This is a genomic window from Halorubrum sp. GN12_10-3_MGM, assembly GCF_005435235.1.
GTDB lineage: Archaea > Halobacteriota > Halobacteria > Halobacteriales > Haloferacaceae > Halorubrum > Halorubrum ezzemoulense.
Genome location: NZ_SGUB01000003.1, coordinates 162,748 through 218,949 on the forward strand (window position 1 = coordinate 162,748; position 56,202 = coordinate 218,949).

Genomic DNA, 56,202 nt, shown 5'->3' on the forward strand with positions numbered 1-56,202 from the left:
CTCTCCGACTCGACGGTCAAACGCAACGTCGGCGCCGCGCTGGCACACTGCCTGATCGGCTACTCGAAGGCCGCGGACGGGCTCGCGACGGTCGTCCCGAACGAGACCGTCATGCGCGAGGAGCTCGACGCGACCCCCGAGGTGATCGGCGAGGCCGTCCAGACGATCCTGCGCCGCGAGGGCGACACCGAGGCCTACGAGCGCGTGAAGGCGCTCTCGCGCGGCCGGTCGGTGACGCTCGACGACTTCCGGGAGCTGTTCGCGGACCTCGACGTCGACGACGAGGTCCGCGCGGAACTGGCGGCGCTGACGCCCGCCGGCTACACCGGGCTCGCCGACGAGCTCGTCGACGGGGTCGGCGACGCGGGCGGGTCGACGAACGAGTAGCGACGCTTCAGCGCTTGCGAACGTCGATCTCTCGCGTCGCGATCCCCTCGTGGTCGACGAGGCGGCGATACTCCGCGGCGAGGGCTGTCGCGTCGATCGCTGTCGGTCCGGCGTCGGGACGGACGGGGGAGCCGATCCGGACGTACGTGACGGACACGTCGTCGAGGGCCGCGTCCAGCGAGAGCGCGAGCCCCCGGGCGGCCGGCGCGACCGCTCCCCACTCGACTTGCGCCGTCACGGGCGGCTCCGCGAACGTCGTCCCGCTGAAGAGAACGGTCCCCTCGGTCTCGCGGAGGTCCGGCAGCGCCGCGCGGACGCACGCCATCGATCCGGCAACGCGCACGTCGAAGAGTTCGCGGAGCCGGTCGGCGCTCGCGTCGTCGACCGGGTTCCCGCCGCCGCCCGACGCGTTCAAGACGAGCACCTCCGCGGGACCGAGCTCGTCGCGAACGCGTTCGAGGGCCGCCTCAACGGCAGCGTCGTCGGTCACGTCGGTCGGGATCGCGACGGCGTCCCCGCCGAGGTCCGCAGCGAGCGTGCGCACGTACTCCTCGGAGCGCGCCAGCAGCGCGACCGCGAACCCGTCGTCGTGGAAGCGCCGCGCGACGGCGGCCCCGATTGTCGGGCCGACGCCGGCGATCACGGCGACTCGCGTCATACCTGATCGGGGCGGCCGGCAATCATATACGTTGGGTTGCGGCGGGTGAGAGCACAAGGCGTTTACCGCTCGCTCGCGGATCCGGGCCCGATGCCCTCCGAAACCAACGACGAGACGTACTCGATATTCGGCGACGACGAACTGATCGAGAACGAGGCCGATGACGAGCGCGAAAACCGGCGAAACGACTCCGGCGGCCGCGGCGACGGGTCCGGGTCCGACGACCGCCGCGACTCGCTCGGCGGGAGCGGCGAGGACGGCTGCCCGAAGTGCGGCGGCACGGAGACGGAGACCGACGAGATCGCCACCAGCGGGACGGGACTCACCAAGATGTTCGACGTCCAGAACCGGAGCTTCGTGGTCGTCTCCTGTGCGAACTGCGGCTACTCCGAGCTGTACAAGGGCCAGTCGTCGGGCAACGCGATCGACTTCTTCCTCGGGTAGGCCGCGGGGTGACGACGGACGGCCCGAACCCCCGCCGAGCGATCGACTTTTCTCGGGAGCGCAACCAGCCGCGGTATGGTCTCCGTCCGACCGCTCGCGTCCCTCCCGGTCGTCGCCGCCCCCGCCCGGTACCCGTACGCCCGGCGGTTCGGCGAGGTGAACGGTGACCCGGTGCTCTGGACGATCGACGCCGCGCCCGAGGCCGCCCTCGCGACCGCGCTCGGGATCGTCGGCCTGCTCGCGGTCTCCACCTGACGAACCTGATCGCGGACGGCGCCCGGCTGGTGGCCGTCGCGCTGCTCGGCGCCGAGGCCGGGACGGACGTCGGCGCCGCGAGCGACGGCGACCGCGTCACGGTCGACCGGGGAACGGAGACGCGCGGCGCCGCCGACCGCGAGCGCGATGTCCCGGTGCGCGACGCCGGGGACGGGGAACAGGCCGACGCGGGCGAGACCGCTGACGCGGGAGCGAACAGCGAGGCGGACGGGCCGGACGCCGACGACTTCGAGTTCGGCGATGACCTCGCCGATCCGCACGCGGGCGATACGGGAGGCGACGCCGACGGCCGTCGGGACGGGCGCGACTGACCCGCCCGGAGCGCTTATTCGCCTCCGAGCGTCAGGACGGACATGGCTCCGACGCTCGTGAGCGCGGCCGTGGGGGCGCTGCTCGCGGCCGCGCTGCTGGGCGACGCGTTCGATCGGCGCGCGGTCGCGGTCGTCGTCGCCGCCGCGGTCCTCCCCGGCCTCGACGCCGCCGCGAGCCTCGCCGTCCCCGGCGCGACGAACGCCCTCCTCCACGCCGTCTGGGCGCCGCTTCTCGCCGGCGGACTGCTCTACTGGGACGGGGAACTGCGCTCGGCGTCGACCCTCCGCGAGCAGGGCGGCCCCCGAGCGGTTCGGGTCGCGTGGGTCGCGCTCGCGTCGTTCGTCGTCGCCGGGGTCGGCGCGGCGCTGTTCGCGGGCGAGGGCGCGGCGCTCCTCTACCCGCTGGAGGACGCGCGCTACCTCGTCCGCGGTCGATTGGTGTTCTCGACTCAGGAGGGGGTCGTCCAGACGTTCCTGACCCCGGGCGCGACGGGGGCGGGGATCCTGCCGATCGAGCGCGTCGGCGGGGCGGTCGCCGACCCGGTCTCCTCGTGGATCAACCCCGACGGGCGACCGGGGTTCGATCCGGGTGCCGACCGCGAGTTCCGGTTCGTCGAGGCGGGGTGGCAGTTAGTCGTCGTCGCCGCCGCGGCCGCGACGCTCGCCGTCCGGTTCCGGTTCCGCGGCGAAGGCGCGGGGGTGAGCCGCTGAATGCCCTCGACAGTCGTCCACGCCGGGTTCGCGCTGCTGCTCGCGGCGGGACTGCTCGGGGCCTACTACGACCGGCGTGCGCTCGCGGTCCTGCTCGTCGTACTTGTCCTGCCGGAGGCGGACAGCTTCCTCGGGCCGATCATGCCCGGCGCGCACCGCACGGTCGGGCACAACTTCGTCTTCCCCGCGGTCGCGGCGCTGGCGCTGTACGTCGACACGCGGGTCCGGGAGCGGTCGTGGCTCCGGGACCGGCTCTCGCCGCGGTGGATCGCGGTCGCGTGGGTCGCGCTGTGCGTCCACGCGTTCGCGCACGTCGCGATCGACTGGACCCACCTCGACGGGGTGAACGCGTTTTGGCCGCTCCGCGACCGGTTCTTCCAGCTGGACGGCAAGGCGGTCTACTCGACGGCCGACGGGTTTGTCCAGACGTTCGTCGACGTGCGGGTCGACCCCGAAAGCGGGTCGCGGACCGTCGACGCGGGCGCGGGCGGCACCAGCGAGTCCGTCCACGTCAACAACCCAGTCCAGCCGCGCGACCCGGACGTCGACGTCGAGGAGCCTGTCGACCGGCGCTTCCCGATCGCGAACAGCGGGTGGCGGCTCTACCTGATCGGGCTCGGGCTGTTCGCGCTCGTCGCCCGGCGGTTCCAAGGCGACGGCGTCGCGGACGACGCCTGACTGCCCCCCGAGATCCGGGGGACTGCGGCGCCCCTAACATGGTATGACCGCAGGGTAAACGGTCCCGGACGCGTAGCGAGACGTAATGACACCCCAACCGGACGCGGACCTATCGGAGGCGACCGAGCCGCTGGCCGGGGAGTCGATCGCCGTCGTCGGCGCCGGCTTCGGCGGGCTCTCGACGGCCTCGTACCTCGCCGACGCCGGGGCGGATGTGACGGTGTTCGAGCGCAACGAGCACCCCGGCGGGTACGCCGGGCGGATCGAGCGCGACGGGTTCCGTATCGACACCGGCCCGTCGTGGTACCTCATGCCGGAGGTGTTCGACCGGTTCTTCGAACACTTCGGGCGATCGACGGACGACTACTACGACCTGGTCGAGCTCGACCCGCTGTACGAGGTGATCTGGAAGGACGGCGACCGCGCGTCGATGCCGGCCGACCGCGAGGGACAGAAGGCGCTGTTCGAGTCGTACGAGTCCGGCGCGGGCGACGTGCTCGACGACTACCTCGCCGACGCCGCGGAGGCGTACGAGCTCGGGATGGACCGGTTCGTCTACCCGAGCCGGTCGCGGCTGCGCGACATGGTCGACGCCGACGTGCTCCGGTCCGGGCGGGCGCTGCCGAAGCTCCGCGAGATGGACGACTACGTCGGCGACTACTTCGACAGCGAGAAGCTCCGCCAGATCGCGGAGTACAAGCTGGTGTTCCTCGGGGGGTCGCCGTACAACACGCCCGCGATCTACACGCTGATGAGCCACGTCGACATGAACCTCGGCGTCTACCATCCGACCGGCGGGATCGCGAGCGTCGTCGACGCGATGGCCGACCTCGCGCGCGACCTCGGGGTCACGATCCGGACGAACGAGCCGGTGACCGCGATCGAGCCGTCGGTGCCGGCGGCGACACCGACGTTCACCGTGGAGACGGAGCGACGCGCGAGGGGCGAGTCCACCGCGGCGGCGCGGTCGGCGCGCTTCGACCGCGTCGTGGCGAACGCACCGCCGCCGCACGTCGAGCGCGACCTCCTCCCGAGCGGGACGGTCGACCGCGAGTCGTACTGGGAGTCGCGGACGTACGCGCCTTCCGCGTACCTCTCGTACATCGGCGTCGAGAGGGACGTTGACCTCGACCACCACACGCTGGTGTTCCCGACCGACTGGCGGCCGCACTTCGACGACATCTTCGACGAGCCGGCGTGGCCCGACGACCCCGCATACTACGTCCACGTCCCGTCGAAGACGGACCCCGAGGCGGCGCCCGACGGGCACGAGGCCGTCTTCCTGCTCGTCCCGCTGGCGGCCGGGTTGGAGGACGACCCCGAGACGCGCGAGCGGTTCCGCGACCTGGTGTTCGACGACCTCGCCGAACACGCCGGCGTCGACTTCCGCGACCGGATCGTCTTCGAGGAGACCGCCTGCGTCTCCGACTTCCGGCAGCGGTTCAACGCGCCCCGTGGCACGGCGCTGGCGCTGTCGCACACCCTCGAACAGACGGGGCCGCTCCGCCCCGCCCACCGCGCCCCCGGCGTCGACGGCCTCTACTACGTCGGCGCGTACACCAACCCCGGCATCGGGATGCCGATGTGCCTGCTCAGCGGCGAACACGCCGCCGAGGCGGTCGTCGAGGACGCGACCGGCGGGGGCGTGCTCCCGTCCGTCGTCCCCACGTCGACGCTGCGGTGAGGGGCGCGTTCGGGGGCGATTTTACTCGACGCCCGCGTCCGGCCCGTCGATCGGCTCCGGCTCTTGGACCGCGACCCAGTGCGTGACGGTCCCCGCGTCCCCGAACAGCGGCCGCAGCGTGACGCGGTTCGCGAAGGGAGTACCGTCCCGGCGACGGTTGCGGAGTTCGACGGTGACCGCGGACCACGTCGACAGCGCCTCGCGGAAGTCCGCGCGGGGGTCGGCGGCGGCGTCCGGATCCTGAAACAGCCGGGGGTTCCGACCGCGGAGCTCGTCGAGCCCGTAGCCGGTCCACTCGCGGAACCAGCGGTTGACGTAGACGATCGGCGTGTCGCGGTACGCCGGGCCGGTGAGCGTGAGGCCGAGAGGGAGGTCGTCGAGCGCGCGGACGCGGTCGACGAACAGCGCCTCGCGCTCCCGCTCGGCGGGGGCGTCCGAGTGCGTCGGGAGCGTCACGCCGTCGAGGTCGTACTCGTCGGTCAGCGCAGAGAGGCGTGTCTGGAAGGCCCCGCGGTCGGCGCCGATCGCCGCGAGCACGTCGCTTCGAAGCGTCACGTGTGCGGTTAGGCGCGGACGGACAAGCGCGTGTCGTTCCGTGAGATGGGGAGCACGGAACCGACCGGACGCCGGTCGCGACCGCCGAGCGGGGCGGGTGAGTGGAACGAACGTTATGTGCGTCCGGGTCGGAGGCTGTGATCACTGATGCGTGAGACCACCGCCGTCCTCGCGGTCGCGCTGCTCGTCGCGCTCGCCGGCTGCGGCGGGCTCGGCGGGGAGCTGGCCGGCCCCCCCGGAGACCCGTCACCGTCGATCGAGTCCGTCTCCGCCCCGGAGTCGCTCGGCCACGACGAGCGGGCGACGGTCGCGGCGACCGCGCGGTGGGAGGGGCTCGCGGGCGACGGCGGATCCGCGGGCGAGGGGGGTTCGGCCGCGGGACTCGACCCGGTTCGGGTGACGGTCCGGGTCGGTGACGCGACGTTGGTCGCCGAGAACCGGTCTGTCCCGGCGAACGGGACGCTGACGGTGACGGCCGGCGTCGACGCCGCGGCGCTCGACCCGGGCGAGTACGACCTGACGGTGACCGTCGGCGGGGCGACGGCGACCCGCTCGATTGTCGTCGGAGAGGCCCGCGCGGCGACGTTCGCGGTCTCCGCGATCGACGCCCCCGACAGCGTCGAGTACGGCGGAGACCTCTCGGTGGCGGCGACGGTGAGGAACGTCGGCGACCGGGCCGGGACCCAGACGGTCCGGATCCGGTACGGCGCGGGAGCGAGCGCGAACCGGACGGTCGCGCTCGACGGCGGCGCGGAGCGCCGAGTGTCTGTCACGTTCGCGGACGTGCGACGCGACGGCGGCGCCCACCCGCTGGTCGTGACCACCGCGAACCGGACGCGGGAGCGCGCGGTCGCGCTGTCGCACCCGAGCCCGTACGGGGAGACGACGCTCGGCCTCTACGTCGACGACGCGGCGGTCGACCGGAACGTCTCCGGCGTCGCGGCGGCCGCGACGGGGTACTGGGAGCGGAACGACGAGCGCTACCTCGGCTATCCCGTCGCCTACGAGCGGGTGAGCGACGAGTCGCGGGCGGACGTCGTTCTCCGGTTCGACCGCGTGGAGCGCTGCGGCGTCGAGGGCAACGACACGCGGTACTTCGGCTGCGCGGACCTGCTCGTCGACGAGCCGCGGACGCCGATGACCGCGACCGTCGATCCCCGGGTCTCCGACGCGGACATGAACGCGACGATCATCCACGAGCTCGGCCACGTTCAGGGGCTCGAACACGGCGAGGAGCCGGCCGGGCTGATGAACGCGACGAGCACGCTCGCGACGCATCGGCGCTTGAAGATCCACTTGCGCGCCGACGACGGCGCGGTCACGGGGCCCGTCGAGGACGAGGTGGCCGCGGCGCTCGACTACTTCGCGGGCCGCGAGGATATCGTCGGGAGCGACCGGTTCGCGTGGGAGTTCGTCGACAGCGCGCGCGACGCCCACGTCCAGATCACCTACGACGAGCGCGGGGAGGTCTGTATCACGGACGGAGGCGGCTCCTGTACGGTCGACGGCGAGTACTACGGGCAACAGGACGTGCGGCTGGAGGAGCTAGACGAGGAGGTCGTCGCGTGGCACGTCGGGTGGTCGTTCGCGCCGGCCCTGCTGGAGGAGGTGCCGCCGGAGCTTTCTCGCGAGACGGACCGGCGGGAGCGGGAGGCGTGGCCGGAGTAGGGTCGGGCGAGCGAGTGTGCTCTCAACGCGGGGATCGAGGAGACCGACCGCCTCATCGACTAGATCCTCTGCGACTGCTACGACCTGACGAACGAGGAGAGCAGGGCCGTGGAGGCGGCGGTCGCGGAGTAGGGACGGGAACCGGGGATAACGTCTTTTCACCCCGTTTCCGTACCGGAGCGCGCGGCACGGCTCACGACGAGATACATCGGGGCGGAGCGATCCTCGGACGCGACCGACGCGGCCGCCGATCCCGACGGTCAGCGGTCCGAGTCCGCGACCTATCCCGGGCTCCTGACCGCGCGGACCGCGAGCGGCACCTGCCACCTCGCGCCGGGGTACCACGGCGAGGCGACGACGCTGCCGGACCGCGCGCTCGGCCCTGTCAACGGCGTGGTCGTCGAGGAGGCGGGAACGCGCTACGAGAGCCTGCTGCTCGACGACCGCCGGCGGCAGGCGCAGTACGGCGCGCTCTTGGACGCGAACCTCGACGGCGACCGCGTGCCCGCCTTCGCCGTCGACGTTCCGCCCGAGGGCGGTCGGAAAGGGTACGGGGAGGGTGTCGACGCGGTCACCGAACTCGTGACGGGGACGGCGGCGTTGGCGGCGCTCGGCGTCGTCGGCGTCGCGCTCGGCGCGGCGGTCGCGGCGCTCCTCTGTCTCCCGCTCGCGATGGCGGTGTGTCTCCACGTCCGTCCGCCGAGCGCGGTGCGGCGGCCCGACCGAATCGGCGCGTGCTGCCGCGGGGTCGTCGCCCGCGGCCAACTGCTGAAGCCTGCTCGCTGGCGGCGGGCCGAAGAGGCCCGCGAGCCGGACATCGACGCGCCCGAACCGGACGCCTCGTGGTTCAAGCGATGAGCGACCTGCCGCGAAACTTCTCCGTCCGGGAGACCGTCGCCGTCCTCACGGCTTCCAATTAATCCGATTGCTTTCTGTAGTCCCCGTTATCCGTGTGCCGAGAGTAATTAGCAAAGGTCCGAACAGACCGAACAGAACCGTGGGAATTGCGATAAGAGCTTCAAGCCAGTGAGCGTCTGTCATAATCCTACCTAATCTCTCAATGAATGTCGGATCTTGGCCGGAAACGTACCAAGCGAGGATCCCGAACACGAGGAGATACGACTTGAAGACAACAGATTGGAAACGAAGGCCGAGGATCCCACCAGTAGTTCCGAGTACGAGCAGCACAATAGGTGTGAGAAGCCAGTGTATACTTCCCGCAGTGGATGATGCTTCACTCAAAATGTAGAAATAACCATAGCCAGCAGCGAGCGGAGCTATCAGGTGCTTAATTACAACGAAAAAGAAAAACGGTAAAATTGTGTATACACGAGACAAGTGGTTATTCACTGTATCCTGTTGGTCGTTCTGAGTTGTATCCCGTGTGATGTCGTGCTTGTGTTGACTATTATGACAGTTAACGCAGAGCGTCTGAAGATTATCTAACGAATCAGAACCACCCTCAGATCGTGGCGTAAGGTGATGCGCGTGGAGTTCAGTATCTCCGGACGACCCACCCCGGGCACCACATTGTTGGCAGGTATAATTGTCACGTGAATAAACTTTTCTGCGCCTCTCGTCCCAATCATCAGGGTAGCTCGAAGCCGCCATATAGCGGTTTTATCTTTCTGATCCGCCGTATGAATATTATTCAAACTTGCTGATATTTAGAATGGCAAATCAGGAGAAGTCACCGCTCGTTACAGGTCTACGTCGCTCGCAGCGTTTCTCGCGGGGCAAAAATACGGACTCGCGGGGGTCCCGCGAGCGAGCACAGCGAGCGAGTGGGACCACACGAGGGAATGACTAAGCGAACGAAGTGAGGAAAAGGATGGACTCGCGGGGATTTGAACCCCGGGCCTTCCCCGTGCCAGGGGGATGATCTACCACTGATCTACGAGCCCTCGAACGCATTCGTTCGTTCCGCGGTGAATATCTTAAGGGCTTCGAATCGTGGACCGACTGGACCGCGCGCCGCCCACGCTCAGATCCGGTCGGAGTCGACGTACACGTCGAGGTCCACGTCGCGTCGCGATCCCTCCAAGTCGCGGACGGCGCGCTCGACGACGCGCTCGGCCTCGCTTCGGATCAGCGGGATCGCCTTCTTCAACACCCAGTCGAACGAGACGAGCCGCGGCAGGTCGAGTGCGTCCGGACTGGCGGAGCCGGGGTCGAACTCGACTTCGAGCGCGACCTCGCAGGGCGCGTCGTCAGTCTCCTCGGCGGCCGCTCCGCCCCCGTCGGTCGACGTCGGCGTCACCCGCCAGCAGCCACCGGCGTCGATATCCTTCGTTATCTCCCAGTCGATCCGCTCGGGCGGCTCGACGCCGGTCACCTCGGAGCGGGCGGTGTAGGAGATCTTCCACCACGCGAACGTGAGCGCGTACCGGGTGCCGGGGCCGCCGTCGCCGGTGACCGTTTCGACCTCTCGGAGGTACTCGGAGTAGTTCGCGTACTGCGGGAAGTCGAGCAGGAACGCGTACACGTCTTCGGGGTCGGCGTACACCTCCGTGCTCACGACGAGTTCGTCCACGTACGTGGGTTCGCGTGACGCTTATTAAACGGTCCGGCGACCGAACCCGACCGACGGCTCTGGGGTGATTCCCGTCACAGTCGCGGCCGATTGCGGAGTGACGGCGAACACCGTCGAAGCCCCGCCCCGCACGGCACCGCTCCACACACCTCCCCGGCCTCGTCGCGCTCCTCGCGCCCCCCTCGGGCGCTCGGAGGTGCGTGCCGCTGTATTCACGCGGGTTTGTTCGCCTCCTCGGGGGCCAGGATTCGCGTCGTCGGAACCCGGAACGGGCCGCCGAAGCCGCCGGATACATGGGGCTTCCGGCGCTCATACGGCTATGGCTGCCGACGAGCGCAACGCCTTCGAAGTGTACCGCGACCGGGTGGACCGACCGCTCGGGCGGTTGTTCCGCGAGTACGGGGCGTCCGAGGCGTACTGGCTCGTGATCGGGATGGTCGCCAACGTCGTCGCCCGGGTCGCGGGGCTGATCCCGCCGGTGGTGCTGGGCGTCGCCATCGACGCCGTCTTCACCGGCTCCGGCCCCTACACGCTCCCGATCGTTCCCGACGCGTGGCTGCCGACCGCGGAGGCCGCCCAGTTCCGCCTCTCAGTGATCCTCATCTTCGGGTCGTTCATCGTGACGGGCGTGTTCACGTACGTCTACGGCATCGCGGCGAACAACTTCGCGCACCGCGTGATGCACGCGGTCCGCACCGACTCCTTCGACCAGATGCAGCGGCTCGACATGACCTTCTTCGACGACAAGCAGACCGGCGAGGTCATGTCCGTCCTCAACAATGACGCCTCGAACCTGGAGGTGTTCTTAGACAACGCCCTCCAGAACTCCGCGCGCCTCGGCGTGATGGTGGTCGGGATCGCGACCGTCCTCGTCTACTACAACTACGAGCTGGCCGTGATCACCCTCGCCGCCATCCCGCTGATGTTCCTCTTCACGCTGTGGTTCATGCGCGCCGTCGAACCCCGGTACGTCGCGCAGCGCTCGGTCGTCGGCGACCTCAACACCGCCCTCGAGAACGCGCTCTCGGGCGTCGAGCTGGTGAAGACCTCCAACACGGAGGCCCACGAGAGCGAGCGTGTCGAGGACGCCTCCTTCTCGTACTTCCGGCGCACGATGTCGATCCTCCGGCTCAACTACGTCTACCGCCCCGGGATGGAGCTGCTCGCCGGGCTGGCGTTCGCCGCCACCTTCGCGGTCGGCGGCTTCTGGCTCGCGAACGGCCCGCCGGGGCCCTTCTCGACGGAGCTGACCGTCGGGACGTTCGTCACGTTCGTCCTCCTCACCCAGCAGTTCGTCGCCCCGCTCGCGGAGGTGTCGAACATCATCGACCAGTACGAGAACGCGAAGGCCTCCTGCGAGCGCGTGTTCGGCCTGCGCGACATCCCGGTCCGCATCGAGGACGACGACGACGCGATCGAACTCGGCGGCCAGACCCGGAGCGACGGCGGAAGTAAGCGCGGCCGCGGCGTCGACGGCACGGTCGACGACGCGACGGAGGACGCAGTTGACGACGCGACCGGCGACGCGGCCGACGCCGCGGCCGACCACGGCGGCGTGGCGGGCGCCGTCGAGTACGACGAGGTCTCCTTCGCGTACCCCGGGAACGCCCTCGTCGACCCCGAGGACGCCGACGAGGAGGTTCTCAGCGGCGTCTCCTTCTCGGCCGATCCGGGCGACACCGTCGCGCTGGTCGGACCGACCGGCGCGGGGAAGTCGACACTGCTCAAGCTCCTCCTCCGGCTGTACGACGTGACCGACGGCGCGATCCGCGTCGACGGTCACGACGTCCGCGACGTGACCGTCGAGAGCCTCCGCTCGTCGGTCGGCTACGTCGCGCAGGACACCACGCTGTTCGACGGCACCATCGCCGAGAACATCCGCTACGGGCGGTTCACGCGGATCGATGAAGCGGACGCCGAGGAGAGCGAGGTGCGCGAGCGAGTCGTCGAGGCCGCGAAGGCCGCGGAGGCCCACGAGTTCATCGCCTCACTCCCGAACGGCTACGAGACGCGGATCGGCGAGCGCGGCGTGAAGCTCTCGGGCGGCCAGCGCCAGCGACTCGCGATCGCCCGAGTCGTGCTTCAGGACCCCGCGATCTTGATTCTCGACGAGGCGACCTCGGCGGTCGACACCGAGACGGAGATGCTGATCCAGCGCTCGCTCGACCGCCTCGCGGCCGACCGCACCACGTTCGTCATCGCGCACCGGCTCTCGACTGTGACCGACGCCGACACCGCCCTGGTGTTGGAGGACGGCGAGGTCGTCGAGCGGGGGAGCCACGACGAACTGCTCGCCGCGGACGGCCTCTACGCGAAGCTCTGGGGCGTTCAGGCCGGCGAGATAGACGAGCTTCCGGAGGAGTTCGTCGAGCGCGCCCGCGAGCGCCACGTCGACCGCGCGGTCGAGCGGGCGACGGAGAGCGAGGTCGACGCGGAGTCGCTCGACGACTGATCGGGAGACCGGTCGGCCTCGGTGGCCGGTGAAATATTCACCGGCGTCCCGTCGAGACGGGCGAGTGGCCTGAACCGGCGCCGTCGATCACTTCGTCTCGTCGCTTCAGATCGGCTCGTGCGTGTCCGGTTCGGATGATCGGATCGTATTAACGGCTATGAGCGCGAGCAGACTCGCCGCAGCGAGGAAGAGAGTAGGTACGGCGGTCTTGACGAGGAGGAGCACGCCGAGGAGTTCACCTGCGAGCGCGATGAGAAGGGCCACCGGTACGAGTCCGGCCGGCCGGTCCCGCGATTTCGAGGTCATACGCTGAACCGGTGGGAGACGGGATCGAGAGACGGTAAGGGCTCGGTGCTGTCGCGACCGTGTTCGTCCACGGACACAGGTCCGACCAGTAACGAAGGCGATAATAATCCTGTGGCGACTGACCTGGGAATCGCTCGGTGCGAGAGACGCGTTCCGTACGCCTCCAGGCTGTCGAAATCCATCGCCGACCGCGGGCTTCGACGGTGCCGTGAGAGGCGGTGCGAATCAGTCGTCGCCGGAGATTTGCCCGGCCGCGTCGGCGTCGGCGTCCGGCACCGCGGCGGCGGGCGCGGGCGGCTCCTCGCGCACGTCGGCGCCCTTGCCCTCCGCGATGACCTCGGCGTACGCGTCGGGGAAGACGCGGACGAAGTCGTCGAGCGCGGCCTCCCAGTCGTCGAGCAGTTCGGCCGCGCGCTCGCTGTCGGTGTACTCGCGGTGGTTCTCGACGAGGCGGCGGAGCATCCGCTCGTCGGACCCCTCCAGCGTCTCGGAGACCGACACCATCCCGCGGTTCACCCGGTCGGCGAACCGGTCGTCGGGGTCGTACACGTACGCGATGCCGCCGGACATCCCGGCCGCGAAGTTGCGGCCGGTGTCGCCGAGGACGGCGACGACGCCGCCGGTCATGTACTCGCAGCCGTGGTCGCCGACGCCCTCGACGACGGCTCTGACGCCGGAGTTGCGGACCCCGAACCGCTCGCCGGCGACGCCGTTGACGTACATCTCGCCCGACGTGGCGCCGTACAGACAGACGTTCCCCGCGACGACGTTCTCGGTCGGATCGTACGACGCCTCCGCGGGCGTGTCGATCACAATCCGGCCGCCGGAGAGCCCCTTGCCGACGTAGTCGTTGGCGGCGCCGGACAGCTCCAGCGTGATCCCCGGCGCGAGGAACGCGCCGAAGCTCTGGCCCGCCTCGCCGTCGAAGCGGCACGAGACCGTGTCGTCCGGGAGCCCCTCGCCGCCGTGTTCGGAGACGATGCGGTTCGAGAGCGTCGCGCCGACCGCGCGGTCGACGTTGCGGATGTCGCGGGTGAGCGCGACCGGCGCACCGTCATCGATGGCGGGCGCGGCCTCGTCGATGAGGTCCCAGTCGAGCAGGTCGTCGATGCCGCCGTGCGCCTGCTCTCGGACCTTCGTGCGGGACTCGCCGGCGGGCTCGGCGATGACCGCCGACAGGTCGAGGTGCTTCGCCTTCTCGTGGTCGGTGTCGCGTTGGGCGAGCAGCCCGGGCCGACCGATGAACTCCGCCAGCTCGGTGTACCCCTGCTCGGCCATGATCTCGCGCAGCTCCTGCGCGATGAACGTCATGTAGTTGATGACGTGATCCGGCTGGCCGGGGAACCGCTGGCGGAGGTCCTCGCGCTGGGTCGCGACGCCGACCGGACAGGTGTTCTCGTGGCACTGCCGGGCCATCACGCAGCCCGACGTGACGAGCGAGGCGGTGCCGAAGATGTACTCCTCCGCGCCGAGGGCGGCCGCGACCGCCACGTCGCGGCCGGTCCGCAGTCCGCCGTCGGCCGAGACGCGAATGCGGTCGCGCAGGCCGGTGGCGCGCAGCATCTGGTTCGCCTCCGCGAGCCCGAGCTCCCACGGGAGCCCGGCGTTCTTGATCGAGGTCTTCGGCGACGCCCCCGTCCCGCCGTCGTGGCCGGAGACGTGGACGACGTCCGCGTTCGCCTTCGCGACGCCGGCCGCGATGGTGCCGATGCCGGCCTCCGAGACCAGCTTGACGTTGACGTCGGCCTCGGGACTGGCGGCCTTCAGGTCGAAGATGAGCTGCTTGAGGTCCTCGATCGAGTAGATGTCGTGTTGGGGCGGCGGCGAGATGAGCCCGACGCCGGGGGTGGAACACCGGACGTGCGCGATCATCTCGTTCACCTTCTCGCCGGGAAGGTGGCCGCCCTCGCCCGGCTTCGACCCCTGCGCCATCTTGATCTGGAGCTCCTCGGCGTTCGCGAGGTACTCCGAGGTGACGCCGAACCGACCGGAGGCGACCTGCTTGACCGTACACTCCTTCTCGGTGTCGAACCGCTCCGGCGGTTCGCCGCCCTCGCCCGTGTTTGACTTCGCGCCTAGGCGGTTCATCGCGATGGCGTTGTTCTCGTGGGCCTCCGGCGAGAGGCTCCCGAGGCTCATCGCGGCCGTCGAGAAGCGCTCGACGATCGACTCGACCGGCTCGACCTGCTCGACCGGCACGGGGTCGCGGTCGGAGTCGAACTCAAGGAGACCGCGCAGCGACTGGAGCTCCTCAGTCTGGTCGTTCACCAGTTCGGCGAACTCCTGATACTGCTCGTAGTCGCCCCCACGGACCGCCTGCTGGAGCGTGCCGACCGTCTGGGGGTTCCAGCCGTGTTTCACGCCCGAGGAGCGGTGTTCGTACTCGCCGACGGTCTCCAGCTCGGGGTCAGCGCCGAAAGCCATCGCGTGGCGCGTGCGGAGGTCGTCTTCGATCTGCTCGATCCCGATCCCCTCGGTGCGGATCTCGGTCCCCTCGAAGTACTCGGCGACGAAGTCGGAGTCGAGCCCGACCGCCTCGAAGATCTGGGCCCCCTGGTACGACTCCATCGTCGAGATGCCCATCTTCGCCATCGTCTTGAGGAGCCCGTCCTCCAGCGCGTGCCGGTACGCCCCGAGCGCCTCGTCCTCGTCCGCGCCGTCTGGGCCGGCGACAACGTCGGCGATCGAGGCGTACGCGAGGTACGGGTCGACCGCGTCGGCGCCGTAGCCGACGAGCGTCGCGAGGTGGTGGACCTCGTGCGGCTCGCCGGACTCGACGACGACGCCCGCGCGGTTGCGAAGCCCCTTGCGCACGAGGTGGTGGTGGACCGCGCCGGTCGCGAGCAGGCTCGGCACCGCGAGCCGGTCCGGCCCGACGGCGCGGTCGGAGAGGACGACCACGTCGGCCCCGTCCTCGATGGCGGCCGCGGCGTCCTCGCGGACGCGGCTCACGGCGTCGACCAGCGAGCCGTCGCGGTCGTAGGTGACGTCGACGGTGACGGAGGCGAACGCGGGGCCGTCGGACGCGCCCTCGTCCCCGGGAGTCCGTTCGCCCGGTCCGGGCAGGTCGCGAAGCGCTCCGGTCTCGGCGTCCGTCAGAACCGGCGTGTCGGCGACGATCTGCTCGGCGTGGGCCGGCGTCTCGGCGAGGAGGTTGCGCTGGTTCCCGATCCGGGTCTCCAGCGAGGTGACGAGCTCCTCGCGGATGTAGTCGATCGGGGGGTTCGACACCTGCGCGAACAGCTGCTTGAAGTAGGTGAACAGGGGGCGGTCGACGTCCGCCAGCACGGACAGCGGCGTGTCGTCGCCCATCGAGCCGACCGGATCCTTCCCCTCGGTCGCCATCGGTTCGACGAGGTGGTTCAGCGAGTCGGTCGTGTAGCCGAACGCGGCCTGGTGGGCGCGGACGGTCGGCCTCGACTCTTCCCCGTCGCCCTCGGTGGTGGAGTCGGCGTCGATCCCCGCCGCGGCGCCGTCCTCGTCGGTAAGCGCGTCGAGGTCGACCTGCCCGTCCGCGACCCACTCGCCGTACTTCTCGTCGGTGAGCTCTTCGAACACCTCGTCGTCGGGGACGATCCGGCCCGCCTCGGGGTCGGCGACGAAGATCTCACCCGGCCGGAGCCGCCCGCGGCGGCGCACGTCGGCGGGCTCGGTCGGGAGCGCGCCCACCTCGCTGCCGACGACGAGGCGGTCGTCAGTCGTCACCTCGTAGCGGCACGGGCGGAGACCGTTGCGGTCTAGGACGCCGGCGACCTGCTCGCCGTCGAAGCCGATGACGAGAGCCGGCCCGTCCCACGGCTCGACGAGCGACGCGTGGTAGTCGTAGAAGTCGGCGCGGTCGTCGTTCATCAGGTCGTCGTCGCGGAACGCCTCGGGGATCAGCATCCGTAGCGCGTGCGGAAGGTCGCGGTCGGTCTGGAGGAGGAGTTCGAGCGCGTTGTCGACGCTCGCAGTGTCGGACTGGTTCGGGTCGTCGATCACCGGCTTGATCGTGTCTAGCTCGGCCCCGAACGCCGGGTGGTCGAGGTCGGTCTCGCGGGCCCGCATCCAGTTGACGTTCCCGCGGATCGTGTTGAACTCGCCGTTGTGGACGATGTTGCGGTACGGGTGCGCGAGGTGCCACGCGCCCAGCGTGTTCGTCGAGAACCGCGCGTGGACTAAGGCGACGTGGCTCGCGAACCGCTCGTCGGTCAGGTCCGGATAGTAGTCGGCGAGCTGCGACCCCTTCAACAGCCCCTTGTAGACGACGCGTTGCCGGTCGAGCGAGCAGACGTAGAAGCGGCCGGCGCCGTCGACCTCGGACACCGCGTTCTCGATCTCGCGCCGGGCGGCGTACAGCGCGCGGTCGAAGCCGAGCAGGTCGGGATCGGCGTCGTCGGCCCGGTCCTCCTCGCTGGTGAACCGCTGGGCGAGCCCCGCGCCCTCGACGGGGGCGACGAACACCTGCGACACCTCGGGCTCCGAGTCGAGGGCCGTCGCGCCGAGGTCGGAGTTGTCAGTCGGAACCGACCGCCACGCGAGCACCTCCAGCCCGTAGACGGCGCACACCTCGGCGATGACGTCGTGGATCTCCGCCTGAACGCTCGGCTCCGGGGGCATGAACACGGAGCCGACCGCGTACTCTTCGGGGAGGTCCGCCTCGACGACGTCGCGGAATAACGCGTCCGGCCGTGCGACCATGATCCCCGCGCCGTCGCCGGTGTTTTCCTCGGCACCCGTCGTCCCGCGGTGTTCGAGGTTTTCGAGCAGAGAGACCGCGTCCGTGACGGTCTCGTGCGTGGGCGCGCCGTCGAGGTCGACGACGCCGCCGATCCCGCAGTTCGACCGGTCGTCCGTCGGATCCGCGAGTCCCCCCTCCTGACCCGAGGGCTCCGAGTCGCGTACGCCCCGGGTGGTACTACGTGACTTGGTCATACGTCTCGCTTCGAATGAACAGGTAAAGGCATGACCCTGATAGGGGTAGGATCCATCGTACACACATTAGGGAATATAAGGTAATTATTCATCACGGGTGGTGAACAATTAACACGGACCAGAATCGATCAAGTATCTCGGTTGCTAGCTCCCGGAATAATATTATATCTATTTATATGATACGTGCGACTTTGCTAGGGCGACAGAAGTGGCAGATCGTCCAGTCGGAAGCTACTCTTCGAGGGGAACGAACGAGCCGTTGATGTCCCACTCGTGGATACAGTAGACGTTTCCGGGCTCCGCCGCGATCCGCCACCCGTCGGCCTCGTCGTCCCACCGCTCTTCGCGCCCGCACAGTTCGCAGGTGCGCTCCTCCGGCGGTGTGATGGTCACGCTCATGCGCGAGAGGACGGCACCGCCGAGCAAAAGCATATCGACGATGGGTGGCGGCCGAGGACCAGCGGTGAACCGCGCGAGTGAAGAGGCCACTCCGAGGTGGCGACCGCCCCGTCGCAGTTCACGAGTTGCGGCCGCGGCGCCGAGCGAGCAGCGACGCGCCCGCGATCGCCGCGGCCGACGCGACGGCACCGAACCCGGGGAGGTCGTACGCGGTCGAGCGTATCGGCGCGTCGTCGTATCCGAGGTCGCTCGGGGCGACCGCGTCGGAAGATGAACCGCTCGCCTCGGACGACGTCGACGACTCGGCCGAATCGGTCGACTGCGCGTCCACGCGCTCGTCGGCGCGGTTCGCGGTCGACTGCTCACCGCCCGAGGGGTCCGCAGGGCCGGGTCCGTCACCCCCGGTGAGGCCGCCGGTACCGAAGGCCTCGGACGGCCCGGCAGACGACGGGATATCGGTGCGACCCGGAGCGACCGAGGTCCCTACGTCGGGGGGACGCGTCGAGCGATTCGCGTCCACGCCGGTCGACCCTCCCGTGGGGTCCGAACGGTTGCTGGCAGCGGCGTCGGCGGAGTCTGGTGGAGTAGTAGTGTCCGGCGAAACGGCGGGATCAGCACCACTTCCGGCGTTAGCGGGGGCACTACCCGGACCGTCGCTCCCGTCCGACTCCCTACCTGTCGAACCACCCCCGGCGACCGGCCCGCCACCGGGGGCCGCCGACCCGCCGCCGCTGGCCGGCCCGCCGCCAGACGCGCTAGTGCCCGCCGTCGCCCCGGACGGGTTCGCCGCCGTCGGGCCGCCCGGCGCGCTCACGGCCGTCGATCCGTTGCCGCCGAACGCTCGGTCCGTCTCGACAGTTGCGTTGGCACTACGCGATTGATCTGTTCCGGCGGTCTCGTTGTCGCTGAGCGATTGGTTCGTTCCGACCGTTTCGTTACCACTGGGCGATCGGTTCGTTCCGACCGTTTCGTTACCACTGGGCGATCGGTTCGTTCCGGCCGTCTCGTTGCCACTAATCGATTGATTTGTTCCGGCCGTCTCGTTGCCACTGAGCGATCGGTTTGTTCCAGCCGTTTCGTTGCCACTAATCGATTGGTTCGTTCCAGCCGTTTCGTTACCGCTAATCGATTGGTTCGTTCCAGCCGTTTCGTTACCACTGAGCGATCGGTTCGTTCCAGCCGTTTCGTTACCACTGAGCGATCGGTTCGTTCCTGCCGTTTCGTTACCACTAATCGATTGATTCGTTCCGGCCGTCTCGTTGCTACTGAGCGATTGATTCGTTCCGGCCGTTCCCTCGGGCGTCGCGTTCTCCGCGAGGGAGTCGGCCGGATCGAGAGCACCGTAGGTCAGGTTGGTCGTCACGCGGTGACGGTCGTTCGCCGCGGTCTCGCGCAACCGATCGTCGTCGACTCGGAACGTGCCCTCGAACGTCTCGCCCGGATCGGGCGGTGTCTCGGTGCCGAACGCGTGCTCTCCGTCGGCGACGAGGAACAGGCCGTCTCGGTCGAGGTGGACCGCGGATTCGTTCGGCATCCGGCCCACTGCCTCGCCCTCGGTCGAACCGTTCGCGTCGTCCGCGTCTGCCGGTGCCACTCCGAACGACAGGCCGTCGAGACGAGCGAGGTCCTCCCCGCGTTCCAGCGACGCGTTCGCGGCCGCAGGAAGGCCGGTGAGTCCGGACGCATTCACCCCGTACACGACCGTGTCGTTCGCGGTCGCAGTCGCGGCGGGTGCGAGCGTTCCGTCGGCGATCGCCTCGCGTATCTCGGTCGCGTTCGCGAAGTCGCCCGCCGAGGCCGCCCGCGTCGTGTACGCGGTCAGGTTGCCAGTCGAGCGGGGTCCGACCGTGACCGTGGCGGTATCTGTGGCGGTCTCGGTGCCGTGTTCCGACCGCAGCGTGAGATTATACGTTCCGGGCGAGAGCGGGTCAGTATGGCCCGTGACCGACTCGATGTCAACTCCGGACCCCGTCGTGACGAACGCTGAAGAGTTCGGCGACGCATACGTGTTGATCGATACGGGAGTGGGTCCCGTATCAGTAGTTGTCATTTCGAGTGTTGTGGTGCTATTTGTTGTGGATGTCAGGTATACTGTAGAATTATCATATGTCGAATTAATATAAAATTTAGATTTGCCACCTACAGACGCGTTATTAGTGTTACTTTTATATACAGTTGGGTTCCTGTTTTCCACGACGCGCACATCTTGAGTGATGATTTGATTCGTGTCTAAGTCACGTATTTTCGCTGTGTACGTACCGGGCTGAGAAACAAAAATAGATCTGCGTGTATTGTCGTCGGGATCCAAGAGAATGTGATCCCGATATATTTCTTCAAATCCTGACTTTGAAATGCTGAGAATAGCAGTTCGCTTAGTTCCGGTTGCTCCAATATCAATCGCAATCTGAGATCTAGTCACCGTGTCAGCAGCTTCAATGGTTGTTGTCGAATTTACCAGTTGTACTGTGGGATTTTCAAGATTGGGTTCTGTACCTATATTATAATACCCAGTATCAAGCCCGACCGTACTAAGATTGTGAATTGTCCGTGAATCAGGGGAGTCGGTCTTTCTGACTGTGTTTCCATTAGGTTTAGAAAACTTGTACCCTGTTTTGTTTCCTAGTCTAATTCCAATATTTGAACCCAGACTGACAGTATATTCACCACTATCTGAGATCATCTTTTCCACACGGACAAGAGAGATGTAATTTTCTTCGTGGGAATTCCTGCTTGTGGTAGAATGAATATTATTGACTTCTATTTCATCAATTTCTGGTTGAGTCCTATGTGAAGAATTGTGCCGGTCATTGAGTGGGTAAACGTACAAATATCTTCCATTTATATCGTACTTATCAGTATTTTCAGCAAGATAGACGCTTTCTACGTCTTTGTTAGAAAAATCAGTAATAATATGTCCCTGAGAATCCGATATGTTGGTGTTAAATTCGAGCAGTAGAGTCGGGGTAGACCTGCTATAATATAATGGCTTTCTTACAATCTGAGCAGGTACCGAGACGTTGACAGTTGTCGTATGCAAAGAGTATATCGCATCTAGCCCATGTTTATGTATAGGGGAATGAACACCGATAGTCAGCCTTGTCTCGCCCTCAATGTCTGTATCTCTAAGTGATATATGTCTATTACTTACATTTAATGTCTTAACTTTCTCACCGATAGTTCCATTATTATTTTTTCTCCAGATCGTCACAGAATTATTTATATTTAGACTTGAACTTTTCGAATAATTATAAAGAACTGTCCGCGCAGATTCAGTATAAGTATCTGGTTTCAATCTAGCAGAAATGGAAGAAGATACGCTAAAATTAACGATTGCGTCTGTTTTACCTTGTTCAGCGGTGTAGGTGATATTCCGGTTTATTTTCTCACCCCTTTGGTTATATTTGCTGACGTTTGTTGTGTCTATATTATTAATATGGAGATCAAATCGCCCATATCTAGGAATCGCTGAAGTGGAAATGATAACGGTTGCGTTAGGAGAGTTTGGATTTTCTAGATATACTCCAGAGTTCCTAATTTTTCCATTTACACTTATCCAATAGGATGTCTGATTGTGATCTAATTTCGCCCCTGAATCGACAAGTTCTCCAATATGAATTCTAACGGGGTCACTAGAATCAAGGACTTCTATATTAGTGATTACCTGCTCCTGTTCCACGCCAATCTCAATGTCACTCGCACGATCTACGTCCCACAGATCGCCAGAAGCTGCGAATGTACCTGAGATCAGCAATAATACCACACCACCGATCACAATTCCGACCGACACCCATCGAAGCGATCGGGTTCGGATCATGGCGAACGGGCCGCGGATGCCAAGCGATAGCTCTCGGAACGGCCGAGGTCAACAGTCGACCCGGCGACCGCGAGGCGCGTCTTGTACCCGCGGGATCTCTCACTCCGGCCGATCGTTTATAAATGACTTACGGAGGTGAAAGCTTCCGCTCGAGAAAATAATCGCATGACTGCGGCGCCACGAGTGCGGAGATGAGTTTCGAAAACGGGTGGAACGTGGGTGGGAAGGCGAAGCGGTCGTTAGAAGCGGTCAGTGCTCGACCGCTTCCATCATCGAGAGGAGTTGGTCAGACTGGTCGATCTCGACGGGATGGACGCCCACCAGCGCGATCACGTCGTCGTCGTGCTGGACGGTGCCGATGTAGACGAGGACAGGAATGTCTTCGACAGAGCCGCTCTGACCGCCGTCGCCACTGACCTCCGCACTGACGGTGGTTTCGAGGATCGAGACGGAGGTTTCCTCGTCGAGGATCGTCCGAGTCTCCTCACCGCGCTTCTCGATGTCGTCGGCTTGGATGTCGGTGCCGTTGCCGCCGATCCCTTGCTGGTCGACCTGACTGAGGAGCCGCCGGATGAGCTCCGCGTCGTCGGCCCGGACGAGCGGATTGACCGACTGCCCGCCGATCGAAGCGTTGGGGGTACTCGCCACGAACAGCGCTGATCCCACGGTCTGGTTGGTGTAGCGGGCGATCCACGTCGTCGCGGACACGTCCGCGTTCACGCCCGCGGCGTTGAACTCCTGATCGATGGTGAACGACTCCGGATCCTCACCGGAGAACCCCTCGGCGTACGCGCTCTCCGGGATGCGCGCCGGTTCGGCGTCGAACTCGTAGCTCCCGTCCTCGCCGGCGCACCCGGCGATTGCGACCGAAGTCGACGCTGCGAGCGCCGCGAGCAGCCCACGTCGTTTCATGCGTTCGGGTAGGTCTACGCAGTTCTTTAAGCCTATCGGCGCGGGTATCGGTCGCGAGAACCCCGCAGCCGAAGGCACAAAGTTCACGTCGGGCCGCGCGCGACGTGAGGCAAATGGAACGCCGAGGACAAACCGGGCTGGTGGAAGCGCTCTTCTTGGACGTGGTCCGCCTCCACGAGACGTGGATGGAAGTCGTCTTCCCGCGACAGCTCGACCCGAGCGCGGTCCTGGGGAAGTGGAAGCCCGAGACGGCCGTGCAGTCGGTCGGCTACTACCTCTGGGCCGTGCTAGGTGCGCCGCTCGTCGCGGTCGCGTACCCACTGCTGCTCGTCGGGTTCGCCACGCGCTACTACGCGGCGAAGCTCGACTCGGCGGTCACCCGGATCGGCGTCGCCGGCGCGGTCATCGTCGCCGCCGTCGTCTGGGGGACGCTCACGGTAATCACGCACCTTCAATTACCCTTTGACGCCGTGATCGCGGTCGGTGCCGCCAGCGCGGTCGCCGTCGTCTCGGCCGCCTTCGCCGCCGGCTTCTCGAAGCTCGGTGGGCGGTTCGTCAGCGTGTTGCTCGCGTACCCGTTCGCGATGACGGCGCTGTTCTTACCGCCGGTCGTCGCGGCGCTCGTCACGCCGACGTTAGAGGAGCTGATCCTCCCGCCGAGCTACGAGCTCGCGCGGTGGATCCTCGACACGTTCCTCTCGGTGGGCGGGATCAACGAGACGCTCCGCGGCGCGTTCGACTTGGAGACCTTCGGCGAGCAGTGGGGGCTACCGGGACTGGGATACGTCCTGATGTGGATCGGCATCTCAGTTCCGCTCGGGTGGTTCCTCGGACTGCTCGTCGCGCTGGCGAACCTGATCCGACCGGCCGAAGACGCCTGACTGGAGTCTCGGACGGGCGGTCGAGGTGGGAGCCCCGTTTCTACGGCCGTGCGGCTTCCTCACTCGTCGAAATCGTACGTCTCGCTGGCCGTTTCGAACGCCGACGCCGAGTGCTCTCGTTCTCGCCGCCGCTCGCGTTCGGCGATCGCTTCTGGATCCGGGCTCGCGTCGTCGTCGATGCGGGCGATCGACTCGTGGACTTTCGCGTGACACCAGCGGCACAGGCCGACCGTGATCTCGTGGGAGTCGTCGCCGCCGTACGAGAGGTGGTGTTCCTCGACGAGCGGGCGGGAGTCGTCGTGAGCCAGGCGCACGTTTTCGAGCCCGCACCGGACACACGTCTTCGCGTCGGTCGTCGACCGATAGTGGGGGCACGCGCGCCACTCGCCGTCGGCACCGACGTGGCAGTCGTAGCTGTCGGCGCGTCGGGCGGCCGCGAACTCGGGATCGTCGCCCGCCCGGGTCAGCGCGAAGCGGCACCGGCCGTCGTCGGTGAGGTGGTCGCAGACGCCGGCGACCGCGTAGCGGTCGTCGACGCCGACGGGCGTCCCGTCGGGGGTGCGTTCCATACCCGTCGGTGGGGGTGGAGTCACTTCAATTCGGTCGGCCACGGCGTGCGGCCGTCGCGGAAGGCGTCGGGGCCGTTCAGACGAGACTGCGGAAGGCGTCGGAGCCGTTCAGACGAGGCTGGCACCGTCGAAGTCCGTGCGGCCGTAGTCGATGTCGAGCAGTCGGAGGAGGGTGGGGGCGACGTCGAGGAGGTCGGCGTCGTCGACCGTCGCGTCAGGGTGGTCGACGAACAGCGCGGCGTCGTCGAAGGCGTGCATTCCCGTCCGCGGTCCGTCGGGGTCGAAGACGCCGTCGTGGGGACGGAACCCGGACTTGAGGTCGAACCCGTCGTTCGGGAGGACGACGAGGTCGGGAGCGATGGCGGCATGGTCGCCGCGGAACACCGTCTCGCGGTCGACGACGCGGTCTGCGACGGGATTCCCGTCGGGGCCGGTCCACGACTCCAGCGCCTCGCGTAGCTCCGCGCGCGTCGCCTCGTACTCGCCTTCGGGGACGACGCCGTTCGGCTCGCGGCCCTCCACGTTGAGGTAGAAGCGGCCGGGGACGAGCGAGTACGCGCGGGCGTCGTCGTCGACGTCGGCCAGCGAGTCGGGGTCGTCGTCCGCGTAGGAGATCCACCCCTCGCGTTCGAGCCACTCGTTACAGTACACGTCGTACCGCAGGCGCCTGAACCCGTGCGTCGAGCCGACAACGAGCGTGACGTCGCTGGGGAGCGCCTCGCGGATCGAGCCGACGTGTTCGTCCATGGCGGCGTGGAACGAGAGCAGGTCCTCGCGGTACTGGCCGCCGTCCTCGTAGTCGCCCCACAGGAAGTGGTTGACCCGGTCGGGGGCGGTGAAGACGCCGACGAAGAGGTCCCAGTCGTCGCGCTCGACGTACCGCTCGAAGGCCTCGGCGCGGGCGTCGAGTGTCTCGCGGGCGTGGTCCAGGAACGCGGTCTTGTCCGCCTTGTGTCCGAGTTTCGCGTTGACGGACAGGCGGTAGTCGCTGTCGGCAAGGTACTCGCGGAACTCGTCGGGATGCGCGGCCGCGTCGAGGTCGGGGGAGAGGTAGCCTGAGACCATCCGCTGGACGGTCCGCTGCGGCGGGAACGTGACAGGGACGTTCATCACGGTCGCGTCGAGTCCCGCGTCGGTCGCGCGGTCCCAGACCCGGGGGCGCTGCACGTCGCGTCCCATCGGCACGTACGTGTCGTAGGAGCCGACTTCTCGGTCCTGAAAGCCGTACACGCCGGTCTCGCCGGGGTTCGTCCCCGTCGTGAGGCTCGGCCAGCAGGCGCTCGACTCCGCCGGGACGATGCTGTCGATCTGTCCCCCCTCACCGTCGTCCGCGATCGCCGACAGCGTCGGGAACGTCTCCGGGTTGTCGGCGACGAGCCGGTACGAGAGGCCGTCGATCCCGATGAACGCCACGCGCGGCGTGTCGCTCCCTCGCAGCCGGTCGAAGAGGCCCATACACACTCATCTGCGGTCGAGGGCAAAAGGATTGACATCGGACGCTCCGGGGAGTGCGGTCCGACGGGCCTCGGAGTCGAAGCGCTTGTTGGGTCGAGTTCGTCATGTCGGTAACGACCGGGGCGTCCGCGACGGCCCCGGACCCGCGACGACCCTGGACCCGCGACGACCGCGCACTGGCGTCGCCGCTCCGCTCGGGAAGGGCCCCGTCCGCCTCGGAGCGCCTCGGGAGGCTTTTTGTTCGCGACCTCGGAGGGGTTCGACATGGAGACCCGACGCGCGCTGCTCGTCGACGCGTTCGCCGCGGAGCCGCTGGCCGGGAACGCCGCCGGCGTCGTCCCCGACGCAGAGGGGCTGAGCGACGAACAGCTGGCCGCCGTCGCCGCCGAGCTCGGCGCCTCGGAGACGGCCTTCCTGACCGGGGCCGACGGCGCGGCCGACGACCGGCTCCGGTACTTCTCGCCGGCCACGGAGGTCGACCTCTGCGGGCACGCCACGATCGCGATCTACGGCGCCCTGTTCGCCGAGGGAGCGATCGACGGCGGCGAGCGCACGCTCCGCACGAACGTCGGCGACCTCAGCGTCGCGGTCGACGACGACGGCACCGTCTGGATGCGACAGCAGGCGCCGAGCGTCGAGGTCGTCGACGTCGATCTCGACCGGGTCGCGGCCGCGCTCGGCGTCGACCCCGCCGCGCTCCGCGACGTCGGCGCGGACCTCCCCGCCGCGGTCGCGTCCACGGGCCTCCCGTTCCTTGTCGTCCCAGTGAACTTCTTGGAGCGGCTCGGCGAGGCCGACCCGGACGACGCGGCCGTCGAGCGCCTCTCCGAGGAGTTCGACGTCGCCGGCGTGTACGCGTTCTCCTTCGACGCGCTCGACGCCGACTCGACGGCCCACGGTCGGGCGTTCGTGCCCTCACTGGGGATCTCCGAAGACCCGGTCACGGGCACCGCGAGCGGAGCGGTCGGCGGATACCTCCGTCACGTCGACGCCTTCGACGGGGACGAGCCGGACGAGCTCCGCTTCGAGCAGGGCCACTTCCTCGACCGACCGGGCCGCGTGCGCGTGCGAGTAGAGGCGGACGGCGTCCGCGTCGGCGGTCGGGCGACGGTCGCGCTCGACGGTGAGATCCGGATCCCCGGCGGCGAGGACGACGAGATCATCGAGGCGTGATCCCGTCGCGGAGACCGAACGTTTAGCATCGCTCGCGACGTACCGAAACCATGGAATTCGACCTTCCACGCGCGGCAGCGATCCTCGTACTGATCGTCGCGGTCGGCGCCGGCGGCCTCATCGGCGCGGAGATGATGCCCCTCCAGACGACCCTGATGATGGTCGTCCCGTCGATGCTCGTCTTCGGCGGGCTCGCGTTCGCGATCGGCGTGAAACACGGCGAGTTCCGGGCGGGACACGCCTGAACCGATCGAAGGGGCGGCCGAGACCCGCCTCATAGCGAAACGGTAACGGCCGCCACCTCGGGCGGTCGCGGATCACGACCCTTTTGAAACGCCGTTGCGAACCGGGAGCCGTGCTGCCCGGGTCGCCACTCCTCGAACTGCTGTTGATCGCCGTCGGCGTCGCCCTCCTGTACGCCGGCGCCGAACTGCTCGTCGCGGGGGCGAGGGACCTCGCGCTCGCCGTGGGGCTGAAGGCGTCGACGGTCGGCGTCACCGTCGTGGCGTTCGCGACGACGGCCCCGGAGCTTTTCGTCTCCCTGCTCGGCGCCGTCACGGTGTCGACGGACATCGGACTCGGCGCGATCGTGGGCTCGAACATCGCGAACATCGGGCTCGTGTTGGGGGTATCGGCGCTGATCCGCCCGCTCAACGTCTCCGACACGGTGTTTCGCCGTGACGTCCCGTTCATGGTGCTGGCCGCGCTGCTGTTGGTCGGCCTCGGTTGGGACGGGCGGATCGGGTTCCTCGACGGCGTCGTGCTGCTCGGGACGCTCGTGGCGTTCACCGCCGCGGTGCTGCGACGCGTCCGGGAGAACCAGTCGGCGATCACCGACAGCGAGCGGGACGAGATGCCGGACGCGAGGGCCCGCGACATCGCGATGGTCGTCGCCGGGATCGCGGCGCTCGTCCTCGGCTCGCGGTGGCTGATCGACGGCAGCGAGTCGCTGCTGGCGGCCGCCGGCTTCTCGGACATCTTCATCGGACTCACCGTGCTGGCGCTCGGCACGTCGCTGCCGGAGCTGGCGGCCAGCGTCGTGGCCGCGGTGCGCGGCGAGGCGGAGTTCAGCGTCGGCAACGTCGTCGGCTCGAACATCTACAACATCCTCGCCGTCATCGGCATCGTGGCCGTCGTGACGCCCATCGGCGTCGCCCCGGGCGTTCGCGGCTTCGAGTTCCCCGCGCTGCTCGCGTTCACGGCCGTCATCGTCGGCATCATGGCGTACAGCGAGCGGATCACCCGCGTCGACGGCGCGGTCCTCACCGTCGGATACGGGGCCTTCGTCTATCTGTTGCTCCCGTAGCGCGGACGGCCGGACCCCGGTCGACGCGCCCCCGCGGAGTCGGAGCAGAACCGACGGCTATTCCGTCGCGGGCGACCGAGTCGGCGTCGTGATAGCGATCGTCGTCAGCCGGGCCGACAGCGCCTCGGCGCACATCGGCGAGCGGCTGCTCGAGGTCGGCGACTGGGAGGCGCGCGAGGACGAGTCGCGCCCCGACGCCGACGGGGGCGCAACGTACTACCGGGCGGCGGGGTTCGAGCTCCGCGAGTTCGACGACCTCCACATCCGCCTGTCGGACCCGGCCGCCGCGTTCGACTGCGACCCCGAGTTCCTCGCGTTCGTCTCCAGACACTCGGGGGAGACGGGCGAACTCCTGACCGCGCACCTCACCGGGAACTTCGGCGAGGCGAAGTACGGGGGCGACCCCGAGTCGCTGGCGCGGGCCGCGCCGGGCGCGGAGAAGCGCGCCGTCGAGGCGCTCGCGCGACATGCCCCGGAGGGGTACGAGGTCGGCATCGAGTGTACCCACCACGGGCCGACGGGCGTCTCCGTACCGTCGCTGTTCGTCGAACTCGGCTCCGACGAGCCGCAGTGGGAGGACCCCGAGGCGGCCGCGGCGGTCGCGCGGGCAGTCCTCGACCTGCGCGGGACCGGCGCGGACGTAGTCGGCGAGGGCGTCGCCGACGCCGCGACCGCGCCGCGCCCCCGTCACGTCGTCGGCTTCGGCGGCGGCCACTACGCGCCGCGGTTCACCCGTATCGTCCGCGAGACCGAGTGGGCGGTTGGGCACGTCGGCGCCGACTGGGCGCTCGCCGACCTCGGCGCGCCCGAGGCGAACTGCGACGTTATCGAGGCCGCCTTCGAGCGGAGCCGCGCCGACCGGGCCGTGATCGACGGTGACCGCCCCGACCTCGCCGCGGTGGTCGAGGACCTCGGTCACCGGGTCGTGAGCGAGACGTGGGTCCGCGAGGTCGGCGATGCTCCGATCCCGCTCGTCGAGCGGCTGGAGGCGGCGATCGGACCGGTCGACGAGGGGTTGCGGTTCGGCGCGGTCGCCGACGAAGTTCCCGAAACGGCGGGGACCGAGGCGGAAGACGCCGGTGGCGACCGGGCGGACGGCACCGGCGGCGACGGGGCAGCGGTCCGGGTCCGCGACCTTCCGGCGGACCTATGCTCGCGGGCGCAGGGGCTCGACGCCGCCGCGACGCGGGAGGCGGTCGAGCGCGTCGCCGTCGCGTTCGACACGGAACAAGGCGGCACCCGCGCGGCGGGGCGGGTCGCGTTCGCGACGACTCCGGAGACGCCGGGGTACGCGGACCTCGTGGACGGGTTGGCGGCGGTGTTGGAGACCGGGTACGACGCGGTCGAGGTGGCGGCCGACCGGAACGCGGTGGTCGCCCGCGAGACCGCGTTCGACCCGTCGCTGGCGGCCGAACGAGGCGTACCGGAGGGGCCGGCGTTCGGCCGGCTCGCCGACGGGGAGGCGGTCGAGGTCGACGGCGCGACCGTCGAACCAGACGACGTGTCGCGAGCGCGGACGGAGCGGTTCCCGATCGACGGCGACGCCCTCAAATAATTTATAAAAGCCCGTGCGGCCGGCGGATCGACCGCGTCAGCCGTACTCGCTCGGGTCGGCCGCGAACGCCGGAGATTTCGGCGTCCGACCTGCGTCAGACGATCGGGCAAAAATAAATACGTCCGGGTCGCAACGACACCACATAATGGACTCCATCGTTGAGGACGCCATCGACGAAGCCGAAGAGGCCCCCGCAGAGGACGCCGGGGGAGCCGGCGAGAGCGCCGCCGGAGGGAGCGCCGGCGCGCCGCCACAGACCGGGACGATGACCGACGACGAGCTGCAGGACGTCCTCCAAGACCTCCAGACGAACATCACGGTCGTCGGCTGCGGGGGCGCCGGCGGCAACACGGTCAACCGCATGACTGAGGAGGGGATCCACGGCGCGAAGCTGGTCGCCGCCAACACAGACGTCCAGCACCTCGTCAACATCGAGGCCGACACGAAGATCCTCATGGGCCAACAGAAGACGCAGGGGCGCGGCGCGGGCTCCCTCCCGCAGGTGGGCGAGGAGGCCGCCATCGAGTCCCAAGAGGAGATCCAAGACGCCATCGACGGCTCCGACATGGTGTTCGTCACCGCCGGGCTCGGCGGCGGCACCGGGACCGGCTCGGCGCCGGTGGTCGCGAAGGCGGCCCGCGAGTCTGGCGCGCTCACCATCGCCATCGTCACGACCCCGTTCACGGCCGAGGGCGAGGTCCGACGCACGAACGCCGAGGCCGGCCTCGAACGCCTCCGCGACGTGAGCGACACGGTCATCGTCGTCCCCAACGACCGCCTGCTCGACGCGGTCGGGAAGCTCCCCGTCCGGCAGGCGTTCAAGGTGTCCGACGAGGTGCTGATGCGCTCGGTGAAGGGGATCACGGAGCTCATCACGATGCCCGGGCTCGTCAACCTCGACTTCGCCGACGTTCGCACGGTCATGGAGAAGGGCGGCGTCGCGATGATCGGCCTCGGCGAGTCGGACTCCGACTCGAAGGCGCAAGACTCGGTGAAGTCCGCGCTGCGCTCGCCGCTGCTCGACGTCGACATCTCGGGCGCGAACTCCGCGCTGGTGAACGTCACCGGCGGCACCGACATGTCCATCGAGGAGGCGGAGGGCGTCGTCGAGGAGATATACGACCGGATCGACCCCGACGCCCGGATCATCTGGGGGACCTCCGTCGACGACGAGCTCGAAGGCGAGATGCGAACCATGATCGTCGTCACCGGCGTCGAGTCGCCGCAGATCTACGGGAGCAACGGCGAACCGCCGGAGGGCGGCGCCGCTTCCGCCGACGTCGAGGACATCGACTACGTGGAGTAGTCGCCCCGTCCCGAGCCGCATCAAAAGGTAAAAACCGTCTCGTCTCGAATTTGCTGGTAACATGGACGTTCCGTACGACCTCAACAGCTACATTCGGGTGCTGAAGCTGGCGAGCACGCCGAGCACCGACGAGTTCCTCCAGGTGTCGAAGATCGCCGGCGCCGGGATCCTGCTCATCGGGTTCATCGGCTTCCTGATGTTCGCGATCATGAGCCTCCTCCCGGGGGTCGGCGCGTAATGCCGATCTACTCGGTCAAGACGACGGCGAGCCAGGAACGCACCGTCGCCGACATGCTCGCCGAGAAGGAGACGCCCGAGATCCAGGCCGTCATCGCCCCCGACCAGCTCACGAGCTACGTGATGGTCGAGGCGACCGACGGGGCCGCGTTCGGCCGGATTCTCGACGAGATCCCGCACGCCCGCGGCGTCATTCAGGGCGGCGACGGCCCGGCCGAGAGCCCCTTCTCCGAGGTCGAGCACTTCCTCTCGCCGACCCCGGACGTGGAGGGGATCGCCGAGGGCGACATCGTCGAGCTGATCGCCGGTCCGTTCAAGGGCGAGAAGGCGCGCGTCCAGCGGATCGACGAGGGGAAAGACCAGGTGACCGTCGAGCTGTACGAGGCGACCGTCCCGATTCCGGTGACGGTCCGCGGCGACCAGATCCGCGTCCTCGACAGCGAGGAACGGTAAGGCCTCCGGCCGGCCGATCGGCGCGGCGGCGGACGAGGAAGCGCGAGCCGACCCGACCGTCTGACGCCGAGATCGCACGCAACGACAAGGGCTTTATTCGACGACGACGGACCGTAGCGATATGTTCGGCCACGGCGCGCCGGCGGTGTTGAGCGTGATTCCCGACACGTTCACGTTCGCGTGGATCGTCGCGATCCTCTTCGCGACGGCGTGGCTGCTCGACGAGCGCGGGCTGGCCGCCGGTCGCGCGCTCGCGGCCGGGACGTGGGCGCTGTTCGGGCTCTTCTGGCTGTCGACGGTGCCGTACTTCGCGTTCGAACACCAGAGCTACGTCGAGTCGATCCTTGCGCTCGTCGGCTTCCCCGCCAGCGTGTACGCGGGGTATCTCCTCTACGACGGGCGCGCGTCGCTTTTCACGCTCACGCGGGCCATCGCGATCATGCTCTTCATCTACCTCCCGTTCGAGACGATCCCGGCGTTCACCGTCGGCGGGGTCGCGGTCCCGGAGCCCCGCCGGATCCTCATCGAGGTCGTGGCGACGCAGACCGGTGCGCTCATCGACCTGCTCGGGTACGCGCCGGAGGCGGTGACGAGCAGGGAGGGGTACGAGGCGGCGTACTCGTGGACGCTGGACGACGGCCACACCGTCATCATCCACATCGTACTGGCGTGTACGGGGCTGGGGAGTATGGCCATCTTCGGCGGCCTCGTCGCCGCCGTCGAGGCGCCGCTCGCGCGGAAGCTCCGCGCGCTCGCGGTGTCGATCCCGCTCATTTACGTCCTGAACATCTTCCGGACGACGTTCATTTCGGTGGTGTCTGGCAACCAGTACATGCACTGGTACCCGGACCTGGTGATGACGATGTTCGGCGCGACCGACCCGTACCGGGTGTCGTTCCTCATCTCCGACCGGATCATGAGCCAGCTGCTGGCGGTCGTGGCGCTCATCGCGATCACCTTCCTCGCGGTGCGCGAGCTACCCGAGCTCGCGGTCATCTTGGAGGACGTGCTCTACCTCATCACCGGCGAGGAGCACGACCTGACCGAGGCGCTCGACCTGCCGCGCGAACCGACGAACCGATAGGGCGGCGGGTCCGCGACGGCCCCGCTTTGGAGATACTATAGATTACTATATAGCAAGCTATAGACGTAGCGGGCCGGAACGGTCGGTCATGACTACGAGGGCGCGAGACGGACCGTCGGGCGCCGGTCCGAGAGCGCGGTCGCGCGGAGGTGGGCGGCGGTGATAGGCGGGGTCGACCCGTTCGTCTACCTCGAGACGAACGTCGCGAAGCTGGCGTTAGCGACCGCGCTCGGCATGTTCCTCGGGCTGGAGCGCGAGTGGTCGCAGAAGTCGGCGGGGATCCGGACGTTCGCGCTCGTCAGCCTCGCGGCGGCGGTGTTCTCGCTCGTCGACGAGCCCGGGCTGCTCGTCGTCGGCGGCGTGCTGGTGGTCGCCAGCGCGGTGTTACTGGCGGTCCGGAGCTTCGTTGAGGCCGAGGTCGACGGGCTCTCGCTGACCACGTCGGCGTCGCTGCTCGTCACGTACGGGGTCGGGGTGCTCGTCGCCGAGGAGTTGTTCATCGAGTCGGTGACGGTGGCGGTGCTCTCGTCGCTGCTCTTGGTGTTGAAACGGGAGCTCCACCAGTTCGCGTGGGGGCTCTCGCGCGAGGAGGTGCGCAGCGCGGTGGAGTTCACCATCCTCGCGTTCGTCGTCTTCCCCCTCCTCCCCGCCGAGACGATCGACCCGTGGAACGCGGTCCAGCCGCGGCTCGTCTGGTCGCTCGTGGTCGCGGTCAGCGCCATCGGCTTCGTCAACTACGTGCTGGTGAAGCGGTATCAGGGGCGCGGCTACGCGGTGACCGGGTTCTTCGGCGGGCTCGTCAACTCGACGGCGGTCGTCGCCGAGATGGCGAAGCGCGCGAAGGGGCGCGCCGACCTCGGCGAGATCGCGGTGGGGTCGATCCTGCTCGCCAACGCCGCCATGGCGTTCCGGAACGCCGCGGTCGTGGCCGTCTTCGTCCCCGAGGCGGCGCTTGTCGTCGGCGCGCCGCTCGGCGCGATCACGGTCGCGGGGATCGGCGTCGCCGTGTGGCGGAGCGACTGGCGGACGACGATGGAGGCGGAGCTCACCTCGCCGTTCAGCCTCGGGAACGCGCTCACGTTCGGCGCGCTCTTCCTGCTCGTGCTGCTCGCCTCCGCGGTCGCCGAGCGGACGTTCGGCGCTGGCGGGTTCGTCGCCACCTCCTTCCTCGCGGGGCTGGTGTCGTCGGGGACCTCGACGACCACGGCGGTCTCGCTGCTCGGGACCGGACAGATCGGCGTCGACACCGCGGTCGCGGGCGTGGTCGCCGGGACGGCCGCCAGCATCCTGGTGAAGACGGCGTTCGCGGCGAGTATCGCGCGCGAGCTGGTCAGGCCGGTGTTCCTGTGGAACCTCCTGTTGATCGCCGTGGGCGTGGTCGCGGGGGCGCCGCTGTTGCTGTTGTGAGGGCCCGCTGAGTCCGGTGGGCGAAGTGGGTCAGGCGGCCCGTCGGACCGGCCTCAAGAGATGTGTGCGGCGATGTCCGTCGACGACATCATCCCGACGTAGTCGTCGTCGACGACCGGGAGGTGTTTCACGCCGTACATGGTCATCATCGCGGCGACCTCCTCCAGCATGAGGTCCGGCGTCACCGTCTCGACGTCTTCGGTCATCACGTCGCGGACCGTCGTCGCCTCCGGGTCGCTCCCGTCGGCGACCGCTCCGACGACGTCGCTCTGCGTGAGGATACATCCTCCGCCCGTCGTCACGACGAGCGCACTGATGTTCTCGTCGCGCATCCGCCGGGCGGCCTCCCGGAGCGGCGCGTCCGCCCCGATCGTCTCCAAGGGCGTCGACATCACGTCCGCGACGCGGGTCCTGTCGTCGAGATCCATACCGCGCTGTGTGTTACCATGTTTCATTACTCTTCCGGAACGCACAACGCGACGCGATCTCGACTCGGATGCGGCGCCGTCACGCGGCCTCGGGCCGTCCCGGCGCCCGACCCGTCAGCCTCGCCGCGAGAGGTACGCCGTGAGGTCCGTCGTGGAGACCATGCCGATCGGTCTGTCGTCGCCGTCGGTCACCGGGAGGTGGGTGTAGCCGTGCGCGGTCGGCTCCGCCAGCTCCGCGACGGTGTCTTCGCGGCCGACCGTGACCACGTCGGTCGTCATGAACGCCTCGACCGGCGTCCGGTCTTTCGGGTCGTTGTCCCGGACGAGGGCGACGAAGTCCGTCGCGGTGATCAGCCCGGCGAGGGCCCCGTCGGAGTCGAGGACGAGGAGAGAGCTACCCCCGGACTCGCGCATCTGCTCCGCCGCGTCGGCCGCCGCGGCCCCGCGTTCGATAGTCGTCAGGTCGGTCGACATGAGTCGATCTACCGGCACGTCATTCATGGTGCGTGCCAACGCCCCACATAATAATCAAACGTGCGGTCGGTTCGGGGGCGTTCGCCTCGCGACCGCGGACGCCTCACTCGTCGACGAGCGACTCGGGGGCGCCGGCGAGACCGACGAGGGCGTCCGCCTCGACGTGATGGAGGTCACCCGGGATCACGAGCAGGTGGAGCGGGTCACCGAACTCGCGGTCGGCGAGCGCGCTCAGACGGTCGGCCGCGACGACCGCGTCCGGCGAGCCGGCGCGGGCGACGACGACCGCGAGCTCGTCCGCCCACTCCTCGGCCAGCAGTCCGGCGGCGACGTCCGCGGTCATGTACTCCTCGTGGTCGGGGTCCGGACCGGCGGGGCCCGTTCCCACCTTGATGTCGAGGTAGACGACGGTGTGGAGCCCGCGCTCCCGGTTCGCCTCGATCGTCTCGACCACGCTCCCGGGGACGTCGTCGCCGCCGTGAGCGTACGGGAACGGGAGCGTCGTCGCCTTGCCGAACCGGTAGTTCTGGAGCCCGGTGAGACTCGACGCCGCGGACTGGGCGGTCACGCCGTGGATCACGCGCGTGTCGATCCCGCGCTCCTCGGCGCGGAGGCGGAGGTCGGTGTGGGTGGTCGAGATCATCGTGTCGCCGGCGGTACAGAACGCGGCGTCGCCGGACTCGGCCGCCGCGAGTATCGGCTCCGGGTCCTGCTCGACGCCGGCGCGGTCGCGCACCTCGACGTCGACGCCGTGGTGCGCCTCAAGGTCAGCGACGTCGGCGCCGACCAGTCGGCTGGTGTAGAACTCCGCGAAGACCCTGTCGGCCGCGCGGAGCGCCTCCCGCCCCTCGACGGTGACGGAGCGCTCGTCGCAGAGACCGAGCCCGATGAACGTGAGCATACCCGGAGTCGGCGCGCGGCGAATGAAAAGAACGCGGAAAATCGGCTCGGCAGCGCGAGAACATTTGACACCCTAATAGACCTTCATGATTGTCCCTTGGGATTCCATAGCAAGCCATAAGAGGGAACCAACACAAGTTCAGGCCACGAGGCCCACTCGGGCTCACATACCATTATGACTGACGACGAACTCATCTGGCGGATATCGGGGGGATCCGGTGACGGGATCGCTTCCACCAGCCAGAACTTCGCGAAGGCCTTGATGCGATCGGGGCTCAACGTCTTCACGCATCGGCACTACCCGTCGCGAATCCGCGGCGGCCACACCTACACGGAGGTCCGCGCGTCGGCGGACCCCGTGAACTCCCGGGGCGACGGCTACAACTTCCTCTTAGCGCTCGGCGACTCGTTCGCTCGGAACCCGTCCGAGGGCGCCGTCTACGGCAACGAGGAGATCAAGCCGCTCTCGGAGAACCTGGATGAGCTCCGCGAAGGCGGGGTCATCATCTACGACGAGGGGCTGCTCGACGCCTCCGAGATCCCGAACTTCGAGGAGCGCGCCGAGGAGAACGACTGGCACGTATTCCCCCTCGACCTCCGCGGACTCGCCCGCGACATGGGTCGCGAGGTCATGCGCAACACCGCCGGCGTCGGCGCGACCTGCGCGATCACCGGCATGGAACTCGACCACGTCGAGGACCTGATGCGCGACGCGATGCCGGAGAAGATCCTCGACCCGAACCTCGAGATCCTCGAGACCGCCTACGAACAGGTCCAAGAGGAGTACGACGTCGACGCGCCGGACGTGTCGGTCCCGACCGGCGAACACGACGAGACCCAACTGCTCATGTCCGGGTCGGACGCCATCTCCTACGGCGCCATCGACGAGGGCTGCCGGTTCATCTCCGGCTACCCGATGACACCGTGGACCGAGGTGTTCACCATCATGACGAAGAACCTGCCGAAGCTCGGCGGGATCTCCGAGCAGGTGGAAGACGAGATCGCCGCGGCCGCGCTCGCGGTCGGCGCGTCCCACGCCGGCGTCAAGGCGATGTCCGGCTCTTCCGGTGGCGGGTTCGCGCTGATGTCCGAGCCGCTCGGGCTCGCGGAGATGACGGAGACGCCCGTCGTCCTCGTCGAGGCCATGCGCGCCGGTCCCTCGACCGGGATGCCGACGAAGCCGGAGCAGTCCGACCTCGAACACGTCCTCTACACCTCGCAGGGGGACTCCCAGCGCGTCGTGCTGGCGCCCGGCACCGTCGAGGAGGCGTACGAGCAGTCCCGGCTCGCCTTCCGGCTCGCCTACGGGTACCAGATCCCGACGATCCTGCTGTACGACCAGAAGCTCGGCGGTGAGATGACGAACGTCCCGAAGAGCCACTTCGACCGGGAGGCGAACCCGGACCTCGGGAAGACGCTCTCGGAGGACGCGCTGTCGGAGCAGCCCCACAGCGACGACGGGAAGTTCCACCGCTTCCAGCACGAGGTCGACGACGGCGTCTCCCCGCGGTCGATCCCCGGCCAGAAGGGCGGTCGCTTCCTCGCGACCGGCAACGAGCACGACCCGACCGGCCACATCAGCGAGTCCCCGGACAACCGGGTCGCGCAGATCGACCGGCGGGCCGAGAAGCTGGCGGCGATCCGCGACGACCTCGACACGGTCGACACCGGGTCGTACGCCGGCCCGGAGGACGCCGAGTACGGCATCCTCACGTTCGGCAGCCAGCAGGGAACCGTCGAGGAGGCCGTCGGTCGCCTCAACGACGCCGGCGTCTCGGTGAAGTCGTACGGCGTCTCGGACATGCTGCCGTTCCCGACCGAGCAGGTCCGGGCGTTCATCGAGAGCGTCGACGAGGTGCTGGTCGTGGAGATGACCGCCTCGGGACAGTTCCGCGGGCTCGTCCAGAAGAACCTGGGCCAGTACGGCGAGAAGCTGTCGAGCCTGCTGAAGTACAACGGGAACCCGTTCGAGCCGGCGGAGATCGTCGACGGGTTCGAGACCGCGATCGTCGAGGGCGACGGCGACGCGCCCGGCCATCAGACCACCTTCGTCCCAGCCGCAGGTGACTAAGCAATGAGCACGTTTTCAGCAATCGGAGAGGAGCGAGAGATCGACCGCGACGAGTACACCCCCGGCGTCGAGCCGCAGCCGACCTGGTGTCCGGGCTGCGGTGACTTCAGCGTCCTGAAGGCGCTCAAGCAGGCGCTGCCGGAGGTCGGGCGCACGCCCGAGGAGACCCTGCTGTGTACCGGGATCGGCTGTTCGGGCAAGCTGAACAGCTACCTCGACACGTACGGGTTCCACACGATCCACGGGCGCTCGCTGCCCGTGGCCCGCGCCGCGAAGCTCGCGAACCCCGACCTCGAAGTGATCGCCGCCGGCGGCGACGGCGACGGCTACGGGATCGGCGGGAACCACTTCATCCACACGGCCCGGGAGAACCACGACATGACGTACATCGTGTTCAACAACGAGATCTTCGGGCTCACGAAGGGGCAGACCTCCCCGACGAGCCCGAAGGGCCACAAGTCGAAGACGCAGCCTCACGGGAGCGCCAAGGAGCCGATCAAACCGCTCTCGATGTCGCTGAACGCCGGCGCCTCCTACGTCGCCCGCACGGCGGCAGTGAACCCGAACCAGGCGAAGGAGATCATCGCCGAGGCGATCGAACACGACGGGTTCGCGCACGTCGACTTCCTCACGCAGTGCCCGACGTGGAACAAGGACGCGCGCCAGTACGTCCCGTACATCGACGTCAACGACTCCGACGACTACGAGTTCGACATGACGGACCGCGTCGAGGCCCAGGAGATGATGCGGACGACCGAGGAAGCCCTCTACGAGGGCGAGGTGCTCACCGGCCGCTTCTACGTCGACGAGGACCGCCCCTCCTACGGGGAGGAGAAGCGCTCGATCGGCGAGATGCCCGAGGAGCCGCTCGCCGAGCGCTACTGGGACGACGACTACGAGTGGGAACGCTCCCACGACATGTTCCTCGACAAACACGCCTGAGCCGACCGGCGGCCGTTCACGACGCGGCGAGTTCGTTTTTTGATTCGCAAGGTCTTTTTTCATTGGTGACAAACGTACTCATATGAGTACTGTATCGACAGAGGAACGGATCCTTTCCGTGTTAGAAGAGGACGCACAGGCGTCCTGCGGGGAGATCGCCGAGCGAGCCGACGTCTCGAAACCGACGGTGCGGAAGTACATCGACCGCCTCGAGGAGCGCGGCGTGATCGTCGGCTACTCCGCGGAGGTCGACCCGAAGAAGCTCTCTTCGCAGTCGATCGCCATGGTCGGCATGGATGTCGACTCGGGGCGGTACGTGGAGGCCACGCGGGATCTGAAGTCGCTCGACGAGGTTCAGGCGCTGTACACCTCCTCGGGCGATCACATGCTGATGGCGGAGGTCCGCGCCGGCGACGGCGACGAGCTCGGCGACGTCATCTCGGAAAAGCTGCTCGGCGTCGACGGCGTCACCGCGGCCCACCCCTCGTTCCTCCAAGAGCGGCTGAAGTGAGTCGGCCGAGAAGCGGTTCGTTTTGACTGTCGACGCCTCTCAGGTGAGCGCGTCGGGGTCCGCAACGACGATCGATTCGTCGCCCGCCGGGCTCCGCCGGGTCCCGCGAGGCGCGAACCCGTGCGCGCTGAAGAACTCCTCGGCGCTGGGGCGGTCCGAGGGGACGGTCGCGCGGAGCGTTTTCACCCCGCGGTCGGCGAGCGCGCTCCCCACGCGGGCGAGCAGCTCGGCCGCGACGCCCTCGCCCGCGCGGTTCGGGTGAACCCACAGCGCCAGTAGCTCGGCCTCCGTCCCGTCGGGATCCGGGTGCGCGATGGCGAGCCCGACGGGCCCCTCCTCGTCGTGTTCCATCAGGAACGACCACTCCGCCTCGGCGGCGGCCTCGCGGACGCCGGCGGCGGACACGTCGAGCAGTGGCGCGCCGATGTCGTCGAACACCGTCTCCTCGCGGGCTCGTGAGACCGCCGTTCGCAGGTCCTCCGCGTCGTCGGGGCGAGCCGCCCGGACATCCATGTTCGACCGTGAGTAAAGAACGCACCTATAGGTTTCGGGATGCGAATTGTTCCCACAGTATCGGTCGACGAAAGCTCCGACTCGTCGGGCGAGGATCGCGACGCGTCAAGCGAAAGCCGCGGCCCGTCGGGGCCGTTACGCGACCGGTTCGACCCCGATCGTGACCGCGACGCCTTCGACCTCCCACTCTTCGACGAGTCCGCCGTCGGCGTCGGCGGCGTCGCTCGCGTCGTCGAGCCACGCGTCGGCGCGCACCTCGCCGGCGATCAGATCGGCGTGCTCGTCCACGAAGCCGGCGACCCGGTCGTCGTCGACCGCGACGCCGACGCGAATCCGCGCCTCAACGTCGAGGTCCAGTTCCTTGCGCATCTCCTGGACCCGGCGGATCACGTCGCGGGCGTACCCCTCGGACTCGATGTCGGGCGTCAGCGAGGTGTCGACGTAGACGGTGCCGCCATCGAAGTCGGCCCCGGAGACGTGCTCCGGCGGCTCCGCGACGTATTCGACCATCTCGTCGTCGAGGTCGACGGGCTCGCCGTCGACCGCGACCTCGCCGCCCTCGACCTCGGCGCGGGTCGCGCCCTGAACCGCCTCCATCACCTTCTGGGCGTCCCCGCCGAACGCCGGCCCGATGGCGGCCATCTGGGGCTCGGCGGTCTCGACCAGTTCGTCGAAGGCGTCGGTGACGACCACGTCGCGGGCGTTGACGCGGTCAGCGATCAGCGCTTTGAGGCGGTCGACCGCGGCCGCAACCGTCTCGTCGTCGGTCTCGACGACGACGCGCGGCACGGGCCAGCGGAGCTTGCGGCCAGCCTGCTGGCGCGCGTTCGCGGCCGCCTCCTCGATGTCGCGGAAGGCCGCCACGTCGCGTTCGAGGTCGTCGTCGCGCAGGTCCGCGTCCGGCTCGGGGTACGACAGCGCGTGGACCGTCGTCGCCTCGCCGTCGAGCCGCTGGTACATCCGCTCGGTGAGGTACGGGGCGATCGGCGCGAGCAGCCGGATCACCTCGTCGAGGACCGTCGCGAGCGTGGCGTACGCGCCGCGCTTCGAGGGGGAGTCGGTCTCCTCCCACATGCGGTCGCGGACGGCCTTCACGTAGAACCGCGAGACGTCCTGCGTGACGAACTCGATGACGGCGTTGACGGCGTCGCTGACGCGGTAGTCGTCCCACGCGTCGGCGACCTCCGTCTCCACGGACTGGAGCCGGGAGAGCACCCACTCGTCGACGAGTTCGAGGTCGCCGTCCGAGAGGTCGGCGTCGGCCGGGTCGTAGCCGTCGAGCTCCATGTACTCGAGGGGGAACCGGAACACGTTCCAGAGGATGTTGAGCTTGCCCTGGATCTCGCCGAGCCCGTCCCACTCGAACGCGAGGTCGACGCCCTGCTGGTCGTGGCTGAGCAGGTAGGTGCGGAGCGGGTCGCGGCCGGCGCGCTCGATGGCCTCCTCCGGCGTGACGATGTTGCCGACCGACTTCGACATCTTTCGGCCGTCCTCGTCGTTGGCGAAGCCGTGCATCAGCACCTCCTCGTAGGGGATCTGATCGACCGCGGCCGTCCCCATACCGAGCTGCGACCAGAACCAGCCGCGGGTCTGGTCGTGCGCCTCGATGATGAGGTCGGCGGGCCACAGCTCCTCGTGGGCGGTCTCGTCGCTCGGGTAGCCGAGCGTGCCCCACGAGGCGACCGAGGAGTCGAGCCACACGTCGAACACGTCTTCGACGCGGCGGTAGGTCGTCCCGTCCTCGACGATCGTGAGGCCGTCGACGGCGGGGCGGTGGAGGTCGATCGAGTCGGGATCGATATCCTCCTCGACGCGGTCGGCGAGCTCCTCGCGGGTGCCGACCACGATCATGTCCTCGTCGAGGTTCCCCGGCTCGGCGTCCTCCGGGACCCAGATCGGGATCGGGACGCCCCAGTAGCGCTGGCGCGAGACGTTCCAGTCGGGCGCGTCCTCGATGAAGTCGCGGAACCGGTTGTCCCGGGCCCAGTCGGGGTGCCACTCCGACTCCTCCATGTTGTCGAGGAGGTCGTCTTTCACGTCCGTGATCGAGATGAACCACTGGTCGGTGACCAGCTGGATGATCCCGGTGTCACAGCGCCAGCAGTGGCCGTAGCTGTGGTCGACGGTGCCGTGCGCGAGCATGTGGCCGTCGGCGACGAGGTCCTCGATGATGTCGTCGTTCGCGTCGCGCACGAACTGGCCGGCGTACTCGCCCGCCGCCGCCTCGAACTCGCCGTTCGGACCGACGGGACAGTGGATGTCGAGCCCGAGTTCGGTGCCGCGGTGGAAGTCCTCTTCACCGTGGCCCGGCGCGGAGTGGACCAGGCCGGTGCGGTCGGCCTCCACGTAGTCGGCCGCGTACACCTGTCCGGCGCCCTCGAAGTCGGGGTAGTCGGCGACGTGGTCGGCGAGCGGGTGATCGTACGCCCAGCCGACGAGTTCGTCGCCGGTCAGCTCCGCCTCGACCGCGTACTCCTCGTAGCGGCCCTCCCCGAGCACGTCCTCGACGCACTCGGCGGCGACGTAGAGGAGCTCTTCCTCGCCGTCCTTCTCCGCGCGGACCGCGTTGTAGGTGAGGTCCTCGTCGACGGCGACGAAGGTGTTCGCGGGGATGGTCCACGGCGTCGTCGTCCAGATGACGAGGCTCCCCTCGCGGTCGGCGAGCGGGAACTTCACGTAGATGGAGGGGTCCTCGACGTCCTCGTACTCGACCTCGTTGTTGGCGAGCCCGGTCTCGCAGCGCGGGCACTGCGAGATGGACCGCTTCCCCTGCTCGACGAGCCCGTTGTCGGCGACCTCGGAGAACGCCCACCAGGCGGCCTCCATGTACTCCGGCGAGATGGTCTCGTACGGGTCGTCCCAGTCCATCCACGCGCCGATGGATTTGAAGTCCTCGTCCATCGCCGCCCGGTTCTCCAGGGCGAACTCCTTACACTTCTCGATGAACGGCTCCATGCCGTACTCCTCGATGTCCCGCTTGTTCTCGAAGCCGAGCTCCTCCTCGACTTTCACCTCGATCGGGAGCCCGTGCATGTCGTATCCCGGGCGGTCGGTGACGCGGTGGCCGGTCATCCGCTTGTACCGGATGACGGCGTCTTTCAGCGTCTTGTTCCAGGCGGTCCCGAGGTGCATCTGCCCGGAGGTGTACGGCGGGCCGTCCACGAAGAAGAACGGCGGATCGTCGGCGTGCGCCTCCTTCGCCGCCTCGTAGGCGTCGTGGTCGTCCCAGTACTCGTCGACCGCGGTCTCGACGTCCGCGGGCGCGTACTGGTCGTCGATCTGCTCCATACGCGTTGGTCTGCGCGCGCGTATTTGAATACGGCGGAGTCGTGGGAACGGTTCAGCCCGCGTCGGCGGGGCCGCCGTCGAAGTAGTCCGCGAGCCGCTCAGCCGCCTCGGTCGCTCGGGGCGTCACCAGCGCGAACCGGATCCACTCGTCGCGGGCGGTGCCGAACGCCTCGCCCGGCATCCCGGCGACGCCGGCCTCGTCGATCAGGCGCTTGACGTTCGCCATCGTGCCGGGGAACCCGTCGAAGCGCGCGAGGACGTAGAAGGCGCCCTCCGGGCGGCCGTACTCCGCGCCCGCCGCGTCGAGGGCGGCGGCGAACGCGTCGACGCGGTCAGCGAGCAGGTCGCGCGACGCGGCGTAGTAGTCGGACGGCGTCTCTTCGAGCGCGTGGTACACCGCGTACTGAGAGGGGCGCGCCCCGGTGACGTTGACGAGCATGTGTCGGGTCTTCGCGTCGCCGACGTGCGCCTCGGGGAACACCCCGTACCCGACGCGGAAGCCCGTGATAGCCATCGACTTCGAGAAGCCGCTCGTGACGATGACGCGCTCGGAGTCCAGCGTCAGCGCCGACTCGAACGAGCCGGTGAGATCGAACCGATCGTACACCTCGTCGACGACGACGAGCGCGTCGACGGCCGCCGCGATTTCGACGACCTCGCGGACCGCGTCGAGGTCGTAGACGGCGCCGGTCGGGTTGTTCGGCGTGTTGAGGACGACGAGTGCCGTGTCCTCGCTCGCCGCCTCGCGGATCGCGTCGACGTCGAGCCCGCCGTCGCGCGCCGTGGGCACGAGCGTCGGCTCCCCGCCGAGCAGGTGCGTCTTCCCGGGGTAGTACGGGTACACCGGGTCCATCAGGAGCGCCTCGTCACCAGCGTCGCGGTCCAGCGCCCGGGCCATCGCGAGGTAGTTCGCCTCGCCGGTGCCGTTCGTGACGACCACGCGCTCGGGGTCGACGCCCCGGCGCTCGGCGATCGCCCCGCGGAGCTCTCGGAGCCCGTCGCTCGGCGGGTACTGGAAGTCGGCGGGCGGGAGGTCGGCGTACTCGCGGAGGGCCTCTCGGAGCGCGGCGGGCGGCTCCCAGTCGGGGTTGCCGCTCACCATGTCGATGACGTCGCCGTCGGCGGCCGCGGCGTACTGCATCACGTGGAAGAACTTCGGCTCCTCGTACTCCATACGGTCGGGTCGGACGCGCCCGCCGTGGCTCTTTCGGCCCGGGAGCGTTTCGGCTCGTGAGTGGACCCCGGCCGACGGCGAGGCGGTGCGATCCTCTCCGGGCACGCCGCCCGGATCCGGTGGTTTGACCTGCCGACCCGCACACGCAGAGACATGAACAAACGCGGCCACGTCCTCAACGGCCTGCTGCTTGCCCTGGGGCTCGGCTTCATCGTCGAACCGGGTCTCGACGCGGCGACCGCGACGACCGTCGCCGAGATCACCGTCCCCGTCGTGTTGGGGGCGCTGTTCCCCGACGTGGACACCGCCTTCGGCCGTCACCGGAAGACGCTCCACAGCCTCCCCGTGCTCGCGGTGTTCCTCGCGTATCCGATCGTCTTCGGCAACCTCCAGTACGTGTGGATCGGCGTGTTGACCCACTACGTCCTCGACGTGGTCGGCAGCCGACGCGGCATCGCGCTGTTCCACCCGTTCTCGGACCGTGAGTTCGGAATGCCGAGCGGCGTGACGACGAGCAGCAAGTACGCCGACCTCGTCACGGTGGTCATCACCGGGGTCGAGCTGACGGCGTTCTGGGCGATTCACACCTACGTCGTCAGCCTCGACCTGGACCTGTCCGCGGCGTCGGAGGCCGCGGCGGGCTTCGGGCTCTGACCGGGAAGCCGATCGGGATCCGGGCCGCCCCGAGACGCTCGCACGGCCGCTATTCGTAGACGCTCACGTCGTCGAATCGCCCCTCGTATGCGACGTTCGACGGGAGGGTCGGCTCGTTACCGGAGAGGAACATTCGGTCGAGCTTCGTCCACGTGTTCTCGTAGCCGAGGTGCGCGAACTCCACGAGCCCGCGGAGCCGGTGGCCCAGTCCGCCGCGGTGGATCACCGTTCGGGGGCGTCGCTCGCGGAAGGCGTCGGCGACCGCCTCGGCGTCGTCGAGGTCGCCCTCGAAGGCCGTCCACGCCTCGCCGACCGTGCCGGGGAGGTGGGCGTACGAGGATCCGAACCCGGCGCAGCCGGTCTCCGTCGCGGTCCGGCGGGCGCGCGCGTTCTGGTGGGGGAGCAGCTTGGTGTTGTACGTCTCGACCGCGTCGATCCGGGCGGCGTGCGCGTCGACTTCGGGTCGCGTGAGCGAGATAGTGGCGAACCCGGGGTGCGGGACGAGGACGGCCGCGTCCTGCCGCTCGAACTCGGCCATCGCTCCCTCGAAGGTGATGTAGTCGGGGACGGGATCGGAGAGTCCGAGGACGAGGAGGTGTCGCCGGTTCCCCCAGTCGCCGGTGAACACCTCGCGGGCGGGGACGACGGTCAGCTCGTCGTCGGTGTACCGGGCCGCACGCTCGCTGATCGTCGGGAGGCGCGTGAAGTGCGGCGCGTACACGAGCGCGTCGATGTCGCGCGCCTTCGCCCGGGCGACGACCTCGTCGTCGAGTATCTTGACGTGGGCGTCGACGCGCGTTCTCGATCGGGTCACGGTCGCACGGTCGTCGCGCCCGCGCAAATGGGTATCGTTCGACGACGACGGTGCCGCGACCGCGGGGGTGAACCCGCGGTGCCGACCCCCGTCGACCCCCCGGCGCGCCCGCGCCGAGTTGGGAAACCGTTAATCCCCCTCGGGCGAGAGTCCGGGTATGGCCCCTCGTTGGACGTGCGGCATCGGCGACTGCGACGCCGCCTTCGACGACGTGGAGGCGGCGATCGTCCACCAGACGAACGACCACCAGCGCCACGAGTGTAAGGTGTGCGGCACGATCGTCCCCGACGGCTACTTCGCGATCCGGCACGCGTTCGACGAGCACACCCGCGCCGAGTTCGTCCGCGCGTACGACGCCGACTCGGCCGCGGTGCGCCGCCGCGAGGAGATCAAAGGCGAGGTCGAGTCCGAGGCGGACCTCCAGCAGGTCGTCGAACAGCTCGACCGAGGCGTCTGACCCCGGCCTCTCAGTACAAGACGCGCTTCCCGAACGCGCTCGCCGCCAGCTCAGTCGCGAGCTCAGCCGTCTCGTTGTGCTGGTCCAAGGTCGGGTTCACCTCGACGATCTCCATCGACCGGAGCGCGTCAGTCTCGTCGACGATCTCCATCGCGCTGTGCGCCTCGCGGTAGGTGACGCCGCCGCGGACGGGCGTCCCGACGCCGGGCGCGGCGTTGGGGTCGAGCCAGTCCAGATCGAGGCTGACGTGGATCCCGTCGACGCCCGCGGACGCGACCTCGAGCGCCTCCTCCGTGACCGCCGTGATCCCCCGCTCGTCGATGTCCGACATCGTGTACGCCGCGAAGCCGCGGTCGCGGATCAGCTCCGCCTCCGCCCCGTCGACCGAGCGGAGCCCGACCAAGGCGACGTTCTCCGGCGAGAGCCCCGGCGCGTTCGCCCACTCGGTGTCCGCGAACTCGCCGATCCCGAGCGCCGCCGCCAGGGGCATCCCGTGGACGTTGCCAGAGGGCGTCGTCGCGGGCGTGTTGAGGTCCGCGTGCGCGTCGAACCACACGGCGCCGACGTCCGCGTCGCGCGCGGACCCGGAGAGGCTCCCGATGGCGATGGAGTGGTCGCCGCCGAGCGCCAGCGGCACCTCGCCGTCGGCGAGCGTCGCGGCGACCTCGTCGCCGAGCCGCCGGCAGACCGCTTCCGTCTCGCGGATGAACTTCGCTTCCCCCTCGCTCGGCGCGTCCGCGTCCGGGTCGCGCTCCTCGGCCCGGGGGACGTGGAGGTCGCCCGCGTCGACGGTCTCGACGCCGGCGCCGGCGAGCTGGTCGGCGAGCCCGCCGTACCGGATCGCCGACGGTCCCATGTCGACTCCGCGTCGGTTCGCCCCGTAGTCTGTCGGCGCGCCGATGATCCTGACCGTGGTCATACCGGCTACGCGACGCCGCGGCGCTTGAATGGTGGGGATCGGCGGCCGGGTCGAGCCGACGGGGCGGGATCCGCCCGACCGCGGTCCGAGCGAATCCGACCGACCGGATCGGACAGCGTTTTGCGCCCGGGCCGCCACGGACGCCCATGAGCAGTCCCGATCCCCGCTCGGTCGACCCCGGCGACATCGAGCCGATCGGCGCGACCATCGCGGTCGCGTTCACCGGCGCGGCGATCGGGCTCGTCGGCGCCGCGGTCTCGTTCGTCGCCGTCGACTTCGGCGTCGCGCTGATCGGCGTCGGCGTCGTCGTCGCGCTGTCGAGCCCGCTCGCGTACGTGCGGATGAAGCGGCTACGCGGCGGGTGAGCCGAACCGGCCCGAACCGACGGTCTCCGGCCGCCGAGACGATTCCACACGATCGTTTATAAATGGGTTCCACCGCATTTAAGCGGGGGCGCGGTGTATTCCGCACCATGTCATCGATCGAGCTCACTTCGAGCCAGAAAAGCATCCTCTCGGCCCTCATCAACCTGTACGGGGAACGAGAGGACGCCGTGAAAGGCGAGGCGATCGCCGAGGAAGTCGACCGCAACCCCGGGACGATCCGGAACCAGATGCAGAGCCTCAAGGCCCTCCAGCTGGTCGAGGGGGTACCCGGCCCGAAGGGCGGCTACAAACCCACCTCGAACGCGTACGAGGCGCTCGACATCCAGCGCATGGACGAGCCCGCGAACGTCCCGATCTACCACGAGAGCGAGGAGGTCGAGGGGGTCAACGTCGACGGGATCGACCTCTCCAGCGTCCACCACCCCGAGCTGTGCCGCGCCGAGATCCACGTTCAGGGTTCGGTCCGCGACTTCCACGAGGGCGACAGCGTCGCCGTGGGACCGACGCCGCTCTCCAAGCTCGTCATCGACGGGACGGTCGACGGGAAAGACGACACCGCGAACATTCTCATCTTGCGGATCGACGATATGCGAGCCCCCGACGAGCCGGCCGAACACTGACTGCGAGAGCCGCTGTTTCGTTGCGCCGTGGAGGTCGTTCGACGGAGAACAGCGTTTGAGTCGTCGCCGACCCGAGCCGAGGATCGAAAGCCGAGAGTCGCGTCGCTACCGCGCGTCGGCCGATCTCACATGTCGCCGAACGCGCTGACGCCGCGGCTCGCGGAGGAGACCTTGGCGATCCAGCGCGTGGCGATGCCCTTCTTCAGCAGCTTCGCGGGCGTGCCGCCGAACGTCTTGATCGGCATCCCCATCACGTCGTGAGCGACCGCCTCCTCACCGACCGAGATGACCGTCCCCTTGTCCTCGTGGGTCCACGAGCGGAGCGGCGCGCCGCGGGCGGCGCGGGCGAGGTTCGCGCCCGCGACCTCCGCGGCCTGCCAGGCGGCCTGCGCGGTCGGCGGGGCCACGTCGTCGTCGCCCTGCTCGACGAGGGCGGTGTCGCCGATGGCGAACACGCGGTCGTCGCTGGTGCTGAAGTCGGAGCCGGCGTGGACGCGGTTCGAGCGGTCGTCCTTCTCGACCTCGACGTTGTCCAGTTCGGGCTGGCCCGTGATGCCGCCGGTCCAGATCAGCACGTCGTAGCCGAGCTCTTCCGGCTCCTCGTCCTCGCCGCCACCGAGGTAGACAGCCCCCTCGTCGGCCTCCGAGATGAAGTCGCCGGTGAGGATCTCGATGTCGGCGTCCTCCAGCCGCTGGCGGAGCGCCCCCTGGATCTGCGGGTCGTTGCCGGGGAACACCTCGTCGAGCCCCTCGACCAGTTTGATCTCAAGCGGGGCGCGGTGCTTGTCGCGGTACTCGGCGATCTCACCGGCCGTCTGGATGCCGGAGAGGCCGGCGCCGCCGACGACGACCTGCGCCGGGTCCGAGCGGGTCGCGTCGGCGGCCGCCTCGCGGACGTCCTCGTGGATCGCCTTCGCGTCGTCGAGCCCCTTCAGCTGGTGGGCGTTCTCCTTCAGCCCCTCGATGCCGAAGAAGGCGGTCGTGGAGCCGACCGCGAGGAGGAGGTAGTCGTAGTCGACGGTCGTGCCGTCGTCGGTCTCGACGGCGCGCTCGTCGGTGTCGACGTCGACGACCCGGCCCTGGACGAAGTCGGACTCGGGGGACTTGATCTCGTCGACGGGGATCGTGATCTTGTCTTCGACCGCGGGGTTCCGGATCGCGCGGTGGGCCTCGTGGAGAACGAGGTGGTAGTCGTGTTCCGAGATCCACGTGAGCTCGGCCTCGCCCTCGCCGACCTCGTCTTCGAACGCCTTCACCGCCCCTGCGCCGGCGTACCCGGAGCCGACGACCACGACCTGTGTACTCATGCCTGCCGCTCCGCGGTCCGTGGGTAAAGTCGCTTTGGAACGCCCGCGCTCGGCAGCGAACAGCGTGACGGCCGGAGCGCCCGCTACAGCGAGAGGCCGGCGTGCCAGCGGTCCGCGCCCGCCTCGCGTTTCACCTCGTCCATCCGCGTGAGGAGCTTCACCGCGAGGCTCGCGGTCTCGGCCGCGCGCGACTCGCCCTCGGTCCGGAACTCGCCGGTCACGCGGTTGGCGTACACCGAGCAGACCGCGCCGGCGCGGAGCCCGTACACGTTTGCGACCGTGAGGATGGCCGACGCCTCCATCTCGATGTTCTTCACGTTCGCGTCCTGAAGCTCCGCGACGAGCTCGTCGGAGCCGGCGGCCTCGAACCCCTCAAACCCGGGTCGCCCCTGTCCGGCGTAGAAGGAGTCGGCGCTCATCGTGACGCCCGTGTGGTAGTCGTGACCGAGCCGCTCGGCGGCCGCGACCAGGGCGGAGACCACCTCGCCGTCGGCGCTCGCCGGGTAGTCCTCGCGCACGTACTCGTCGCTCGTCCCCTCCTGCCGGACGCCGCCGGTGGTGATGACGAGGTCGCCGACGTCCATCTCCGGCTGGATCGCGCCGCAGGAGCCGACGCGGATGAACGTGTCGACGCCGACGCGCGCGAGCTCCTCGACGGCGATGGCGGCCGAGGGGGAGCCGATCCCGGTTGAGGTGACCGAGATCGGGGCGCCGTCGTAGCTGCCGGTCGCGGTGCGGTACTCGCGGTGGCGCGCGACCTCCTCGTGGTCGCCCCACAGCGCGGTGATCTTGTCGACGCGCTCGGGGTTACCGGGGAGGAGGACCGCGTCCGCGACGTCGTCGGGCGCGGCCTCGACGTGGTATCCGGCCTCGTCGTTGGGGTCCTCGCTGTCGTCGGTCATGTCTCCGCCCTTCGGCGAGCCGTTTAAAAGTAGTTCCGTCTCGGCCGGACGGGTCTCCCGCCGATCTAGTCCTCTCTCGCGTCGGTCCTCCCTCGCGTCAGTCCTCCCTCGCGTCAGTCCTCTCTCGCGTCGTCGAGCGTGCCCTCGTTGATCGTGTTCGGGAGCAGTTCCCCGAGCGTGTACTCCGTGACCGCGTCGTCGCCCTCGTCGCAGGCGACGACGAGGTCGTCGGCCGCGAACTCCGCGAGCGTCTGCCGGCACATCCCGCAGGGGGTGACCCCGTCGCGGACGCCCGACGAGACCGCGATCCGGTCGAACTCGCGGTGCCCGTTCTTCACCGCCTCCGCGAGCGCAACCTCCTCGGCGTGGAGGCTGTTGGAGTAGTTCGCGTTCTCGATGTTACAGCCGGTGTAGACGGTGCCGTCGGCGGTCCGGAGCGCGGCGCCGACGCGGTACTCGGAGTAGGGGACGTGGGCGGCGTCGAGGGCTTCGCGCGCCGCGGCGATCAGCTCGTCCATACGGCCGCGTGACGCGGCGGACCGATAACTGTACTGTGTCGCGGTCGCGCCGTCCGGCTCCCGCGTCGCCGGGCGACCACGGGGGCGGTCACTCCCCGTCCGTCCACGCCGAGAAGCCGCCGTCGATGAGGGCGTCGGCCTGCTGGCGGATGTACTCGCGCTGGGTGTCGACCACCGCGGTCGCAAAGTCGTCGCCGTCGTCGAGTCGGGCGCGGACGCGGTCCCGCTTCCAGCTCGCCGGAGTCGTGCGGTTCGCGACGCGCCACCGCAGTGGCGCGATCCATTTCGCGGCCTCGTCGTCCGCGCAGCCGGCGGTCCGGAGCCCGGCCTCCGCGTGATCGAGGAGGTCCGCGTACATCGCGTCCGAGTCGGTCGTCCGGTGGCCGTCGCGGTCGATCCACTCCATGTCGGCGTCGAGCCCGTCGGCGACGGCGGCGTAGAAGTTGTCGCGCGCGGTCTCCCACTCGAGGCCGATGACGGGGTGTTCGTGCTGGGCGAGCGCCTGCATCAGCCCAGCGAAGGCCGCCTGAAACGCGATGGAGTCGCGGACCGTGGGCTGGCCGGGGATCGGCCGGAACTCGATCCGGGCGTTCGCGGCCGAGCGGCTCGCCCCCTCGAAGACGGGGCGAACCCAACGCCAGTAGCTGCCGTGTTTCGTCCGGAACGTCGCGAAGTCGTCGTCGAAGCGATCGCTGCCGCCCGGGTCCGGCATCGGGATGAGCGTCTCGTCGGCCGCGATGCGGTCGACCGCTGTCTCGACGTCGCGGAACTCCCGGGGGAACCGGACCTTGTCGGCGTCGGTCCGCGCGTTGAGGACGGACTCGAAGACGTGGACCCGGTTCTCCGTCGCCCCCTCGGCGAGGACACGCTCGCCGTCCCAGCCGTCGTCGTACAGCGCCGGCGGGAAGAACGGCGAGTTGACGCCGAGCGCCAGCAGGGGGCCGGCGATCCGAAGCGCGTACCGGAAGTGCCGCGGCAGCGTCTCGGCGTGCGCCACCTGATAGTGGGGCTGGATCGACGTGATGAGGCTCTCGGGCATCACCGTCTCCGCCGCCAGCGACACGCCCGGCGCGTCGAGGGTGACGACCGGCTCTTCCTCGGCGTCGGTCGCGGCGCCCCCGTTCGCGTCGGTGGCGTTCAGGTCGTCTCGGCGCGAGTTCGCCATCGCGTGGTACCGGACCGCGTCGCTCATGTTGACCGCGACCACCACGCCGTCGACAGCGACGCTGTCGGTGAGGTATCCCTCCGCGGTCTCGCCCGCCGGCGGGATAGTCCAGAGGCCGTCGGAGACGAGGCGCATCCCCTCGACGCCCGCGGTGTTCTCTGCGGCCTCCAGTCGGGCGCGGACCTCGGCGAGCTGGGCGCGGAGCCCGTGGTCGGAGAGGGGCTGCGGGCTCGTGGACATCTCGGCGTTGTGGAGCCCCAGCTCCTTCTCGAAGCCCATCAGCTCCAAGAGGCGGCGCGGCACGCGCATCAGCGCGTACTCGCCGGCCCGGGACTCCTCGCTCCACCGGCCGTCGCCGACCGCGTAGAACTCGTACTCGAAGCCGACGATCGACTGGTGGTTGTCGAAGGAGCCGTCGCGTAGCTCCTGTTTGACGATCTCGGCCTCCTCGGCCGCGCGCTCGGCGAACGCCTCGGCGTCGACCGAAAGCGCCTCCCGGACCCCGTCGGCCAGCGCGGACTCGGTGGTCATGCGACCGGGGAAGGACGCGGCGGAGTAAAAAGGCCACCGGCCGAGAGGTTCGCGCCGTCCGGTTCGGCAATCAGTCCGTCAGATTCGGGTATCCGTCCGCCCGGTCCGACTACTGGTTCGCCGAGCGCGCGTCGAGCGCGACCGGTATCGACCGGCTCGCCACGTCCCCGGCGAACGCCTCGCCGTCGGCTTCCAGCAGGTCGAACGTGTCGTAGTGGATCGGGACGACGAGGTCGGGGTCCATCGCCTCGGCCAGGTCCGCCGCCTCGCGGGGGTCCGAGACGATGCCGCCCCCGCCGATGTTCGCGAGGAAGACGGAGACGTCGAGCTCGGCGAACCCGTCGAGCGCGTCCGAGTCGCCGGGCCAGAAGACGGTGCGCCCGCCGAGCGACAGGAGGAAGCCGCAGCCGAACCCGGGCGGGTGCGCGACCGAGCCGTCGGCGTCCGCGTTCGGCCCCTCCGGATCGTTGTGTGCCGGGACGGGCCAGACCCGTACCTCGCCGGCGGGCGTCTCGACGTCGACGCGGTCTTCCTCGCCGACGCGGACGACCTCGTACTCTTCCGCGAGCGCGTCGATCGGCTCCACGTCGCGGTCGATGCCGGCGGGGTCGACCCCGTCGTAGATCACGAGCGTCGCGTCCTCGCTCGCGACAGACCGGATCCCGTCGCTGTCGTAGTGGTGGTCGTGGGTGACGACGACGAGGTCGCCGTCGCGCGCCCAGTAGTCGTCGAGGACGCCGTACCGGCCGGGGTCGGTGTAGGCCACCGGCCCCCCGTCCGTCTCCAGCCGCGCCGTCGCGTAGCCGAGCCACTCCACCGAGAACTCCTCGTAGCGGACCGTCATGTTACCGTCTGCGGGCGCGCTCGTCTTGAGGGTGGCTATCGGTCGCGATCGCGCTCGGCGTCGAGGGCCGTGTCGCCGATCGCCCCGTCGTCGACCGAGCCGTCGTCGACCGATTCGCCCTCACCGATCACGAGCAGGTCCCACGCCGCCGTGAGCGTCTCGTCGTCGATCGGCCGCCCCAGCGCGTGCTCGGGAACGAGCGGCATCGGAATCGGAACGTATCCGGCCTCGCGCAGCGCCGCGAACCCGCTGACCGTCTCGACGACCGTCCCGTCGCCTCCCCGCCGGACGCGGAACCGCTTGTCGTCCGGATCGCGGCGGTACGCGAACGGGAACGCCTCGTCCGGCGGGGTCTGGAGGCTATCGACGCCGGCGAGGACGGCGACCGCCTCGCCGTCGACCTCGCAGAGGAGCCGGGGGACGACGGGTCGCCCCTCGTCGTCGACCGCGGCGGCGTCGACGTCCGAGCGGGCCGTCACCGGGCCGAGGGGCGTGTCCGTCTCGCGCCAGCCGAACGTCGGATGGCCGAGGCCGTCGGCGCGGACGCAGGCGTAGCCGCCGCCCGAGACCGGGACCCGGTCCGGGCCGAGGTGGAAGGTTCGTCGACCGTCGGTCCGCTCGGCGAGCAGCGGCGGGTCGGCGAGGAGGTCGCGCACGGCCGCCGCGGTGTCGGCGTCGCGGGCGACGAACAGCGCGCGGCGGCCCCGGTCGAGCGCGTGGCCGAGCCGCGAGGCGATCACGATCGGCGTCGCGTCGTCCGCTGCGAGCGGCTCCACCGCCAACCGGTCGTCGCCGCGGGTCGCGACCGCCGGCGGCTCGGCGCCTGTCTCCGGGCGGTCGACCTCGAACCCCGCCGCCGCGAGTCGCTCGACGGCCGCGTCGGTGAGGTCTCGCCGCGTCGCGTCGCCGAGCGGGCCTGGCATGTGTTACCCTACGAACCGGACCGTCAAGGAGTTTCGCGTGTCGGAACGTCAGCCGTCGCCGGCGAACCGACGGACGCGGGCGAGCGAGTCGGCGTCGTCGACCCCCTTGTCTTCGCGGACGCCGACGAAGCGGGGGAAGCGGAGCGCGTAGCCTGCGGAGTACGTCGGCGAGGTCTGGATCTCCTCGTAGCCGACCTCGACCACGAGTTCGGGGTCGAACGAGACCGTCGTCCCCGTCTCGTCGACGACGTGCGGCTCCAACCGCTCCGTGAGGTCCGCGAGCGCCTCGTCGGTGATCCCCGTCGCCACCTTGCCGACCGTGGCGTACCCCGGTGGCGCGGGGTCGTCGGCGTCGCGGCCGCCGGCGTCGCGGTCGGCCGCGTCGTTCCCGGCGTCTTGTGCCGCGGACTCGTCCCCCTCGCGGACCGCGAGCAGGAACGTGCCGAACAGCTCCGCACGGCGCCCCTCGCCCCACTCGGCCCCGACGACGACGGCGTCGAGCGTCTCCACGTCGGGCTTTCGCTTCAGCCAGTCGCGCCCGCGGTCGCCGGGAGTGTACGCCGCGTCGGGGTTCTTCAGCATGACGCCTTCGTGGCCCGCGTCGAGCGCGGCCCGCTCCTCGGCCGCGATCGAGTCCGTGTCCGCGGCGACGGTGAGATCCGCGGCTGCGTCCGGGAGGAACTCGTGGAGCCGCTCGTGGCGCGCGGTGAGGGGTTCGTCGAGTAAGTCGTCGCCGTCGGCGTGGAGGCAGTCGAACGCGTGGAGCCGCAGGGAGACCGCCTCGCGCATCCGGTCGATGTCGTGTTTTCGCCGGAACCGCCGCAGCACCTCCTGAAACGGGAGCGGGTCGCCGTCGTCGTCGACCGCGACGACCTCGCCGTCGAGGATGACGGGCGCGTCGACGCGGTCGGCGACGAACTCGACGATCTCGGGGAGCGCGTCCGTCACGTCGTCCATGTTCCGCGAGTAGAGCCGTGGACCAAGCGCGGTGCCCTCGCCGCCCGGCGCGTCGCCGTCCGGCACGCCGTCGTCCGCCTCGGCTCCGTGCGGCGCGTAGTGAACCTGAACGCGAGCCCCGTCGAACTTCGTCTCGACGGCGACCTCGCCGAACGCGTCGAGCGCGTCGGTCGCGGTGCCCGCCTGCGCGAGCATCGCCTGGACCGGGCGGCCGACGCGCAGCGACTCCTCGCGGAGCCCCGCGATTCCCTCGTCGCGGGCGCGGACCGCGACCCGCCCGTAGTCGTTCGTCACCTGAAGCGCGCGCTCGACGGCCGCGACCGCGTCGTCGGGCGCGGTGAGTTCGGGACCGTCGCCGTCGGCGGGGCCGTCATCGTCGTCCCCGGACTCGTCGCCGTCGTGGGCCGTCTCGGAGGTCAGGAACGCCTCCGCGATCGCGTCCCGGACGGTTCCCTCGCCGACGCCGAGCCGCATCTCGCCGAGGACAAGGCGGGCGAGGAAAGCCGCCTCGCTCGGCGAACAGCGGGTGAACAGCCCGAACAGGGCGTCGCGTTTGCGCGACTCGCTGCCGTCGCCGCTCGCGGCCGCGAGGTTGCGGAGTTCCTCGTCGAGCGCGGCCACCGTGAGCGCGTCGCGACCGGAGCCGAACGCGGCGAGGCCCCGCTGGCCGCCGAAGTCGTACGCGGCCGCGACCGCGCCGATCTCGCCCCGCTCGGCGAGGCGGTCCTCGACGTCGGCGGCGTCGACGTTCGGGCCCGCGGCGCGGGCGATCGCCT

53 protein-coding genes, 1 tRNA gene and 1 pseudogene (2 of these 55 cut by a window edge) are annotated in these 56,202 nt (G+C 68.9%); 27 read left to right on the forward strand and 28 right to left on the reverse strand.

Annotated elements, in window-relative coordinates; genetic code table 11:
* Positions 1-387, forward strand: the 3' portion of a protein-coding gene (purB, locus tag EXE47_RS03945) for an adenylosuccinate lyase (RefSeq protein WP_137708024.1). 1,101 nt of this gene lie to the left of the window's left edge; the window shows 387 of its 1,488 coding nt (coding positions 1,102-1,488); the start codon falls outside the window, past its left edge; the stop codon is at positions 385-387.
* A 7-nt stretch (positions 388-394) separates the two neighbouring features.
* Here the strand turns inward: purB and EXE47_RS03950 are convergent, their stop codons facing one another.
* The gene (locus tag EXE47_RS03950; protein WP_086216223.1) at positions 395-1,045 is read right to left on the reverse strand and encodes an SDR family oxidoreductase; all 651 of its coding nucleotides are present in this window, start codon (positions 1,043-1,045) and stop codon (positions 395-397) included.
* Between the two features lie 90 nt (positions 1,046-1,135).
* Between EXE47_RS03950 and EXE47_RS03955 the strand changes: the two genes are divergently transcribed.
* From EXE47_RS03955 to EXE47_RS03980, 6 genes are all read left to right on the forward strand, one after another.
* Entirely contained in the window at positions 1,136-1,489 is a 354-nt protein-coding gene (locus EXE47_RS03955; protein ID WP_094495076.1) for a zinc ribbon domain-containing protein, read from the forward strand.
* Between the two features lie 75 nt (positions 1,490-1,564).
* Entirely contained in the window at positions 1,565-1,744 is a 180-nt protein-coding gene (locus EXE47_RS03960) for a hypothetical protein (protein WP_049931091.1), read from the forward strand.
* A 29-nt stretch (positions 1,745-1,773) separates the two neighbouring features.
* Complete coding sequence (locus EXE47_RS03965) at positions 1,774-2,076, forward strand: hypothetical protein (protein ID WP_137708025.1); 303 nt, start codon at positions 1,774-1,776, stop codon at positions 2,074-2,076.
* Between the two features lie 42 nt (positions 2,077-2,118).
* Positions 2,119-2,787: a hypothetical protein gene (locus tag EXE47_RS03970; protein ID WP_086220374.1), complete on the forward strand. Its 669-nt coding sequence runs from the start codon at positions 2,119-2,121 to the stop codon at positions 2,785-2,787.
* Entirely contained in the window at positions 2,788-3,465 is a 678-nt protein-coding gene (locus tag EXE47_RS03975) for a metal-dependent hydrolase (RefSeq protein WP_089307870.1), read from the forward strand.
* Between the two features lie 85 nt (positions 3,466-3,550).
* Positions 3,551-5,149 (forward strand): NAD(P)/FAD-dependent oxidoreductase, encoded by a 1,599-nt coding sequence (locus tag EXE47_RS03980; protein ID WP_137708026.1) that lies wholly within the window; start codon positions 3,551-3,553, stop codon positions 5,147-5,149.
* Between the two features lie 21 nt (positions 5,150-5,170).
* On the opposite strand, the gene EXE47_RS03985 is transcribed toward EXE47_RS03980, so the two are convergent.
* Complete coding sequence (locus EXE47_RS03985) at positions 5,171-5,704, reverse strand: PAS domain-containing protein (protein ID WP_089307872.1); 534 nt, start codon at positions 5,702-5,704, stop codon at positions 5,171-5,173.
* 147 nt (positions 5,705-5,851) lie between these two features.
* On the opposite strand from EXE47_RS03985, the gene EXE47_RS03990 reads away from it, so the two are divergent.
* A complete protein-coding gene (locus EXE47_RS03990; protein WP_137708027.1) occupies positions 5,852-7,372 on the forward strand; it encodes a matrixin family metalloprotease in 1,521 nt (506 codons plus the stop codon).
* A gap of 393 nt (positions 7,373-7,765) precedes the next feature.
* Positions 7,766-8,230 carry a hypothetical protein gene (locus EXE47_RS03995; protein ID WP_094552880.1) on the forward strand — a complete coding sequence of 155 codons (465 nt, stop codon included), beginning with the start codon at positions 7,766-7,768 and terminating at the stop codon, positions 8,228-8,230.
* A 45-nt stretch (positions 8,231-8,275) separates the two neighbouring features.
* Here the strand turns inward: EXE47_RS03995 and EXE47_RS18880 are convergent, their stop codons facing one another.
* From EXE47_RS18880 to EXE47_RS04010, 4 genes and pseudogenes are all read right to left on the reverse strand, one after another.
* Positions 8,276-8,722 (reverse strand): hypothetical protein, encoded by a 447-nt coding sequence (locus EXE47_RS18880; RefSeq protein WP_241997551.1) that lies wholly within the window; start codon positions 8,720-8,722, stop codon positions 8,276-8,278.
* Between the two features lie 33 nt (positions 8,723-8,755).
* Positions 8,756-8,983: pseudogene (locus EXE47_RS18885) on the reverse strand (HNH endonuclease); the annotation flags it as partial.
* Between the two features lie 221 nt (positions 8,984-9,204).
* Positions 9,205-9,276, reverse strand: a tRNA-Ala gene (locus tag EXE47_RS04005).
* Between the two features lie 80 nt (positions 9,277-9,356).
* Positions 9,357-9,905, reverse strand: a complete 549-nt coding sequence (locus tag EXE47_RS04010; protein ID WP_049931104.1) for an SRPBCC family protein — start codon at positions 9,903-9,905, stop codon at positions 9,357-9,359.
* 319 nt (positions 9,906-10,224) lie between these two features.
* On the opposite strand from EXE47_RS04010, the gene EXE47_RS04015 reads away from it, so the two are divergent.
* Positions 10,225-12,357, forward strand: coding sequence for an ABC transporter ATP-binding protein (locus EXE47_RS04015; RefSeq protein ID WP_137708029.1), 2,133 nt, complete (start codon positions 10,225-10,227; stop codon positions 12,355-12,357).
* A gap of 105 nt (positions 12,358-12,462) precedes the next feature.
* On the opposite strand, the gene EXE47_RS18395 is transcribed toward EXE47_RS04015, so the two are convergent.
* From EXE47_RS18395 to EXE47_RS04030, 5 genes are all read right to left on the reverse strand, one after another.
* Positions 12,463-12,621: a hypothetical protein gene (locus EXE47_RS18395; RefSeq protein WP_155120034.1), complete on the reverse strand. Its 159-nt coding sequence runs from the start codon at positions 12,619-12,621 to the stop codon at positions 12,463-12,465.
* 267 nt (positions 12,622-12,888) lie between these two features.
* Positions 12,889-17,577: a glutamate synthase large subunit gene (gltB, locus tag EXE47_RS04020; protein ID WP_094520399.1), complete on the reverse strand. Its 4,689-nt coding sequence runs from the start codon at positions 17,575-17,577 to the stop codon at positions 12,889-12,891.
* Between the two features lie 231 nt (positions 17,578-17,808).
* Positions 17,809-17,976 (reverse strand): HEWD family protein, encoded by a 168-nt coding sequence (locus tag EXE47_RS18650; RefSeq protein WP_167373064.1) that lies wholly within the window; start codon positions 17,974-17,976, stop codon positions 17,809-17,811.
* A 118-nt stretch (positions 17,977-18,094) separates the two neighbouring features.
* Complete coding sequence (locus tag EXE47_RS18655) at positions 18,095-20,026, reverse strand: hypothetical protein (RefSeq protein ID WP_199237860.1); 1,932 nt, start codon at positions 20,024-20,026, stop codon at positions 18,095-18,097.
* A 2,013-nt stretch (positions 20,027-22,039) separates the two neighbouring features.
* Positions 22,040-22,702 carry a DUF6517 family protein gene (locus EXE47_RS04030; RefSeq protein WP_049931114.1) on the reverse strand — a complete coding sequence of 221 codons (663 nt, stop codon included), beginning with the start codon at positions 22,700-22,702 and terminating at the stop codon, positions 22,040-22,042.
* Between the two features lie 140 nt (positions 22,703-22,842).
* On the opposite strand from EXE47_RS04030, the gene EXE47_RS04035 reads away from it, so the two are divergent.
* On the forward strand, positions 22,843-23,583 hold the full coding sequence (locus tag EXE47_RS04035; protein WP_137708042.1) for a hypothetical protein: 741 nt from the start codon (positions 22,843-22,845) through the stop codon (positions 23,581-23,583).
* Between the two features lie 59 nt (positions 23,584-23,642).
* Here the strand turns inward: EXE47_RS04035 and EXE47_RS04040 are convergent, their stop codons facing one another.
* The gene (locus EXE47_RS04040) at positions 23,643-24,152 is read right to left on the reverse strand and encodes a hypothetical protein (RefSeq protein ID WP_137708030.1); all 510 of its coding nucleotides are present in this window, start codon (positions 24,150-24,152) and stop codon (positions 23,643-23,645) included.
* Positions 24,153-24,260: 108 nt separating this feature from the next.
* Positions 24,261-25,607 (reverse strand): alkaline phosphatase family protein, encoded by a 1,347-nt coding sequence (locus EXE47_RS04045; RefSeq protein ID WP_086216102.1) that lies wholly within the window; start codon positions 25,605-25,607, stop codon positions 24,261-24,263.
* 264 nt (positions 25,608-25,871) lie between these two features.
* On the opposite strand from EXE47_RS04045, the gene EXE47_RS04050 reads away from it, so the two are divergent.
* From EXE47_RS04050 to EXE47_RS04090, 9 genes are all read left to right on the forward strand, one after another.
* A complete protein-coding gene (locus EXE47_RS04050) occupies positions 25,872-26,780 on the forward strand; it encodes a PhzF family phenazine biosynthesis protein (protein ID WP_049931119.1) in 909 nt (302 codons plus the stop codon).
* A 50-nt stretch (positions 26,781-26,830) separates the two neighbouring features.
* Entirely contained in the window at positions 26,831-27,025 is a 195-nt protein-coding gene (locus EXE47_RS04055; RefSeq protein ID WP_049931121.1) for a hypothetical protein, read from the forward strand.
* A gap of 110 nt (positions 27,026-27,135) precedes the next feature.
* On the forward strand, positions 27,136-28,086 hold the full coding sequence (locus EXE47_RS04060) for a calcium/sodium antiporter (protein WP_086216104.1): 951 nt from the start codon (positions 27,136-27,138) through the stop codon (positions 28,084-28,086).
* Between the two features lie 88 nt (positions 28,087-28,174).
* Positions 28,175-29,641, forward strand: coding sequence for a D-aminoacyl-tRNA deacylase (locus EXE47_RS04065; RefSeq protein ID WP_137690673.1), 1,467 nt, complete (start codon positions 28,175-28,177; stop codon positions 29,639-29,641).
* Positions 29,642-29,786: 145 nt separating this feature from the next.
* Positions 29,787-30,947 (forward strand): cell division protein FtsZ, encoded by a 1,161-nt coding sequence (gene ftsZ / locus EXE47_RS04070; RefSeq protein ID WP_004598343.1) that lies wholly within the window; start codon positions 29,787-29,789, stop codon positions 30,945-30,947.
* 61 nt (positions 30,948-31,008) lie between these two features.
* The gene (locus tag EXE47_RS04075) at positions 31,009-31,185 is read left to right on the forward strand and encodes a protein translocase SEC61 complex subunit gamma (protein WP_006628863.1); all 177 of its coding nucleotides are present in this window, start codon (positions 31,009-31,011) and stop codon (positions 31,183-31,185) included.
* Entirely contained in the window at positions 31,185-31,637 is a 453-nt protein-coding gene (locus tag EXE47_RS04080) for a transcription elongation factor Spt5 (RefSeq protein ID WP_049931127.1), read from the forward strand. Before EXE47_RS04075 ends, EXE47_RS04080 begins: the two co-directional genes overlap by 1 nt.
* 121 nt (positions 31,638-31,758) lie before the next feature.
* Positions 31,759-32,721, forward strand: coding sequence for an archaeosortase A (gene artA / locus EXE47_RS04085; RefSeq protein WP_049931130.1), 963 nt, complete (start codon positions 31,759-31,761; stop codon positions 32,719-32,721).
* 159 nt (positions 32,722-32,880) lie between these two features.
* Positions 32,881-34,128: an MgtC/SapB family protein gene (locus EXE47_RS04090; RefSeq protein ID WP_049931132.1), complete on the forward strand. Its 1,248-nt coding sequence runs from the start codon at positions 32,881-32,883 to the stop codon at positions 34,126-34,128.
* Positions 34,129-34,181: 53 nt separating this feature from the next.
* On the opposite strand, the gene EXE47_RS04095 is transcribed toward EXE47_RS04090, so the two are convergent.
* The 3 genes from EXE47_RS04095 to dph5 form a co-directional block, all read right to left on the reverse strand.
* Positions 34,182-34,556 (reverse strand): CBS domain-containing protein, encoded by a 375-nt coding sequence (locus EXE47_RS04095; protein WP_086220484.1) that lies wholly within the window; start codon positions 34,554-34,556, stop codon positions 34,182-34,184.
* A 114-nt stretch (positions 34,557-34,670) separates the two neighbouring features.
* On the reverse strand, positions 34,671-35,057 hold the full coding sequence (locus EXE47_RS04100) for a CBS domain-containing protein (protein WP_049931137.1): 387 nt from the start codon (positions 35,055-35,057) through the stop codon (positions 34,671-34,673).
* Between the two features lie 76 nt (positions 35,058-35,133).
* A complete protein-coding gene (gene dph5 / locus EXE47_RS04105) occupies positions 35,134-35,931 on the reverse strand; it encodes a diphthine synthase (RefSeq protein ID WP_086216107.1) in 798 nt (265 codons plus the stop codon).
* 174 nt (positions 35,932-36,105) lie between these two features.
* Here dph5 and EXE47_RS04110 point away from each other — a divergent pair, with 174 nt between their 5' ends.
* From EXE47_RS04110 to lrpA1, 3 genes are all read left to right on the forward strand, one after another.
* Positions 36,106-38,001, forward strand: coding sequence for a 2-oxoacid:acceptor oxidoreductase subunit alpha (locus EXE47_RS04110; RefSeq protein ID WP_049931142.1), 1,896 nt, complete (start codon positions 36,106-36,108; stop codon positions 37,999-38,001).
* Between the two features lie 3 nt (positions 38,002-38,004).
* Positions 38,005-38,943 (forward strand): thiamine pyrophosphate-dependent enzyme, encoded by a 939-nt coding sequence (locus EXE47_RS04115; RefSeq protein WP_049931144.1) that lies wholly within the window; start codon positions 38,005-38,007, stop codon positions 38,941-38,943.
* Positions 38,944-39,025: 82 nt separating this feature from the next.
* Positions 39,026-39,454 carry an HTH-type transcriptional regulator LrpA1 gene (lrpA1, locus tag EXE47_RS04120; RefSeq protein WP_049931146.1) on the forward strand — a complete coding sequence of 143 codons (429 nt, stop codon included), beginning with the start codon at positions 39,026-39,028 and terminating at the stop codon, positions 39,452-39,454.
* A gap of 39 nt (positions 39,455-39,493) precedes the next feature.
* On the opposite strand, the gene EXE47_RS04125 is transcribed toward lrpA1, so the two are convergent.
* The 3 genes from EXE47_RS04125 to EXE47_RS04135 form a co-directional block, all read right to left on the reverse strand.
* Positions 39,494-39,967 (reverse strand): N-acetyltransferase, encoded by a 474-nt coding sequence (locus EXE47_RS04125; RefSeq protein WP_049931147.1) that lies wholly within the window; start codon positions 39,965-39,967, stop codon positions 39,494-39,496.
* 135 nt (positions 39,968-40,102) lie between these two features.
* Complete coding sequence (ileS, locus tag EXE47_RS04130) at positions 40,103-43,255, reverse strand: isoleucine--tRNA ligase (protein WP_089307887.1); 3,153 nt, start codon at positions 43,253-43,255, stop codon at positions 40,103-40,105.
* A gap of 52 nt (positions 43,256-43,307) precedes the next feature.
* Positions 43,308-44,429, reverse strand: coding sequence for a pyridoxal phosphate-dependent aminotransferase (locus EXE47_RS04135; protein WP_086220742.1), 1,122 nt, complete (start codon positions 44,427-44,429; stop codon positions 43,308-43,310).
* A gap of 153 nt (positions 44,430-44,582) precedes the next feature.
* On the opposite strand from EXE47_RS04135, the gene EXE47_RS04140 reads away from it, so the two are divergent.
* Positions 44,583-45,083, forward strand: a complete 501-nt coding sequence (locus EXE47_RS04140) for a metal-dependent hydrolase (RefSeq protein ID WP_049931154.1) — start codon at positions 44,583-44,585, stop codon at positions 45,081-45,083.
* A gap of 49 nt (positions 45,084-45,132) precedes the next feature.
* On the opposite strand, the gene EXE47_RS04145 is transcribed toward EXE47_RS04140, so the two are convergent.
* On the reverse strand, positions 45,133-45,924 hold the full coding sequence (locus tag EXE47_RS04145) for a PHP-associated domain-containing protein (RefSeq protein ID WP_086216110.1): 792 nt from the start codon (positions 45,922-45,924) through the stop codon (positions 45,133-45,135).
* Positions 45,925-46,054: 130 nt separating this feature from the next.
* On the opposite strand from EXE47_RS04145, the gene EXE47_RS04150 reads away from it, so the two are divergent.
* Complete coding sequence (locus EXE47_RS04150; protein ID WP_049931157.1) at positions 46,055-46,354, forward strand: hypothetical protein; 300 nt, start codon at positions 46,055-46,057, stop codon at positions 46,352-46,354.
* A 10-nt stretch (positions 46,355-46,364) separates the two neighbouring features.
* Here the strand turns inward: EXE47_RS04150 and rocF are convergent, their stop codons facing one another.
* Positions 46,365-47,273, reverse strand: coding sequence for an arginase (rocF, locus tag EXE47_RS04155; RefSeq protein WP_049931159.1), 909 nt, complete (start codon positions 47,271-47,273; stop codon positions 46,365-46,367).
* Positions 47,274-47,419: 146 nt separating this feature from the next.
* On the opposite strand from rocF, the gene EXE47_RS04160 reads away from it, so the two are divergent.
* Both EXE47_RS04160 and EXE47_RS04165 read left to right on the forward strand, forming a co-directional pair.
* Complete coding sequence (locus tag EXE47_RS04160) at positions 47,420-47,638, forward strand: hypothetical protein (protein WP_086220413.1); 219 nt, start codon at positions 47,420-47,422, stop codon at positions 47,636-47,638.
* A gap of 107 nt (positions 47,639-47,745) precedes the next feature.
* Positions 47,746-48,279, forward strand: a complete 534-nt coding sequence (locus EXE47_RS04165; RefSeq protein WP_049931162.1) for an Rrf2 family transcriptional regulator — start codon at positions 47,746-47,748, stop codon at positions 48,277-48,279.
* 125 nt (positions 48,280-48,404) lie between these two features.
* On the opposite strand, the gene EXE47_RS04170 is transcribed toward EXE47_RS04165, so the two are convergent.
* The 7 genes from EXE47_RS04170 to EXE47_RS04200 all read right to left on the reverse strand — a co-directional run.
* Positions 48,405-49,586 carry an NAD(P)/FAD-dependent oxidoreductase gene (locus tag EXE47_RS04170; RefSeq protein WP_086216112.1) on the reverse strand — a complete coding sequence of 394 codons (1,182 nt, stop codon included), beginning with the start codon at positions 49,584-49,586 and terminating at the stop codon, positions 48,405-48,407.
* Positions 49,587-49,669: 83 nt separating this feature from the next.
* Positions 49,670-50,488 (reverse strand): nucleoside phosphorylase, encoded by an 819-nt coding sequence (locus EXE47_RS04175; RefSeq protein WP_049931170.1) that lies wholly within the window; start codon positions 50,486-50,488, stop codon positions 49,670-49,672.
* 113 nt (positions 50,489-50,601) lie between these two features.
* Positions 50,602-51,006, reverse strand: coding sequence for a cytidine deaminase (gene cdd, locus EXE47_RS04180; RefSeq protein ID WP_049931171.1), 405 nt, complete (start codon positions 51,004-51,006; stop codon positions 50,602-50,604).
* Positions 51,007-51,094: 88 nt separating this feature from the next.
* Positions 51,095-52,702: a hypothetical protein gene (locus EXE47_RS04185; protein ID WP_049931175.1), complete on the reverse strand. Its 1,608-nt coding sequence runs from the start codon at positions 52,700-52,702 to the stop codon at positions 51,095-51,097.
* Positions 52,703-52,811: 109 nt separating this feature from the next.
* The gene (locus tag EXE47_RS04190; RefSeq protein ID WP_089307889.1) at positions 52,812-53,546 is read right to left on the reverse strand and encodes an MBL fold metallo-hydrolase; all 735 of its coding nucleotides are present in this window, start codon (positions 53,544-53,546) and stop codon (positions 52,812-52,814) included.
* Positions 53,547-53,581: 35 nt separating this feature from the next.
* Positions 53,582-54,469, reverse strand: a complete 888-nt coding sequence (locus EXE47_RS04195; RefSeq protein WP_086220416.1) for a hypothetical protein — start codon at positions 54,467-54,469, stop codon at positions 53,582-53,584.
* A 48-nt stretch (positions 54,470-54,517) separates the two neighbouring features.
* Positions 54,518-56,202 carry the 3' portion of an RNA ligase family protein gene (locus EXE47_RS04200; RefSeq protein ID WP_137708031.1) on the reverse strand. It continues 223 nt past the right edge of the window, so 1,685 of the gene's 1,908 nt are visible here — the last part of the coding sequence; its start codon lies off the right edge, out of view — the gene reads right to left on this strand; its stop codon occupies positions 54,518-54,520.

What these genes read in the sequence shown, in the direction of transcription:
- EXE47_RS03950 (WP_086216223.1), bottom strand. Translation starts at nt 1,045, where the DNA reads ATGACGCGAGTCGCCGTGATCGCCGGCGTCGGCCCGACAATCGGGGCC.
- EXE47_RS03955 (WP_094495076.1), top strand. Translation starts at nt 1,136, where the DNA reads ATGCCCTCCGAAACCAACGACGAGACGTACTCGATATTCGGCGACGAC.
- EXE47_RS03960 (WP_049931091.1), top strand. Translation starts at nt 1,565, where the DNA reads ATGGTCTCCGTCCGACCGCTCGCGTCCCTCCCGGTCGTCGCCGCCCCC.
- EXE47_RS03970 (WP_086220374.1), top strand. Translation starts at nt 2,119, where the DNA reads ATGGCTCCGACGCTCGTGAGCGCGGCCGTGGGGGCGCTGCTCGCGGCC.
- EXE47_RS03975 (WP_089307870.1), top strand. Translation starts at nt 2,788, where the DNA reads ATGCCCTCGACAGTCGTCCACGCCGGGTTCGCGCTGCTGCTCGCGGCG.
- EXE47_RS03980 (WP_137708026.1), top strand. Translation starts at nt 3,551, where the DNA reads ATGACACCCCAACCGGACGCGGACCTATCGGAGGCGACCGAGCCGCTG.
- EXE47_RS03990 (WP_137708027.1), top strand. Translation starts at nt 5,852, where the DNA reads ATGCGTGAGACCACCGCCGTCCTCGCGGTCGCGCTGCTCGTCGCGCTC.
- EXE47_RS04015 (WP_137708029.1), top strand. Translation starts at nt 10,225, where the DNA reads ATGGCTGCCGACGAGCGCAACGCCTTCGAAGTGTACCGCGACCGGGTG.
- gltB (WP_094520399.1), bottom strand. Translation starts at nt 17,577, where the DNA reads ATGACCAAGTCACGTAGTACCACCCGGGGCGTACGCGACTCGGAGCCC.
- EXE47_RS18650 (WP_167373064.1), bottom strand. Translation starts at nt 17,976, where the DNA reads ATGAGCGTGACCATCACACCGCCGGAGGAGCGCACCTGCGAACTGTGC.
- EXE47_RS18655 (WP_199237860.1), bottom strand. Translation starts at nt 20,026, where the DNA reads ATGACAACTACTGATACGGGACCCACTCCCGTATCGATCAACACGTAT.
- EXE47_RS04030 (WP_049931114.1), bottom strand. Translation starts at nt 22,702, where the DNA reads ATGAAACGACGTGGGCTGCTCGCGGCGCTCGCAGCGTCGACTTCGGTC.
- EXE47_RS04040 (WP_137708030.1), bottom strand. Translation starts at nt 24,152, where the DNA reads ATGGAACGCACCCCCGACGGGACGCCCGTCGGCGTCGACGACCGCTAC.
- EXE47_RS04045 (WP_086216102.1), bottom strand. Translation starts at nt 25,607, where the DNA reads ATGGGCCTCTTCGACCGGCTGCGAGGGAGCGACACGCCGCGCGTGGCG.
- EXE47_RS04050 (WP_049931119.1), top strand. Translation starts at nt 25,872, where the DNA reads ATGGAGACCCGACGCGCGCTGCTCGTCGACGCGTTCGCCGCGGAGCCG.
- EXE47_RS04055 (WP_049931121.1), top strand. Translation starts at nt 26,831, where the DNA reads ATGGAATTCGACCTTCCACGCGCGGCAGCGATCCTCGTACTGATCGTC.
- ftsZ (WP_004598343.1), top strand. Translation starts at nt 29,787, where the DNA reads ATGGACTCCATCGTTGAGGACGCCATCGACGAAGCCGAAGAGGCCCCC.
- EXE47_RS04075 (WP_006628863.1), top strand. Translation starts at nt 31,009, where the DNA reads ATGGACGTTCCGTACGACCTCAACAGCTACATTCGGGTGCTGAAGCTG.
- EXE47_RS04080 (WP_049931127.1), top strand. Translation starts at nt 31,185, where the DNA reads ATGCCGATCTACTCGGTCAAGACGACGGCGAGCCAGGAACGCACCGTC.
- artA (WP_049931130.1), top strand. Translation starts at nt 31,759, where the DNA reads ATGTTCGGCCACGGCGCGCCGGCGGTGTTGAGCGTGATTCCCGACACG.
- EXE47_RS04095 (WP_086220484.1), bottom strand. Translation starts at nt 34,556, where the DNA reads ATGGATCTCGACGACAGGACCCGCGTCGCGGACGTGATGTCGACGCCC.
- EXE47_RS04100 (WP_049931137.1), bottom strand. Translation starts at nt 35,057, where the DNA reads ATGAATGACGTGCCGGTAGATCGACTCATGTCGACCGACCTGACGACT.
- dph5 (WP_086216107.1), bottom strand. Translation starts at nt 35,931, where the DNA reads ATGCTCACGTTCATCGGGCTCGGTCTCTGCGACGAGCGCTCCGTCACC.
- EXE47_RS04110 (WP_049931142.1), top strand. Translation starts at nt 36,106, where the DNA reads ATGACTGACGACGAACTCATCTGGCGGATATCGGGGGGATCCGGTGAC.
- EXE47_RS04115 (WP_049931144.1), top strand. Translation starts at nt 38,005, where the DNA reads ATGAGCACGTTTTCAGCAATCGGAGAGGAGCGAGAGATCGACCGCGAC.
- lrpA1 (WP_049931146.1), top strand. Translation starts at nt 39,026, where the DNA reads ATGAGTACTGTATCGACAGAGGAACGGATCCTTTCCGTGTTAGAAGAG.
- EXE47_RS04125 (WP_049931147.1), bottom strand. Translation starts at nt 39,967, where the DNA reads ATGGATGTCCGGGCGGCTCGCCCCGACGACGCGGAGGACCTGCGAACG.
- ileS (WP_089307887.1), bottom strand. Translation starts at nt 43,255, where the DNA reads ATGGAGCAGATCGACGACCAGTACGCGCCCGCGGACGTCGAGACCGCG.
- EXE47_RS04135 (WP_086220742.1), bottom strand. Translation starts at nt 44,429, where the DNA reads ATGGAGTACGAGGAGCCGAAGTTCTTCCACGTGATGCAGTACGCCGCG.
- EXE47_RS04140 (WP_049931154.1), top strand. Translation starts at nt 44,583, where the DNA reads ATGAACAAACGCGGCCACGTCCTCAACGGCCTGCTGCTTGCCCTGGGG.
- EXE47_RS04150 (WP_049931157.1), top strand. Translation starts at nt 46,055, where the DNA reads ATGGCCCCTCGTTGGACGTGCGGCATCGGCGACTGCGACGCCGCCTTC.
- rocF (WP_049931159.1), bottom strand. Translation starts at nt 47,273, where the DNA reads ATGACCACGGTCAGGATCATCGGCGCGCCGACAGACTACGGGGCGAAC.
- EXE47_RS04160 (WP_086220413.1), top strand. Translation starts at nt 47,420, where the DNA reads ATGAGCAGTCCCGATCCCCGCTCGGTCGACCCCGGCGACATCGAGCCG.
- EXE47_RS04165 (WP_049931162.1), top strand. Translation starts at nt 47,746, where the DNA reads ATGTCATCGATCGAGCTCACTTCGAGCCAGAAAAGCATCCTCTCGGCC.
- EXE47_RS04170 (WP_086216112.1), bottom strand. Translation starts at nt 49,586, where the DNA reads ATGAGTACACAGGTCGTGGTCGTCGGCTCCGGGTACGCCGGCGCAGGG.
- EXE47_RS04175 (WP_049931170.1), bottom strand. Translation starts at nt 50,488, where the DNA reads ATGACCGACGACAGCGAGGACCCCAACGACGAGGCCGGATACCACGTC.
- cdd (WP_049931171.1), bottom strand. Translation starts at nt 51,006, where the DNA reads ATGGACGAGCTGATCGCCGCGGCGCGCGAAGCCCTCGACGCCGCCCAC.
- EXE47_RS04185 (WP_049931175.1), bottom strand. Translation starts at nt 52,702, where the DNA reads ATGACCACCGAGTCCGCGCTGGCCGACGGGGTCCGGGAGGCGCTTTCG.
- EXE47_RS04190 (WP_089307889.1), bottom strand. Translation starts at nt 53,546, where the DNA reads ATGACGGTCCGCTACGAGGAGTTCTCGGTGGAGTGGCTCGGCTACGCG.
- EXE47_RS04195 (WP_086220416.1), bottom strand. Translation starts at nt 54,469, where the DNA reads ATGCCAGGCCCGCTCGGCGACGCGACGCGGCGAGACCTCACCGACGCG.